The organism is Gardnerella sp. DNF01189, assembly GCF_049244195.1.
GTDB classification, from domain to species: Bacteria; Actinomycetota; Actinomycetes; order Actinomycetales; family Bifidobacteriaceae; genus Bifidobacterium; species Bifidobacterium swidsinskii.
On sequence record NZ_CP058385.1, the window covers coordinates 1,326,443 to 1,384,113 of the forward strand.

At 43.1% G+C, this 57,671-nt stretch carries 47 protein-coding genes, 6 tRNA genes and 1 pseudogene (2 of these 54 running past the window's edge); 46 read left to right on the top strand and 8 right to left on the bottom strand.

Annotated elements, in window-relative coordinates:
• From nth to valS, 3 genes are all read left to right on the top strand, one after another.
• A protein-coding gene (gene nth / locus HXT41_RS05340; RefSeq protein WP_004109815.1) for an endonuclease III crosses the window boundary here: on the top strand, positions 1-668 show its 3' portion. The gene continues 7 nt to the left of window position 1, outside the view; 668 of the gene's 675 nt are visible here — the last part of the coding sequence; the start codon falls outside the window, past its left edge; it ends in the stop codon at positions 666-668.
• A 130-nt stretch (positions 669-798) separates the two neighbouring features.
• Positions 799-2,286: an ABC transporter substrate-binding protein gene (locus tag HXT41_RS05345; RefSeq protein ID WP_102703325.1), complete on the top strand. Its 1,488-nt coding sequence runs from the start codon at positions 799-801 to the stop codon at positions 2,284-2,286.
• Between the two features lie 48 nt (positions 2,287-2,334).
• Positions 2,335-5,112 (top strand): valine--tRNA ligase, encoded by a 2,778-nt coding sequence (gene valS, locus HXT41_RS05350; RefSeq protein ID WP_285089441.1) that lies wholly within the window; start codon positions 2,335-2,337, stop codon positions 5,110-5,112.
• A gap of 95 nt (positions 5,113-5,207) precedes the next feature.
• Here valS and HXT41_RS05355 read toward each other — a convergent pair whose 3' ends face one another.
• Positions 5,208-5,474, bottom strand: a complete 267-nt coding sequence (locus HXT41_RS05355; RefSeq protein ID WP_288231012.1) for a type II toxin-antitoxin system RelE family toxin — start codon at positions 5,472-5,474, stop codon at positions 5,208-5,210.
• Positions 5,458-5,694 carry a type II toxin-antitoxin system RelB family antitoxin gene (relB, locus tag HXT41_RS05360; protein ID WP_116773836.1) on the bottom strand — a complete coding sequence of 79 codons (237 nt, stop codon included), beginning with the start codon at positions 5,692-5,694 and terminating at the stop codon, positions 5,458-5,460. The genes HXT41_RS05355 and relB overlap by 17 nt, the downstream gene beginning before the upstream one ends.
• 112 nt (positions 5,695-5,806) lie before the next feature.
• Here relB and argS point away from each other — a divergent pair, with 112 nt between their 5' ends.
• Both argS and brnQ read left to right on the top strand, forming a co-directional pair.
• The gene (argS, locus tag HXT41_RS05365; RefSeq protein ID WP_012913790.1) at positions 5,807-7,603 is read left to right on the top strand and encodes an arginine--tRNA ligase; all 1,797 of its coding nucleotides are present in this window, start codon (positions 5,807-5,809) and stop codon (positions 7,601-7,603) included.
• Positions 7,604-7,860: 257 nt separating this feature from the next.
• Positions 7,861-9,417, top strand: coding sequence for a branched-chain amino acid transport system II carrier protein (gene brnQ, locus HXT41_RS05370; protein ID WP_100066718.1), 1,557 nt, complete (start codon positions 7,861-7,863; stop codon positions 9,415-9,417).
• A gap of 113 nt (positions 9,418-9,530) precedes the next feature.
• On the opposite strand, the gene HXT41_RS05375 is transcribed toward brnQ, so the two are convergent.
• On the bottom strand, positions 9,531-9,878 hold the full coding sequence (locus tag HXT41_RS05375) for a phenylpyruvate tautomerase MIF-related protein (protein WP_004574134.1): 348 nt from the start codon (positions 9,876-9,878) through the stop codon (positions 9,531-9,533).
• An 84-nt stretch (positions 9,879-9,962) separates the two neighbouring features.
• Here HXT41_RS05375 and HXT41_RS05380 point away from each other — a divergent pair, with 84 nt between their 5' ends.
• The 10 genes from HXT41_RS05380 (at position 9,963) to HXT41_RS05425 (ending at position 21,932) form a co-directional block, all read left to right on the top strand.
• Positions 9,963-10,469, top strand: a complete 507-nt coding sequence (locus HXT41_RS05380) for a GtrA family protein (RefSeq protein WP_033888629.1) — start codon at positions 9,963-9,965, stop codon at positions 10,467-10,469.
• A 34-nt stretch (positions 10,470-10,503) separates the two neighbouring features.
• Positions 10,504-11,196, top strand: a complete 693-nt coding sequence (locus HXT41_RS05385; RefSeq protein WP_004109791.1) for a histidine phosphatase family protein — start codon at positions 10,504-10,506, stop codon at positions 11,194-11,196.
• A gap of 28 nt (positions 11,197-11,224) precedes the next feature.
• Complete coding sequence (locus HXT41_RS05390) at positions 11,225-12,193, top strand: hypothetical protein (protein WP_102155478.1); 969 nt, start codon at positions 11,225-11,227, stop codon at positions 12,191-12,193.
• 56 nt (positions 12,194-12,249) lie between these two features.
• Positions 12,250-13,812 (top strand): glutamate--tRNA ligase, encoded by a 1,563-nt coding sequence (gltX, locus tag HXT41_RS05395; protein ID WP_100066719.1) that lies wholly within the window; start codon positions 12,250-12,252, stop codon positions 13,810-13,812.
• Positions 13,813-13,997: 185 nt separating this feature from the next.
• Positions 13,998-14,070: transfer RNA gene (locus HXT41_RS05400), tRNA-Glu, on the top strand.
• Between the two features lie 40 nt (positions 14,071-14,110).
• Positions 14,111-14,182, top strand: a tRNA-Gln gene (locus HXT41_RS05405).
• A gap of 531 nt (positions 14,183-14,713) precedes the next feature.
• A complete protein-coding gene (locus tag HXT41_RS05410; protein WP_004109786.1) occupies positions 14,714-16,006 on the top strand; it encodes a metallophosphoesterase in 1,293 nt (430 codons plus the stop codon).
• Between the two features lie 91 nt (positions 16,007-16,097).
• Entirely contained in the window at positions 16,098-17,459 is a 1,362-nt protein-coding gene (gene murA, locus HXT41_RS05415; RefSeq protein ID WP_421788622.1) for a UDP-N-acetylglucosamine 1-carboxyvinyltransferase, read from the top strand.
• 190 nt (positions 17,460-17,649) lie between these two features.
• Entirely contained in the window at positions 17,650-19,563 is a 1,914-nt protein-coding gene (locus tag HXT41_RS05420; RefSeq protein ID WP_410310955.1) for a serine/threonine protein kinase, read from the top strand.
• Positions 19,564-19,598: 35 nt separating this feature from the next.
• On the top strand, positions 19,599-21,932 hold the full coding sequence (locus HXT41_RS05425) for a hypothetical protein (protein ID WP_064621460.1): 2,334 nt from the start codon (positions 19,599-19,601) through the stop codon (positions 21,930-21,932).
• Positions 21,933-22,021: 89 nt separating this feature from the next.
• Here the strand turns inward: HXT41_RS05425 and HXT41_RS05430 are convergent.
• Together HXT41_RS05430 and HXT41_RS05435 are read right to left on the bottom strand one after the other, a co-directional pair.
• Positions 22,022-22,094: transfer RNA gene (locus HXT41_RS05430), tRNA-Ala, on the bottom strand.
• A gap of 115 nt (positions 22,095-22,209) precedes the next feature.
• A complete protein-coding gene (locus tag HXT41_RS05435) occupies positions 22,210-22,896 on the bottom strand; it encodes a DedA family protein (protein ID WP_004109778.1) in 687 nt (228 codons plus the stop codon).
• A 227-nt stretch (positions 22,897-23,123) separates the two neighbouring features.
• On the opposite strand from HXT41_RS05435, the gene HXT41_RS05440 reads away from it, so the two are divergent.
• The 21 genes and pseudogenes from HXT41_RS05440 (at position 23,124) to HXT41_RS05540 (ending at position 48,941) form a co-directional block, all read left to right on the top strand.
• Positions 23,124-23,867 carry a hypothetical protein gene (locus tag HXT41_RS05440; protein WP_004109776.1) on the top strand — a complete coding sequence of 248 codons (744 nt, stop codon included), beginning with the start codon at positions 23,124-23,126 and terminating at the stop codon, positions 23,865-23,867.
• A gap of 130 nt (positions 23,868-23,997) precedes the next feature.
• Positions 23,998-24,267: a 30S ribosomal protein S15 gene (gene rpsO / locus HXT41_RS05445; protein ID WP_004109774.1), complete on the top strand. Its 270-nt coding sequence runs from the start codon at positions 23,998-24,000 to the stop codon at positions 24,265-24,267.
• A gap of 345 nt (positions 24,268-24,612) precedes the next feature.
• On the top strand, positions 24,613-27,393 hold the full coding sequence (locus HXT41_RS05450; protein WP_116440333.1) for a polyribonucleotide nucleotidyltransferase: 2,781 nt from the start codon (positions 24,613-24,615) through the stop codon (positions 27,391-27,393).
• 246 nt (positions 27,394-27,639) lie between these two features.
• Positions 27,640-28,503: an aldo/keto reductase gene (locus tag HXT41_RS05455; RefSeq protein WP_012913799.1), complete on the top strand. Its 864-nt coding sequence runs from the start codon at positions 27,640-27,642 to the stop codon at positions 28,501-28,503.
• A 14-nt stretch (positions 28,504-28,517) separates the two neighbouring features.
• Positions 28,518-29,483, top strand: coding sequence for a polyphenol oxidase family protein (locus tag HXT41_RS05460; protein ID WP_012913800.1), 966 nt, complete (start codon positions 28,518-28,520; stop codon positions 29,481-29,483).
• 176 nt (positions 29,484-29,659) lie between these two features.
• Entirely contained in the window at positions 29,660-31,084 is a 1,425-nt protein-coding gene (locus HXT41_RS05465; protein ID WP_033888563.1) for a cell division protein, read from the top strand.
• A gap of 111 nt (positions 31,085-31,195) precedes the next feature.
• Positions 31,196-32,530, top strand: a complete 1,335-nt coding sequence (locus HXT41_RS05470; RefSeq protein WP_103013784.1) for a C1 family peptidase — start codon at positions 31,196-31,198, stop codon at positions 32,528-32,530.
• Positions 32,531-32,801: 271 nt separating this feature from the next.
• Positions 32,802-33,983 (top strand): 3-deoxy-7-phosphoheptulonate synthase, encoded by a 1,182-nt coding sequence (locus HXT41_RS05475; RefSeq protein ID WP_064621722.1) that lies wholly within the window; start codon positions 32,802-32,804, stop codon positions 33,981-33,983.
• A 113-nt stretch (positions 33,984-34,096) separates the two neighbouring features.
• Complete coding sequence (locus HXT41_RS05480) at positions 34,097-34,603, top strand: hypothetical protein (RefSeq protein ID WP_102703336.1); 507 nt, start codon at positions 34,097-34,099, stop codon at positions 34,601-34,603.
• On the top strand, positions 34,596-35,306 hold the full coding sequence (mtnN, locus tag HXT41_RS05485; protein ID WP_012913804.1) for a 5'-methylthioadenosine/S-adenosylhomocysteine nucleosidase: 711 nt from the start codon (positions 34,596-34,598) through the stop codon (positions 35,304-35,306). Before HXT41_RS05480 ends, mtnN begins: the two co-directional genes overlap by 8 nt.
• 206 nt (positions 35,307-35,512) lie before the next feature.
• Positions 35,513-36,739, top strand: coding sequence for a phosphate ABC transporter substrate-binding protein PstS (gene pstS / locus HXT41_RS05490; protein WP_102703337.1), 1,227 nt, complete (start codon positions 35,513-35,515; stop codon positions 36,737-36,739).
• A 106-nt stretch (positions 36,740-36,845) separates the two neighbouring features.
• Positions 36,846-37,793, top strand: coding sequence for a phosphate ABC transporter permease subunit PstC (gene pstC, locus HXT41_RS05495; RefSeq protein WP_100066732.1), 948 nt, complete (start codon positions 36,846-36,848; stop codon positions 37,791-37,793).
• A complete protein-coding gene (gene pstA, locus HXT41_RS05500) occupies positions 37,794-38,831 on the top strand; it encodes a phosphate ABC transporter permease PstA (protein ID WP_004109758.1) in 1,038 nt (345 codons plus the stop codon).
• An 88-nt stretch (positions 38,832-38,919) separates the two neighbouring features.
• Positions 38,920-39,699: a phosphate ABC transporter ATP-binding protein PstB gene (gene pstB / locus HXT41_RS05505; RefSeq protein WP_004109757.1), complete on the top strand. Its 780-nt coding sequence runs from the start codon at positions 38,920-38,922 to the stop codon at positions 39,697-39,699.
• 253 nt (positions 39,700-39,952) lie between these two features.
• The gene (locus HXT41_RS05510) at positions 39,953-41,347 is read left to right on the top strand and encodes an NCS2 family permease (RefSeq protein ID WP_012913808.1); all 1,395 of its coding nucleotides are present in this window, start codon (positions 39,953-39,955) and stop codon (positions 41,345-41,347) included.
• Positions 41,348-41,738: 391 nt separating this feature from the next.
• Positions 41,739-42,260 (top strand): 50S ribosomal protein L10, encoded by a 522-nt coding sequence (gene rplJ / locus HXT41_RS05515; protein WP_012913809.1) that lies wholly within the window; start codon positions 41,739-41,741, stop codon positions 42,258-42,260.
• Between the two features lie 97 nt (positions 42,261-42,357).
• On the top strand, positions 42,358-42,738 hold the full coding sequence (rplL, locus tag HXT41_RS05520; protein ID WP_004105575.1) for a 50S ribosomal protein L7/L12: 381 nt from the start codon (positions 42,358-42,360) through the stop codon (positions 42,736-42,738).
• Positions 42,739-42,888: 150 nt separating this feature from the next.
• Positions 42,889-43,062, top strand: a pseudogene (locus tag HXT41_RS05525) (peptidase); the annotation flags it as partial.
• A gap of 553 nt (positions 43,063-43,615) precedes the next feature.
• The gene (locus HXT41_RS05530) at positions 43,616-44,965 is read left to right on the top strand and encodes an FHA domain-containing protein (RefSeq protein ID WP_033888565.1); all 1,350 of its coding nucleotides are present in this window, start codon (positions 43,616-43,618) and stop codon (positions 44,963-44,965) included.
• A 17-nt stretch (positions 44,966-44,982) separates the two neighbouring features.
• A complete protein-coding gene (locus HXT41_RS05535) occupies positions 44,983-48,741 on the top strand; it encodes a helicase (RefSeq protein WP_116994927.1) in 3,759 nt (1,252 codons plus the stop codon).
• Positions 48,738-48,941: a hypothetical protein gene (locus HXT41_RS05540; RefSeq protein ID WP_004109746.1), complete on the top strand. Its 204-nt coding sequence runs from the start codon at positions 48,738-48,740 to the stop codon at positions 48,939-48,941. Before HXT41_RS05535 ends, HXT41_RS05540 begins: the two co-directional genes overlap by 4 nt.
• A 131-nt stretch (positions 48,942-49,072) precedes the next feature.
• On the opposite strand, the gene HXT41_RS05545 is transcribed toward HXT41_RS05540, so the two are convergent.
• Positions 49,073-49,852: a hypothetical protein gene (locus HXT41_RS05545; RefSeq protein ID WP_162863135.1), complete on the bottom strand. Its 780-nt coding sequence runs from the start codon at positions 49,850-49,852 to the stop codon at positions 49,073-49,075.
• 112 nt (positions 49,853-49,964) lie between these two features.
• Positions 49,965-50,141, bottom strand: a complete 177-nt coding sequence (locus tag HXT41_RS05550) for an FmdB family zinc ribbon protein (protein WP_004574103.1) — start codon at positions 50,139-50,141, stop codon at positions 49,965-49,967.
• A gap of 309 nt (positions 50,142-50,450) precedes the next feature.
• Here HXT41_RS05550 and HXT41_RS05555 point away from each other — a divergent pair, with 309 nt between their 5' ends.
• The 10 genes from HXT41_RS05555 to fdxA all read left to right on the top strand — a co-directional run bounded on the left by HXT41_RS05555 (position 50,451) and on the right by fdxA (position 57,631).
• A complete protein-coding gene (locus tag HXT41_RS05555; RefSeq protein WP_102703340.1) occupies positions 50,451-51,533 on the top strand; it encodes a hypothetical protein in 1,083 nt (360 codons plus the stop codon).
• A gap of 172 nt (positions 51,534-51,705) precedes the next feature.
• Complete coding sequence (gene groES / locus HXT41_RS05560; RefSeq protein ID WP_004114319.1) at positions 51,706-51,999, top strand: co-chaperone GroES; 294 nt, start codon at positions 51,706-51,708, stop codon at positions 51,997-51,999.
• Positions 52,000-52,192: 193 nt separating this feature from the next.
• Positions 52,193-53,290 carry a histidinol-phosphate transaminase gene (gene hisC, locus HXT41_RS05565; protein WP_076002616.1) on the top strand — a complete coding sequence of 366 codons (1,098 nt, stop codon included), beginning with the start codon at positions 52,193-52,195 and terminating at the stop codon, positions 53,288-53,290.
• Between the two features lie 110 nt (positions 53,291-53,400).
• A tRNA-Tyr gene (locus HXT41_RS05570) sits at positions 53,401-53,482 on the top strand.
• 1 nt (position 53,483) lies between these two features.
• Positions 53,484-53,555: transfer RNA gene (locus HXT41_RS05575), tRNA-Thr, on the top strand.
• 4 nt (positions 53,556-53,559) lie between these two features.
• Positions 53,560-53,633: transfer RNA gene (locus HXT41_RS05580), tRNA-Met, on the top strand.
• Between the two features lie 53 nt (positions 53,634-53,686).
• Positions 53,687-53,857: a 50S ribosomal protein L33 gene (rpmG, locus tag HXT41_RS05585; RefSeq protein ID WP_004105548.1), complete on the top strand. Its 171-nt coding sequence runs from the start codon at positions 53,687-53,689 to the stop codon at positions 53,855-53,857.
• A gap of 124 nt (positions 53,858-53,981) precedes the next feature.
• Positions 53,982-55,253 carry an FAD-binding protein gene (locus tag HXT41_RS05590; protein WP_012913815.1) on the top strand — a complete coding sequence of 424 codons (1,272 nt, stop codon included), beginning with the start codon at positions 53,982-53,984 and terminating at the stop codon, positions 55,251-55,253.
• Positions 55,254-55,544: 291 nt separating this feature from the next.
• Entirely contained in the window at positions 55,545-57,176 is a 1,632-nt protein-coding gene (locus HXT41_RS05595) for an APC family permease (RefSeq protein WP_064621619.1), read from the top strand.
• Between the two features lie 122 nt (positions 57,177-57,298).
• A complete protein-coding gene (gene fdxA, locus HXT41_RS05600) occupies positions 57,299-57,631 on the top strand; it encodes a ferredoxin (protein WP_004109733.1) in 333 nt (110 codons plus the stop codon).
• 34 nt (positions 57,632-57,665) lie between these two features.
• Here the strand turns inward: fdxA and dinB are convergent, their stop codons facing one another.
• Positions 57,666-57,671: the 3' portion of a DNA polymerase IV gene (dinB, locus tag HXT41_RS05605; RefSeq protein WP_064621618.1), read on the bottom strand. Its footprint extends 1,305 nt past the window's final position; 6 of the gene's 1,311 nt are visible here — the last part of the coding sequence; its start codon lies off the right edge, out of view — the gene reads right to left on this strand; the stop codon is at positions 57,666-57,668.

Genomic DNA, 57,671 nt, shown 5'->3' on the forward strand with positions numbered 1-57,671 from the left:
ATCAAAGTTCTAATATGCGAGAATCAAAACAAGCGAAATTAGCTCGTATTTATGCAGAGTACGATTTATTGTGCAAAGAAATACCGGAACCTAAGTGTGCATTAAATTTCAAAAATCCATTTGAGCTACTAATTGCTACTGTATTAAGCGCGCAAACTACAGATAAGCGTGTGAATATCGTGACGCCTGAACTCTTTTCTATTTTCCCCAACGCGAGTTCTTTAGCTGCTGCTCCTGTATCTCAAGTTGAGTCAATTATTTACCCTCTCGGATTTTATAGAGTAAAAGCACAGAACATTATTTCATTATCTGCATGTTTGCTTAATAATTTTTCTGGTATAGTGCCATCAAATATGGAAGCTTTAATATCGTTGCCAGGTGTTGGTCGTAAAACTGCCAATGTCGTTCTTGGCAACGCATTTGGATTACCGGGGTTTCCTGTAGATACTCACGTAATACGTGTTACAGGTCGTCTTGGTTGGCGTAAGGTTCAGAATCGTCCAAATCCTGTTGCTATTGAGCGCGAAATAACTGCTTATTTTGCTCCTAAAGAGTGGACTAATCTCTCTCATAGACTTATTTTGCATGGCAGAAAAATTTGCACTGCTCGGAATCCAAAATGTGTTTCATGCCCTTTAAATACAACATGTCCGTCGGCAATTATTTAAAGCGTGTTGTTCCCAATTCAGATATTGATATAGACTGTAGGTTATGTCAAGAACAGGCAAATATGCGTGTCACGCTTCCAGGTCATATCATACTCGTACTAGTGCAGACTGGATACCATGGGTTGTGTTTGTGGTTGTGTCTGTAATAATGAGCGGCATTTTGTGGTGTGGATGGCAAATGTACCAGGGTCATTCGCCTTTTGCTGCAATAATGCATCCAGCTAGTAACTCAGTGCTAAAAGTTGGTCTACGTACTGCTCCTGAATCTCTTGATATTAGAAACGACGACAGTGACGCTTTACAGCAAGCTTTAATTGGTAATGTTTACGAAACTCTTGTTAAACGTGGCGATGATAATAGTTTGCAACCAGGTCTCGCGAAGTCATGGGATATTTCGAAAGACGGCTTAACATATCGTTTTAATTTGCGTCAAGGTGTGCATTTCTCTAACGGTAGTGAGATGACTTCAAATTCCGTATTACAATCTTTGAAACAAGGCATCACAAATAATTATCCTGGTTATAGTGCACTTACAAATATTAAAACTGTTAATAATCCGGATGATTACACTTTAGTAATTACACTTAATAATCCAGATGCTTTACTTCTACGTCGTCTTGCTGGACGTGTTGGCATTGTCTATGACACAAAATCGATGATCGACTATGCAAGTGCTGCTCTTGGCACAGGTCCTTTCACTGTAAGTGACTACAATAAAGGCAATTCTTTAGTATTACTTCGCAACGATAAATATTGGGGAACCCCTGCTTCTTGTGCAAGTATTACTTTGCAATATTTCAATAGCGATACTGCTCTAGCTGAGGCAATGGAAAAGGGCAATATTCAAATGGCAGTTCCGCTTGAAGGTAACGAAAATAAGCGTCTTGCTGCTGTTGCTAATACGCAAATGGTAGAGGGTCAGAGCACAAGAGTGCGATTTATTGCAATAAATACAACAGTTTCGTCGATTTTCTGCGATGAGCAGGCTCGTAAAGCTGCGAGATACGCTTTGAATGCGCAAACTGTACTTGCAGCTGATGGCAATGGTGGTGTTCCAGTAGGAGGACCTATTGACCCTCTTTCAACTGGTTATGAAGATTTAAATGGATTGTATCCTTATAATCCAGGCAAAGCTGCTCCTTTGTTCCATTACTTTAGCGCAAGCTATTTAGGAACTATTAATTTTCTTGTTCCACAGGGCGAAGGTGGAGTTGGGGGCGAGCTTTCAAAACAGATTAGTTCCGTGAGCGGTTTTAAGGTCAATCTTGAAGAAGTTGATCAACAAACTATGCGTAAGCGTATTAGTGAAGGTAAGTATGATCTTGCGCTTACTACGAGCAATCGTACTTTAGATGAAGGCATGTTTGCAGAAAGCGGTTCTCCGTTCGTTTTGCAAGACGCGCGTGCTCAACAAGCTTGGACCGATGCGGTTCATTCTAAGAATGCAAACGAATATGAGGCAAATGCTCGTGCATATGCGCGCGAAGTAAGCAATAATGCTGCAGCTCACTGGTTATATGCTCGAAAGAGCATTATGGCTGTAAAGTCTAATGTAAGCGGCTATACGAAAAATATGACGGATCAGCTTCTGCCATTGCAGAGCATAGTGGTGAAATAGAAAAGCGTAAGATTTGCGTTGTCGCGCTGAGTTTCTAATATTCAGTTCATGAGTGAACAGGATAATAACGCAGTAAAACACGCACATTTAACACCATTGCCTAACAAGGTTGGTGTTGATGGTCTTGAAGACAAGTGGCGTAGTAATTGGGACGAAGCTAAGACTTACGCATTCCATAATTCTCGCGACCGTAAGGCCGTATATTCTATCGATACTCCACCTCCAACCGTTAGTGGTCACTTGCACGTAGGTCACGTATTCTCTTACACGCATACGGATGTCATTGCGCGATATAAGCGCATGCAAGGCTTTGACGTGTTCTACCCAATGGGTTGGGACGATAACGGCTTGCCAACAGAGCGCCGAGTACAAAATTATTACGGCGTTAGAGTGGATACTTCGTTGAAGTATGACCCTGATTTTAAGCCGCCTTTTGAAGGTACTGAAGGTAAGAAGATTGAGGCAAAAGATCAGGTTCCTGTAAGCCGACAGAACTTTATTGAACTTTGCGAACGCTTAACTTCTCAGGACGAGAAGCTTTTTGAAGCTTTGTGGCGTAGGCTTGGTCTTTCTGTGGACTGGTCGCAAACTTACCACACTATTGGTGAGCAGCCTCGCCGAGTTGCACAAAAAGCATTCTTGCGCAATCTTGCTCGCGGAGAAGCGTATCAGAAAGATGCTCCAGGTTTGTGGGATGTTACATTCCAGACTGCTGTTGCTCAGGCTGAGCTTGAATCGCGCGAATATCCTGGTTTCTACCATAAGATTGCGTTCCGTTTTGAAGATGGTACGCCAATTTATATTGAAACTACGCGCCCAGAATTGCTTGCTGCATGCACCTCTTTGATTGCAAATCCAGAAGATGAGCGTTATAAGAAGTACTTTGGTCAGGAAGTTTATTCTCCACTGTTTAAGGTGAAAGTTCCAATTTTGGCGCATTCTGCTGCTCAAATGGACAAGGGTGCAGGCATTGCAATGTGCTGCACTTTCGGTGATGTAACCGACGTTGAGTGGTGGCGTGACTTGAATCTTCCAACTCGACCAATCATTCAGCGCAACGGCCGCATTGTAATGACCACTCCTGATTGGATTACGGACGAGTCCGGCCGCGAAATGTTCGAGAAAATTGCTGGTAAAACCACTTTCTCTGCTCGTAAGGAAATTGTTGAAGCTTTGCAAGCAGCTGGAGATATGGAAGGCGAACCAAAGCCAACAAAGCGTATGACGAACTTCTACGAAAAGGGTGATAAGCCTTTGGAAATCGTCACTTCTCGTCAGTGGTACTTAAAGAACGGTGGCACGGACGAAAAGTTGAATGCTGAGCTTATTGAGCGCGGCAAGGAGCTTAATTTCCACCCAGACTTTATGCGCGTGCGCTACGAGAATTGGGTTCATGGATTGAATGGTGACTGGCTTATTTCTCGCCAGCGCTTCTTCGGCGTGCCATTCCCACTTTGGTATCCAGTAAACGAAAATGGGGAAGTGGATTACGAGCATCCTTTGACTCCTAGCGAAGACCGTTTGCCAATCGACCCAACTATCGATGTTCCAGAAGGATTCGACGAATCTCAGCGCGACCAGCCAAACGGCTTTACTGCTGAGCAAGACATTATGGACACTTGGGCAACATCTTCCTTAACTCCGCAAATTGTGACCCGTTGGGAAGAGCCTGGTGAGGAAAATCAAGCTTTGTTTAAGGCTACTTTCCCAATGGATTTGCGTCCACAAGGTCAGGATATTATTCGTACTTGGCTGTTTAGTACGGTTGATCGTGCGCATCTTGAAAACGGCTGCTTGCCTTGGAAGCATGCTGCGCTTTCTGGTTGGATTCTTGATCCTGACCATAAGAAGATGTCTAAATCTAAGGGCAATGTGGTTGTGCCAAATAAACCAATCGAAGAGTTTGGCGCGGATGCTGTGCGCTACTGGGCAACTTCTGCAAAACTTGGCTTGGATGCAACTTACGACGAAGGTCAAATGAAGATTGGTCGACGTTTAGCGATTAAGCTTTTGAATGCTACGAAGTTTGCGCTCGCAATTGGTCGCGAAGATGATGAACATCAGGTTCTTGAGCCTGCCAGCGCGGATTGGGATTTTGCAGACGTTACGGAAGTTTTGGATCGCTCTGTTATGGCAAAGCTCGCATCCGTTATTCGTACCGCAACTGATGCGCTTGAATCTTACGAGCATTCCAAGGCTTTGGAAGCAATCGAAACATTCTTCTGGGAGTTCTGCGACGATTACATTGAGCTTGCAAAGAATCGTGCTTATGGTACTGCAGAATCAACTGGACGCACTCCAAGTGAAGCTGCTGTGAAGTCTGCTCGTACAACTCTTGGTCTTGCACTCGACGCTTTGGCTCGCTTGCTTGCTCCTTACTTGCCTTACGCTACTGAAGAAGTGTGGAGCTGGATGCATGACGGCGAAGGATCCGTGCATCGTGCTAGCTGGCCATGCGCTAAGGCGTATGAGGCTGCTGCAAACGGAGTTTCTGCAGACACTTTGGCTTACGCGGGTGAAGCTTTGGCTGCTTTGCGCAAGATTAAGTCTGAAGCAAAAGTTTCTATGAAGACTCCTATTTTGCAAGTAACTTTGAACGTTGCAGAAAACGCTTACAAGGCTGTTGAGGAGACTTTGGATGACGTTGCTGAAGCTGGTCGCGTTACTGGAGAAGTAAAGCTTAACGCTGTTAAGGCTGCAGTTGCTGGAGATTCTTCTGCTTCTGAATCTGAATCTGCTTCTGATTCTGCAGAATCTGATGCAGCTAACGTAAACGTTTCAGTTGCTCAAAGCGAACTCGGCGAAGCTCCTGCAAAAAAGAAGTAGTTGCAAGTAATCGAAAATAATGAATCGCAAAACAAAAGCGCTGGAAGTCAATCTTCGACTCCAGCGCTTTTTGTGTATTTAAAAACTAAGCATAATCACTTATTATAAATCCTGCTGCGATGGTCAATATCCACAACAAAAACGGTCAGTACATTATTTTCAATTGCACAAATTATTCTGTAATCCCTTACTCTATATCTCCAAAATCCCGAATAGTTGCCAGTTAGTGCCTTGTCTCTGATTCGAGGATTGTCGAGATTGCTAATTTCGCGAAGCTCCTTAACGATTTGCTTAGCAATCGTTTTGTCAATTTTCCCTAGCTGTTTTTCAGCTCTTTTAGATAAATTAATCTTCCAAATCAAGGCGCTTCACCACGTCGGCGAGTGGGGATGTTTCTAATTCTCCACGTTTGTATGCTTCAATATCTGCCATTAGACCATATTCATGTTCAAGTTCATCAATTTGAGCTTCTAGTGCTTGATTCATGTAAAATGAACGGGTGCGGTGAGTGGTTTTAGCGAGCCGATCATAACGATCTAAAACGTTAGAGGGTACTCTTAATCCTGTAATTGTTGCGACCATTTTTAATCTCCAATGTAAAACATGTAAAACATATATTACCTTACACTCAGAATAATGCAATCCAATGAGTTGTAATCGCGAAGCATCGCGCGGTAACGCTAGACTGTAAACCATGAATCCAGAAAGCTTAAGTGAATTAATTGAAAAAATTGCTAAAGATTTAGTAGCAAGTGGTAAAGCTGGCAATCTAACAGAAGATTTGATTCCTGCTGCCGAAAAACTTGCAGTTATGCGACCAAAAGATCGTGCACACGGCGATTGGGCTACGAACGTTGCTATGCAACTCGCTAAAAAAGCTGGTATGAAGCCTCGCGATTTAGCAGAACTTTTTGCTGAGCGTTTGCAAGAAGCGGAAGGTATTGCGCGCGTAGAAGTGGCAGGTCCTGGTTTTATTAACATAACGCTTGATTCTGCTTCTGCGGCGGCGGTCGTAGACGAAGTCTTAAAGCAGGGTGCGGCTTTTGGCAAGAATACGCATTTGAGCGGCAAAACTTTGAATCTTGAGTTTGTATCCGCAAACCCAACTGGTCCAATCCACATTGGTGGAACTCGCTGGGCTGCAGTTGGCGATTCTATGGCTCGAGTTTTGGAAGCGAACGGCGCAAAAGTTGTGCGCGAATACTACTTCAACGATCACGGTGAGCAAATCAACCGTTTTGCAAAGTCTTTAGTTGCTGCAGCTCATGGCGAAGAAACGCCTGCAGACGGCTACAAAGGCGCGTATATTAACGAAATTGCGGACTCTGTTATAAAAGAAGCGAATGCGGACGGCGTTGATGTTCTTTCATTGCCGCGAATTGATCTTGGAAAAGACGAGGAAGGATTGCCTCTTGGCGAAGGCGATTCCGAGCAGCGCGAAGAGTTCCGCAAGCGCGCAGTTCCAATGATGTTTGCGGAAATTCGTAAGTCTATGCGCGATTTTCGTGTTAGTTTCGACGTGTGGTTCCACGAAAACAGCCTGTACGAGGATGGCGAAGTTGAGCGCGCTATTGCAGACTTGCGTGAGCGTGGAGATATTTTCGAAAAAGACGGCGCAACTTGGTTTGAATCCACTAAGCATGGCGACGACAAGGATCGCGTAATTATTAAGTCCGACGGAAACTACGCTTACTTTGCTGCTGATATTGCGTACTATCGCAACAAGCGTCACCGCGAGCAGAATCCTGCAGACGTAGCAATCTACATGCTCGGCGCGGATCATCACGGATATATTGGCCGAATGATGGCAATGTGCGCGGCTTTTGGCGACAAGCCGGGCGAAAACATGCAGATTCTTATTGGTCAGCTTGTAAACGTTATGAAGGACGGAAAACCTGTGCGCATGAGCAAGCGTGCTGGAAACGTTATTACGATTGACGATTTAGTTGATGCAATTGGCGTTGACGCTTCGCGCTACTCGCTTGCTCGCACCGACTACAACACAAGCGTTGATATTGATTTGGATTTGCTTGCTTCTCACAGCAACGATAATCCTGTGTACTACGTGCAATACGCTCACGCACGCAGCTGCAATGTGGCTCGCAATGCGGCTGACGCTGGAATTACGCAAGATGGCGCTGATTTAAGCTTGCTTAATACCGAGACTGACGGCGAAGTGTTGGCTGCTTTGGCTCAATGGCCTGCTGCTTTGGCTCAAGCTGGCGATTTGCGCGCTCCTCACAGAGTTGCGCATTACCTTGAGGATTTGGCAGCAAGTTACCACAAGTGGTACAACCTTGAGCGTGTTGTACCAATGGAGTTAACTGACCCTGAAAATCGTTTGCCAGAAGCCGAGCGTGAAGCTCAGCGCATTGCAAAGTGCCCAGAGCCAGCTCGTGCTGCAGCTCGCTTAAAGCTTAACGCTGCTGTGCGCACAGTTATTGCAACTGGTCTTGATTTGCTTGGAGTTTCTGCTCCAGAAAAGATGTGATTTTGCTTATTTTATATAAGATTTAGAGCAAAGCTATAGAGCATTTTTGATTACATAGGACGTTGGTAGCTTGCCAGCGTCCTTTTTTATTTTTTATTAGAGACACGCACGAATTATAAGTTTCTATCGATTAAGTACATGCAATTTATTAATATACCCTCTAATATTATTTTTGCTTTAAATCCACAAAATTACAAAGTAAGAGATTTAGCTGAATAGTATGTAAATACAAATTTATCCTTATGGGAGGTGTAAGCATGAGCGTCACAACACAAAGTGTCAGCACAGATAGTGCCCCGAAAAAAAGGAACTTGACCATTATTGAGTCCGCGTACGTGGCGGTCATGTTGTTTGGTATGTTCTTTGGCGCAGGAAACCTGATTTTCCCTGTGTTCCTTGGAGCTAATGCAGGAACTAATTTCGTGCCTGCAACAATTGGCTTTATTGTTACTGGCGTTGGTTTGCCATTGCTTGGTGTTACGGCTCTTGCAATGAGTCGTGCAAACGGTCTTTTTGAACTTTCTAGTAAGCCGAGCAGAAAATACGGCATGTTCTTTACTTGTGTGCTGTATTTAACAATCGGACCATTCTTTGCAATTCCTCGTTGCGCAACAACTTCGTACACTGTTGGTTTGGAGCGCGTTATTCCACAAGACGGAAACGGTCAATTGTATTTGTTCTTGTTCTCTGTGGTTTTCTTCGCGTTAGCATTCTTCTTTGCTATGAAGCCTAGCGGAATACTTACATGGGTTGGTAAAGTTCTTACGCCGATATTCCTGGTTTTCTTAGGTATTCTGGTATTTACTGCACTGTTTTCTCCTGTAAGCGGCGCTTCTGCGGATGCTGCTCCTATAGGGAAGTATGTTAATGAATCATTCTTTACAGGATTCTTAGATGGCTACAATACAATGGATGCTTTAGCTAGCTTGGCTTTTGGCATTATAGTTGTTAGTACTATTCGATCCTTTGGCGTAAAAGACCCTAAAGATGTGGCAGTGAATACTGTGCGATCTGGATTCTTTAGCTGCTTGCTTATGGCGTTGATTTACGTCGCAATTGTTGTTGTCGGTGTGCGTAGCCGTGCACTGTTTAAGCCTGCTGAAAACGGTGGCGTAACTTTGGCGCAAGTTGCACGCTACCATCTTGGAAACGTTGGTTTGCTTGTTCTTGCTGCAACTGTTACTCTTGCATGCTTAAAGACGGCAGTTGGTTTAATTGTAAGCTGCTCGGAAACCTTCTCTAAGTTATTCCCTAAGGGTCCTAGCTATCGCGTTTGGTCTGTGTTGATTACGCTTGTTTCGTTTGGCCTTGCAAACTTTGGTTTGAGCACAATCATCGAATATGCAGTTCCAGTATTGATGTTCTTGTATCCACTGTCAATCGTATTGATTCTTTTGGCTTTGTGCGGTCGACTTTTTGGAAATTCCAAAGTCGTGTACGCTTGGACGCTTGGTTTTACTGGTGTTGCAGCGGTATATGATTTTTTGAATAGTTTGCCACAAGCTTTACGCAGTGCATTGCATATGAACGATATGTTGGTGGTTGTTCAAAACTGGCTACCGTTCTCAGAATTTGGCATGGCGTGGGTTTGCCCTGCTGTTGTTGGATTTGTTGTTGGTTATGTCCGCATGGTTTTATTTGAAAACAAGGACATGGAAGAGGTGGCTCGTCTAGCTGCTGGTCCAGATCTTGAAGGCAGTGTTGCTAGCGACGATTATTATTCTTCAAGCGATGCTGAGTTTAACGAGCCTGCTGACTTCGCTGTATCCGCTAAATCTACTGTTGACGAACCTAATTTTAGTGAGCAATCCTAAAGTTTTGTAGCGTCGCGTAGACGTCATAATAATCGCCATATTTTGATGCGTATTTTACGTAACAAGATATGGCGATTTTATGCGACTTGCTAATTGAGGCTTGCGACTTGCGCCTAGAAGTTGCCGCCGTTCCAACCCCAGTCAGTAGTTGCAGTGTAACGAATATAAGTGCGATCCTGTGGAATCCCAAGCTCTCGCTCTAAAGCTGCCATAATCTGCTCAGTTAACTTTTCCCAAGCAGACCCTGGCACGCTGGAACCAAACACGTTCACCTCAACGTAAGCTGCAGGCTTAGTATTGTCTCCTGCAAAATAAATCGGCATATTGTCCTCGAATGGGCACATGAGCCAATGCTCGCTTTTTCCTGGAACTGCGCTAATTGCTTTGCCATAAGCAGCTTTTAATGCGTCGCGCTGGGCAGGTGTTGTGCTTACAGAAACATGAGTATGAATAACTGGCATAATCGCTCCTTTGCTAAATTTGGTAAGCTTTATTACGTAACAATTATATGTTATTTGTTAGCAGCCGCGTGTTTAATGGATATTATGAAAAAGCTTATTGAACAGGTTGTAAAGTTTGGAATTGTTGGCATTATTGCCCTTATTATTGACGTTGCGTTACTCAATTTATTAATGCTTGCGCACTTAAATAATGTGGTTGCGGGTACGATTTCTTTCGTAATCTCACTTATCTTCAACTATATTGCCAGTATGAAATACGTCTTTAAACATCGTGAAGATATGGCAAAGTGGATGGAGCTTCTGATTTTTGTTATTTCCGCAGTTATAGGTTTGCTTATAAACGATTTGATTATTTGGGCTAGTACGTTAGGAATGGTTGAAAGCTTACGCGGATCTGCAGTATACGTTTTGCGCACAAATATAGGAAAACTTGTAGCTACTGTTGTTGTTGCTGTGTGGAATTTTGTTATACGAAAGTGGCTGCTCGATGATACTAAATCTCAACAGCCTGGGTATGTTGCGCAAGAAGATACGAGTTTTGCTCACCGTTTGGGAATGTGGTCGCTTAATCATACAAAAAATCGCAAGTAATTGATTTAATCTTTTAAACAGAAAGTAGAACGCAATGCCAGCTACGACAATTCATTTTGTGCGTCATGGAGAAGTTGATAATCCAAATCACGTGTTGTATGAGCGTCTTTCTGGATTTCATCTTTCTGCTCGCGGAGTGAGAATGGCGCAAGCTACAGCAAAATATATTGCCACTGTTCCGCAAATGCGCGGAATTACTGCAATTTATTCGTCTCCTCTTGAGCGAACACGTGAAACAGCGCGTGAAATCGAAAATGCTTTGCGCAATATTGCAGATTCTGCCTATGTAAAAGCGCACTGTGACGAAGATTCTGCGCAATCTCAAGAAAGCGACATTATTTTAGATAAACGCTTAATTGAAGCTGGAAATAATTTCCGCGGGAAACGCATAGGTTACGGTGAAGGCGCACTGTGGAAAAACAACAATTGGAAGCTTGTTGCGAATTTGTGGAAGCCAAGTTGGGGAGAAAGCTACAGAAGTATTGCCACTAGAGTTGGCGATTTTGTGCGCGAGCAGGTTCGTAAGCATCCGGGTGAGCAAATCGTTGCAGTTACTCATGAGTCGCCAATCTGGTCTTATAGACACCTACTGGAAACCGGCCACGCTGAACATAATATGCTTCTTCGTCACACGGCTTTAGCTTCGATTACTTCTATTACTTACGATTGCGAGACTTTGCGTGTGCTTTCAATTACGTATGTTGATCCTGCTGGGCGAGTGAAGTAAGTAACATATAATGCGAAGGAGCATTGAAATGGTTAGTTCTGTTGATTCTGTCAAAGATTCTGAAGATATTAAAAATAATGAAAAAAGTATGCTAATGCTGAATGATGCAGCGCAATCTGCCGCAAAACTAACGGAATTATGGCCATTGACGGAAGCGCGACACTTAGATAACGACGCAAAATATGCGGAAAATCTTGAGGTGCGCTCAATGCGAGCAATAGCACGAATACTCACGAATCTTGATGTTACTGTGCCGGATGCTGAATTTGTGTATGAAGGTGCGGATGAAATTCCTGGACGTCCGCAAGAAATAGTAGACGCGCTACTTGCTGCCGCCGATGCTTACGACAATATGGATTCATGCTATGAGCCTAACTATGATGAAGCAGAAGAAGCAATACTAGAAAATAGTAATAATATAAATTCCATTTTTAGTAAGATTGCATCTCATTCTGCCGAAGATTCTAATGCAATAAATGCAGCAGCCGATACGTTAAATGTTGAAGGTAATTGGAGTATTAGCGATATTGACTTTGCAATTAATTATGCGAAACAAATGGTTTCTTGTTATGAAAATAAATCATTGGAAATGCAAAAAATTATTGTAGTTTTAAGCTTATTAACAAATCTAATTAAAAAAACTAACGAGATTTGCGAAACTTTACCAATCTTCTTATATATTAACGAAATATGTGAGTGTGCTGGTTTGCCGCGAATGATGTTCAAGGATGCTCAATGGCGTGAGATTGTTGATTGTGTGCGCAATTCTAGCGATAAGTGTAATTGTGATATAAGTGGCGATATAAGTGCGTTGGTCAATTTTATTTCGCCGCTGCTTATTTCAGAGTGGGGAAAGCATCGTGAAGACGTGCTGTGGGATCCTGAAGTTGCGAAGAAGCTCGCAAAAGAAGAGGATGATAGAAAGTCCCGCGAGGCTCTTGCTGCGAAGTTTGCGCACGTTGAGGGTAATAAAGAATCTACGCAGGCACTTGATTAGTTTTTAGGTTGACTTATGTTTGATGCGAATGCTGCACGTCCGTAACGCGCGGCACAATGGAACCTATGACTGATATCGAGGAAACTCAAGAAGTTGCTAATAATGCAACAAAATCCGCAAAGCCTGAACTTCCAAAGAATGTTCGCGTGCGTTTTTGCCCTTCGCCAACCGGTACACCTCACGTAGGTATGGTTCGTACCGCGCTATTTAACTGGGCGGAGGCTCGCCATACTCACGGCAAATTGCTTTTCCGTATTGAAGATACCGATAATGAGCGCGATAGTGAGGAAAGCTACCAGCAGATTATTGAGGCTCTTCGTTGGCTCAATATTGATTGGGACGAGGGCATTGATGTTGGCGGAGATAACGGACCGTATCGCCAGTCCCAGCGCATGGAAATTTATAAAGACGTAGCACAAAAGCTTTTTGAAGCAGGATACGCTTATGAATCCTTCTCTACTCCTGAAGAAATTAAGGAGCGTAATATTGCTGCTGGCCGTCCTGCTGAATTTGGTTACGATGGCTACGATCGTAATCTTACGGAAGAACAGAAGCAAGCTTTCCGCGACGAAGGTCGCAAACCTGCACTTCGCTTGAAGATGCCAAATGAAGACATTACTTTTAACGATTTAATTCGTGGTGAAATTACTTTTAAAGCCGGATCTGTTCCAGATTATGTGATTGTGCGTCCGAATGGCGATCCACTTTATACGCTTACGAACCCTGTTGATGATGCGTTAATGGATGTGAATGTGGTTTTGCGCGGTGAGGATATTTTGAGCTCCACACCTCGTCAGATTGTGCTGTACCGTTACCTTATGGAAATGGGTATTGCTAAGGAAACTCCACTTTACGGCCATATGCCTTACGTTATGGGCGAAGGTAAGAAGAAGCTTTCTAAGCGAGATCCAGAGTCCAACTTGTTCTTGCATAGGGATAACGGCTTTATTCCAGAAGGCTTGCTGAATTACTTGGCTTTGCTTGGATGGTCTATTGCGCCTGATCGTGACGTGTTCACTATGGACGAGATGGTTGAAAAGTTCGATGTGCGCGACGTTAAGGCAAATCCTGCACACTTTGACTTGGATAAAGCAATTTCGATTAACGCTGAGCATATTCGTATGCTCGATCCGCAAGATTTCTTGAACCGTTCTGTGCCTTACTTGCATAAGGATGGCGTAGTTAGTGCGGATAATTGGGATGCGTTAACTGACCGCGAGCGTGAAGTACTCACCGCTGCTGCGCCTCTTGTACAGCCTCGCGTGCGTTTGCTTGGCGAGGTCGCTGGAATGGTTGGCAGCCTGTTAAGTGAAGATGGCTACATTGCTCCAGATGACGACGCTCGTAAGCAGTTGAAGGAATCTGCAGGAGAGGTTCTTGACGCTGCGCTCGCTGCCTTGAAGGACGTTGATGCTGCTGATTGGCATACTGATTCCTTGCACGAGCTTTTGAACAAGAAGCTTGTTGAGGAAGCTGGCTACAAGCCGCGCTTGGCATTTGGCCCTGTGCGAGTTGCACTTTCTGGTCGTCGCGTTTCGCCTCCACTGTTTGAGTCCATGGAAATCGTGGGCAAAGACGTGACTTTGGCGCGTTTGGCTGGTTTACGCGAGCATTTGTAAATTACAAATAATTTATAAGCGCAAATAAAATTTGAATAAGGCGGGAGTGTGGCACTATTGCTGCATTTCCGCCTTTTTATTTGTTTTATGCTTAATATATTTTCGACACGCCGCGGTTGCAAGTATTTGCTTTATGTTGTAAAGTCGCTATTTGTTGCGTCAAGAGGCGTAGCTGATAAATGAAAGCCCCCGTCGTCTAGCGGTCTAGGACTACGCCCTCTCACGGCGCCAACACCGGTTCAAATCCGGTCGGGGGTACGAAGACGGAACGGTTCCAAGAGCCGCGAAGCTTGTCAATTGGGGTATGGTGTAATTGGCAACACAGGTGATTCTGGTTCATCCATTCTTGGTTCGAGTCCAGGTACCCCAGCGAATAGCTCTCGTAGAACGAGGGCTTTTTTGTTATCTATCTGTATTACTGCGATTTGTCTCAGCGCGCGACCTTTTCTTTACACGGCTGTAAAGTTTCTGCCGCTTGTTGGCGTGAAAGCGGCAGTTTCTTTACATACATGCTCAGTTTTTGCCGTTTACTCCCGTTTACCACGCTTGCCGCACGCTTCTTATGTAGCCTTAAAATCAAAAACCCCGGTGCGTGACCGGGGTTAGAGAAAGAAGAGAAGAAGAGAGGTTTAAGTTATTAAAGTCAAATTCAACTACTTGCTTGTAGTTTATTTCCCTTTGATGTATATATAATAACCACCTTATGCTGAGTGCAGTAATGCGATTACCTGTGAATTGTCTGTGAATTTGTAACTATTTTACTGAAATTGCACGTTTTTATCGCTTTTAGGTTATTTATTATCAGTATTTGCTTAATTTAGTATTTTTGAATGTAAATAATTTATGTAAACTTGCGCACAAAATTGAGTGAGTCGCGGCATATCTGCCGTATGCTTAAAGTATGACTGATTCTGCACAATCTGAAGCTCATGCATCTGCGGCACTTCCTTTATCTATTTCGGCTCGTTTAGGACGTTTGCAGTTCCATCTTTCTGGTAAATTCCGGGTGCTTCAGTGTGCAGATGTTCAAGATGGGTTACGTATTTCACAAGATACTATTCGACTTATTGCTTCTGCTTGCGATGCTGTGCGACCAGATCTTGTAGTTTTTACTGGAAACCAGATTGCAGGTTATGAAAGAGTATTTGCAAAAACTTTTCAGCGTAGACTCTGGCAGGAATCTTCCAATATTTCAGCTTCTGATAAGAAGCAATTGGTTGATAAGGTGCACGAATTTGTTGCTAAGTTAATGAAGCCACTAGAAGATCGCAGTATTCCGTGGGTTGTTACTTATGGGAATCATGATTTCCAGTGCGGTCTGAGTAATGAAGAGCTTGATAAGATATATCAAGATTTTCCATGTTGCATGAATCGCAGTGCTTCTAATGTATCTTCTGCAAGTGCTATGCAATCGACAAAATGTGTGTTGCCAAAGCAGATTATTTTTACATGTGAGCCTGGTACTTTTGCCTTGCCTGTTATGGATGAAAAGCATGAAAAGGTTGTTTTTTCAATAGTTTTAGTTGATTCTGGAGATTATGCTAAATCCGGCGGATATGGTAGCCCTTCTAAAAAAACTATCGAGTTTATTTCTGGTCTTTCTTCTTATTTGCCTGAGCATATTTGTGTTTTTCAGCATTTTCCATTGCCGCAATATTATCGTGTTCTTCGTGAAGTTCCGCAAGAACTTGCTGCGCGCGAACATGCTATTGAAGGGTATCGTACTTTTGCTGGTCGCTATTATGCTCTTGACGAAAAACATGTTCTGCCCGATGGGTATTTAGGTGAAGGAATCAGCTGCCCTGACGCCGATAGTGGTGAATACGCTGCTTTGCTTGATGCAGGAGCTTTTGCGCTAATTGCCGGTCACGATCACCGCAATTCTTTCGCAGCTAAAGATCCCGAGAGTAATATGCTATTTGTTGCCACTCCTACATGTGGTTTTGGATCTTACGGTCCTGAACCTGCTAAAAGAGGCGTGCGCTTGCTTGAATTTGATATTCGTCACCCGTTTGAACCGCGTACGCAAATGCTTGAATTTGGGAATCTTGTTGGCAAACCTTCTTCCAAAAAAGCCTATACTTATGCTCTTACAGCTGAGTCTGAGCATGAATTGCCAGAAGTGGATTTATTACGTAAACCATCATTACTTACTAGATTGATTCGTCGATGGCGTCAACGATCTACGCGCTAATTTAATCAGTTTTAATAGATTGCATGAGCGCGTTGGCAAATATGCCGGTATTATAGTGAATAGTGTTTTAGCGCGAACGAAAGAGGTAAATGTGTCCGCACACAATACGGCTGAACAGAACAACAATAGTGGCATTGACGCTGCAGATGTGTTGCATGTAGAAGGTGGTAAGCCGCTTAATGGCACTATTAAAGTGCGTGGCGCAAAAAACTTTGTTAGCAAGGCTATGGTTGCAGCTTTGTTGGCACCTGGCAAGTCTGTTCTAAAAAACGTTCCTGAAATTCGCGATGTTCATGTAGTTTCTGATTTGTTGCGTTTGCATGGTGTTGACGTTGAAGTTAATGGACCTGAAGGCATTGTGACAATTGATGCCACAAAAGTGCAGCTCGCAGATGTAGCTGACGTCGACACTCTTTCTGGTTCGTCTCGTATTCCAATTCTTTTCTCTGGTCCTCTTCTTCATCGTCTTGGAGAAGCGTTTATTCCTGCGCTTGGAGGATGCAATATTGGTGGCCGTCCAATTGATTTTCATCTTGAGACGTTGCGTAAACTTGGTGCAAATGTAGATAAAGATCACGAGGATGGTATTCATATTACTGCACCTAATGGCTTACATGGCACTAAAATTCATTTGCCTTATCCTTCTGTCGGCGCAACCGAACAGACTTTGCTTGCAGCGGTTCTTGCAGAAGGTCGTACAGAGCTTTCCGGAGCTGCAATTGAGCCAGAAATTATGGATTTGGTAGCCGTTTTGCAAAAGATGGGTGCGATTATTTCTGTAGATGTTGACCGTACTTTCCGTATTGAGGGAGTAAAAGAGCTTCAAGGATACACTCATACGTCATTAACTGATCGCATCGAAGCAGCTTCTTGGGCTTCTGCTGCTCTTGCAACACACGGAGATGTGTTTATTAAGGGCGCAACTCAGCCAGAAATGATGACTTTCTTAAATGTGTTCCGTAAAGTTGGCGGACAATTTGATGTTACAGATAAAGGAATTCGTTTCTGGCATCCGGGTGGGGATTTGCATCCGGTTGCTATTGAAACCGATGTACATCCTGGTTTTATGACTGATTGGCAGCAGCCTCTTGTCGTTGCGCTTACTCAAGCGAAGGGCTTGAGTATTGTGCATGAAACTGTTTATGAAAATCGTTTTGGTTTCACGAAGCCACTTGTGCAAATGGGAGCTATGATTCAGCTTTATCGTGAATGCTTAGGTTCGCTTCCTTGCAGATTCCAGCAGCGCAATTACAAGCATTCTGCAGTGATTTTCGGACCTACTCCGTTGACAGGTCAAGATATTGATGTACCTGATTTGCGCGGAGGCTTTAGCCATTTGATTGCAGCTCTTACTGCTCAAGGTCCGTCGAATGTGCGTGGAATTTCGCTAATTGATCGAGGATATGCAGATTTTAGAGGCAAACTTTTAGCATTGGGTGCTGATATCGACTGATATATTCCTCTACTTCTTCTACAAAACGTGAGTTTTGTAGGTTTATAAGCTTTTATCCACAATGCTAGAAAAAGCTTTTTTACGCATAAATTTATCGGTACAGTAGTCGCAACTGTAATTCAATTACTCAAAAAATTAACTGAAATATTTGATGAGTAGTTGGAGTTTTCAATATTGCGGAGGCGTAACGATGGTTTGTGTAGGCGGACGCTATCAGCTGCTTGGTGAGCTGGGGCGTGGTGGCACTTCAACAGTGTTTCTTGCTGTTGACACCGTTTTACACAAGCAATGGGCTGTTAAAGAAACGCTTCTGTACGGAAACGAAGAGTATCAACAGCATATTATTCAATCCTTACGCGCTGAAGCGAATGTTTTAAAGGAATGCGATCATCCAGCTATTCCGCGAATTGTTGATTTTTTTGAAGAAAATGGTAGAGCTTATGCTGTTCGCGATTATGTAAAGGGACGTTCTTTAAAATCTATTGTAGAAGAATCTGGATTGCAAAATGTTGAAACTGTTCTTGATTTAGGTATGCAACTTTGCTCAATACTTTCTTATTTACATTCGCATTATCCGCCAATTATATACGGTGATCTTAAGCCTTCTCAGGTTATGATTTCAGAAGATGGCACAGTCCGTTTGATTGATTTTGGTGCTGCAACGCAATTATATGCAAACGGGGGAGTGCTTGATTTGCGCACAATAGACCAGTGCGACGCGCGATTTGCTACTAATATTTTTACCGCTCCTGAAATTTTGAACGAAAACTCTGCAGCAACTACTTCAAGCGATGTGTATTCGATTGGAATGACATTGCGTTACGCATTATTGCCAACTGAAGTGCCTAAAACAAACGTGCAATCTGCTGTACTATTGTCTCATGAGAATCGTGAAGTAGTAGAACAATTAGTGTCTGTGCTCGCAATAGCTACAGCTACTAAACCATCTCATAGATATAAAGATTGCGACGAAATGTTTTCTGCACTGGAAGCGTGTGAGCATACAGAAAAGCATTCGCAACAATGCGACACCTCTACGAATGTATTGCGACGCAAACAATGCAAAAATAGTTTTAAGCCTAGAAAAAAGCGCTATGCAATTACGGCATTAATTGTTGTAGTACTAGTTTTTATAGTAATTTTATTCAACTGCTTAGGTTTATTTGTTGGGAATGCTTTTGTAAATCGAAATAAGCAATCTTTTGATGGTGAGCCAAGTAGTAAAAGAATTGAGGAAATACGCAAAAATAATAAAAGCTACGATTCTTACATGCAATTAGCTGAGCGCGAAAGCAATTCGGATATTGCGTGTCGCTATATTTCTCATGCAATGCAAGTGCAAAATAGTATGATCAAGAAGAAATATATAAGCAAAATATCATTTAAACCTCTCCAAATTTTATTGCAAATTCAACTTGCAGATCAGCAATGGAGTGCCAACGAAGAGCAATGTTTTGTTGGTTTGATTAATAAATACGAGCAAAACTTGCGTCCTGTAAATAAAGATTGGTTGAATATTTCTATAGAAATAGGCAAAGCGTATTGGTACTATTTTGCAGGATTTTCTGGAAAAGTTTCGCAAACAGAACGATTATCTCGTATGCGAGTAGCAAAAGTATGGTTCCAAGAGGCTCAAAAATATGAAAAAGATGCGAATAAAGCGTCTTCGCAAGCTGTAGAAACTAATTCTGATGGCATATCGCATACTGTTTCAAATCAAAAAATGTTAAGCGCGTACATCGCTATTTCTGACGCTTATGCGCAACTTGTTGATGTTTCTAAAGATTGTGCAAGCGTAGAAACGTATAAAAATTATGTGAATCAATTACAGCAGCTAATGCAAATTGTTGAGAAAGATCACGGAGACGTTTTATTTGTGGATACTGGAGAACTAGTTTTGCAATCAATTCATTCGTGGTTGCCGATGTTCCTAGAAAGCGGAGCCAGTAAACAAGAGATTCAGCAAATGTGCGACAAGGCAGAATATCTTCTTAAACAAGCGCATGCGTCAAATGATGAGGCTGTAAGTAGAAAGAAAAACGCAATCGATAGCGTCAAAAAAGTTCAAGACGAAATTAATCTAGCTTTTTTGCAAAAGAAATAAAAGAAATAAAAGGAATAATAAAAAGGAGGGAATAAATGTGTAAACAAAGAAATTTGGGGGATATGTGGTTTTTCAAGCGATTTAAATGCGGCTGCGCTCGCATTGGCGTTTATATTGGGATTATTGTATTTATTAGTGCTGCTATAGTTGTTGCATTATTGCCACTTAATTCTATTGCGTATGCAAAAAGCAGCTATAACGCAGCCAAAGGATTGCATATAGCAAATGTTTCTGTTATGACAAAACAGAAAACTGTTCGCACTCAAGGCGAGTACATGTTTACTAAACGTGCTGCTTCGCTACTTATAACTTTTGATGGATTGGACGCTTCGGAAATTAGGAACGCGCATAAAGCTACTGTTAGCGTTGGAAGATATCAAATAGTGAGTGCCAAAGTTGATTTAGCTAAGATTGAGGCGGTGTCGTCGCTAGTTAATATTCGTTATAAGATCCGACCTCGAGTATTAGGAATAGTAAGAGTTGAATTGCAAAAAGAAGGAATATACGATTTGCAAGATATCTCTATAAGACTTGCTGCTGTAACAATGCATCCTAAACGCATATGGGGAGGAGTTGACTCTAATTCTCATGTTTCAAAGCAAACTAACTATATTTCTAATGAAAGTAAACTTTCTGGCAACAAATTGCGCTCTCGTAAGCCAATATTAAGTATTCCTGATTCAGTTTTGAATGCTTCAGATTTAACAAAAGATAATTCTTATAGCAAGCGTCCAAGATATATTGTTATTGACAAAACTGTTCCTCGCTTGAGTGTTAGTTATGACAACAACGCATCGTATGAAGGCAAATATTTTCGTAATAATCGAGCTTCAAGAATATTAATACAGGATGATTCGTTCGTTTTCTCGTATTTGCTTCACGATTCTTATCCTATTGCGAAAGTTTTTGCTGATGGTAAGCAGGTTATGGTACTTACAGCTAAAAGCTTTAAAAACGATGGTGTGCATACAAACGTGTGGTATGCTGATGTTTCTTTTTCGGGGGATGCTTCTTGGGATGTTCGCTATTGTGTTGAAGATTTATCGGGTAATGCGAGTTCTTCTATCAGTAATAAATTCATTATTGATACGCTTTCGCCAACTGTTTCTATTACTGGAGTGCAACAAGGCGGAGCGTATTCTCATGCTGTAGTTCCAACATTAGTTATAAAAGATCGTTGGCTAAAACCTGCAAGCGTAACGTATTCGCTGAGAAGAATGCGATATGCTAAGGAATTGCGTTCTTTTGTGTCTAGAAAAGCTGATTCGCAAAGCGTAAGTGTGCAATACGCAGGTTTTTATAATGGAATTCAAGACGATGACGTATATCAGCTTCAGTGGAGTGCTAAAGATTTAGTAGATCATGTTATTTCTGGTAAGTTGCAATTTTCTATAAATAGAAGCGGTTCCTCATTTAGTATAGATAGTTCCACTAAAGCAATGAATCGTAAACAATTGCAAAATGCTAAAGATATTCATATTGAAGAACTCAATCCTAGCGGACTGGCAAGTCCTGCAAAAATTAGTGTTATGCAAGACGGTGTAGAGAAGATTTTATCAAAACAGGATTTTTCTGTAAACAGTCGCACAGATCGTGGCTGGCAACGATTGACTTACACTATTTTTAAACGGAATTTTGCCGATAACGCTCATTATCGTGTGCGCATTATGTCAGTAGACAAGGCAGGCAATCATTCTTGTAGCGAAAGTGCAGTTAGCAAAAAGGAAGGAATGTTGCAATTTGCACCAGCTTCCGTGCAATTTACAGTAGATAATCTTGCTCCAATCACAACAGTGTTTGATATGCAAAATAATTCTACTTATCGCACTAATAAAGAAGGAAAAATTTTACGTATTAGTGCAAAAGATAACATAGCATTGCAATATGTAACAATCGATGTTGATGGTAAAACAAATCGTATTTGGAGCGGTAAAGATGTGAATAAATCAGTTTTATCTATAAAACTAAAACCAGACGGTTTTACTCACGACGTATTAGTAAAAGCTGCAGATTATGCGGGAAATATAACAACTTTGCAATATAAAAATGTAAAAATTGTTTCTATTGCAAATAAGCTTGTAAAAAAATCTGAAGCAGATAAAAAATCTAAAAATAGCGAGAGTAAAGATGCTGATAGTTCTGATGATGGTTTAGATGATGATTCCGACAATAGCTCCGATAACGATGATTGGATAGCTCGTTCGCAAGTGAAAAAATCGGAAAAATCTTTTGAAAATGCTGATTCCTTTAAGCGAAAATCGGTAAATTATATAGAAATTGTGGCTTATATTGGCACTGGAATTATAGCAATTCTTTGTGCTGCATTAGGAATTAGCATTATTTTTAAAAAGAAAATTAGCAATCAGTAAACTATTCTAATTAGTTTTGCTAGATTTGACAGGCATTGTGCGAGAAAAATAAAAAGCCCACTGCGGTGGAATGAATGCAGTGGGCTCAGTGGAGCTAATGGTAATCGAAACCACGACCTCTTCGATGCGAACGAAGCGCTCTACCAACTGAGCTATAGCCCCAATGTCTAAGACAAATCATCTTACGACAACTCTGCACACTGTACTACAAAGCTTGTATAAAAACAACATTTCTTGTAGTGCAGCGTGCTTGAGTGTCGTAAGTTAAAATACTAGTTTATTTGTTTTCTTTATTAAGTTTTGCTGCTTTCTTTGCTTTGTGCGCTTTGTATAAACCAATAAAAGTTGGCACAAGCGAGATAAGCAAAATTGCAACAATTACTAATTCAAAATTCTTCTGTACGAAATCAATCTTGCCGAAGAAATATCCAAGAAATGTGAAAAGCGACGACCAAACGAGACCGCCTAGTACAGAAAATGGTGTGAAGCGTATCCAACGCATTCCAGAAATTCCGGAGATGAACGGCATAAAAGTGCGTATGAATGGGAAGAATCTACCCAAGAATACTGCCAGCGGACCCCATTTATCAATCATTTTTTCGGTTTTTGCAACTCGTTCTGGAGTGAGCGCTTTTACTTTCCCGGATTCTACAATCTTTCGTCCGAAGAAATGACCAATAAAGTAATTGCACTGATCGCCAATAATTGGGGCTAGCCACACTACGGCAAGTAATAGTGGAAGTGGAAGCGCGCTATGACCTGTTTGAGCGTCAGGAGCTGCAAAAAACCCTGCTGCGAAAAGAAGTGAATCTCCTGGAAGGAATGGGAAGAATACTACGCCTGTTTCAATAAAAACAATGAGAAAAATAAGGCCTAATGCTGGAGCTGTGCCCATTGCAATCCAACTTGCAATAGCTGAGCGTGGATCCTTGAGTAGGTTAACAATAAAATGAATAAATCCCATAATGTCCTGTCATAAATTTTGCGTATTTAGTGACGCTTGTTAATTAAAAATCAAGCGAAACAACTGTTATTTTGAGCCTAGCAGTCGCCATAAACGGTTGACACTTTTTGTGCACACGCTATCAGTTAATTGCGTTATAACATACAATAATAGTTAGTAATGTAATGTTGCATGGTTAAAACTTGAGAAATTGCTTGGCAATTAAAGATTGGCAGGAGAAGTAACGTATGAAGTTAAATGATGAGCATGATGGTGAATATCCACAAAGTTTTGCTCCGCTAAAGCCTAGGAAACGTTCTGCTCGTGTAATCAATGCTAATGAAGTTTTAAAAAAGAATGATGATTCGAAAAGCAAAATTCCTGACGAATATGTAAACATTGGTTTGCCGGAAACAGACTTGTCGATTGCTGATTTTTCTCGTAAGCATTCTAATCCAAAGAATTGGTGGATTTATTTTGGCGTTCTGCTTGTCGCTATTGTTATTCCGTATTGGATTGGTCGCACTATGGCAGCTCGTCATACTTCGTGGGTTATTTCGCATTGCTCTGGATTATCTTCGCAAGGTGTTGTTTTTATTTCGTGGGTAATCACAGTGTCTGCTTTTACAAGTCTTGCTATGGCGTTGATTGACACTCATCGTTGGATTTGGCGGATAATGTTTGCTGTTTTTCTGGCTTTAGAACAACTTATTGCCGGATTATGCATGCTAAACATGAGCTTCTGGTATTCGACGTATGTGGTCTATGGTCATGCTTCAGGTTTAGCGAATGCGGCAAATCTTGGCATTATTTCTGCAGGTATTGGAGTAGCTGTATTTGCTGTCATTTTTGTTGGTTTGCTTGTCATTGTTCCTAAAACCTCGGCTTTGAATGTTCTTACGCGTAGTTGGGCGTCGTTCATAATGTTTTATGCAATTGAGGTTTTGGCAATTCTAGTTGTGTTATTTGGTGGCTTTATGACCGCAATGTAATATTTGGATTTTGCGAAAATAAGTTGTTTGCAAGTGGTTGTATGATAGAGACTTGGCGTGTAACGCCCGCGGATTGAGAGCGCTACAGCAGAAGGTTGTGGCACCGCGCAGTGATATTAAGGAGGACGCCGTGGCATTAACGGCTGAAGATAAGAAGAACATTATCAACGAATACGCGACGCACGAGGGTGACACGGGTTCCCCAGAAGTGCAGGTCGCTTTGCTTAGCAAGCGTATTGCTGACCTTACTGAGCACTTGAAGGAGCACAAGCACGATCATCATTCTCGTCGTGGCTTGTTGCTCATGGTTGGTGATCGTCGTCGTCTTCTCGATTACTTGAAGCGTGTTGACATCAACCGTTATCGTTCTTTGATTGAACGACTTGGCTTGCGTCGATAGTCTTGTAGCCCGGGCTTAGCTCGGGCTTTTGTATTCTTTGTGCTGTACGCAGGTACGTGTACGCATAAAAATTGTTCACATATTCACAGATTTGGGGTAAGTGTTGTGAACAATATTTAAAATTTATAACTAAAAAGAATTAACGAATAATTCAAAAAATAATTAAAGATTGATGTATAACTGAATACGGATGATTGAAGTAACCGAAACAAAAAACACTACGAAATATTGACGTAACGCAAGTGTTGCAAAGAGTGCAAATATTCGCATATAAGTAATAATGCGAAGTCGTCAATGTTATTACGCATGTTGGTTGATTAGGTAAGTTAAGAAAAGGAGGAACCCGTGGAGGGTCCCGAAATTAAGGCTGTAGAAGCCGTTATTGATAATGGTTCATTTGGTAAGCGTACGCTACGCTTTGAAACTGGTCGACTTGCTCAGCAAGCAGATGGTGCTGTTGCCGCATATTTGGATGACGATTCCATGATTTTGTCGACGACGACTGCAGGATCTAGTCCGAAGGAAAATTACGACTTCTTCCCATTAACTGTTGATGTGGAAGAAAAAATGTATGCTGCTGGAAAGATTCCAGGTTCGTTCTTCCGCCGTGAAGGTCGTCCTTCTAACGAAGCAACGTTGGCATGCCGTATTATTGATCGCCCGTTGCGTCCGTTGTTCCCACACACTTTACGTAACGAAGTGCAAGTTGTTGAAACAATTTTGGCAATTAATCCAGATGATGCTTACGATGTTATTGCTTTGAATGCGGCGTCTGCATCTACTATGATTTCTGGTTTGCCATTTGAGGGCCCAGTTTCTGGCGTTCGTTTGGCTTTGATTGATGGCCAGTGGGTTGCTTTCCCACGTTGGAGTGAGCGCGAGCGTGCAGTATTTGAGATTGTTGTGGCTGGTCGTGTGATTGAAAACGGCGATGTTGCTATTGCAATGATTGAGGCTGGTGCTGGTAAGAATGCTTGGAATTTGATTTACAATGATGGTCAAACCAAGCCAGATGAGCAAGTCGTAGCCGGAGGTTTGGAAGCTGCAAAGCCATTTATTAAGGTTATTTGCGATGCTCAAAATGAGTTGAAGCGTATTGCAGCTAAGGAAACTAAGGAATTCCAACTCTTCCCAGAATATACTGACGAACTTTATGCTCGTATTGACGAGATTGCTCATGCTGATTTGAATGAAGCTCTTTCTATTGCTGAAAAGCTTCCTCGTCAAGATCGCATCGCTGAAATTAAGGAAGGCGTGCGTGCTGCAATCGCTGAAGAATTCACTGATATGGACGAAGCCGAAAAGGAAAAGGAACTCGGCAATGCGTTTAAAGAATTGCAGCGTCAAATTGTTCGTCGTCGTATTTTGACTGAAGATTATCGTATTGATGGTCGTGGTTTGCGCGATATTCGTACGCTTTCTGCAGAAGTTGATGTTGTGCCTCGCGTACACGGTTCTGCACTTTTCCAGCGTGGTGAAACTCAGATTTTGGGTGTGACTACTTTGAATATGCTTAAGATGGAGCAGCAGGTTGATGCGCTTTCTGGTCCACAGACTAAGCGTTATATGCACAATTACGAAATGCCTCCATACTCCACTGGTGAAACTGGTCGCGTTGGTTCTCCAAAGCGTCGTGAAATTGGTCACGGTGCTTTAGCTGAGAAGGCTTTGGTTCCAGTTTTGCCAGGTCGCGAAGAGTTCCCATACGCTATTCGTCAGGTGTCTGAAGCTATTGGTTCTAACGGTTCTACTTCTATGGGTTCCGTTTGTGCTTCTACGCTTTCTTTGCTTGCTGCTGGCGTGCCTTTGAAGGCTCCAGTTGCTGGTATTGCTATGGGCTTAGTTTCTGGTGATGTTGATGGAAAGCATATCTTCAAGACTTTGACTGATATTCTCGGTGCAGAAGATGCATTTGGTGATATGGACTTCAAGGTTGCTGGTACTTCTGAATTCATCACTGCTTTGCAGCTCGATACGAAGCTTGATGGTATTCCAGCTGATATTTTAGCTGCCGCTTTGCAGCAGGCACATGAAGCTCGTGCAACGATTCTTGAAGTTATTAACGAATGCATTGATTGCCCAGCTGAGATGAGTCCATTCGCTCCACGCATTATTACAACCACAATTCCTGTAGACAAGATTGGTGAGGTAATTGGGCCTAAGGGCAAGATGATTAACCAAATTCAGGAAGAAACTGGTGCTGAAATCGCTATTGAAGATGACGGTACTGTTTACATTTCTTCTGAAGGCGGAGAAGCTGCTGAGAAAGCTAAGGGAATCATCGATTCTATTGCAAATCCTCGTGTGCCAAAAGCTGGTGAAACTTTCACAGGCAAGGTTGTTAAGACCACAAGCTTTGGAGCTTTTGTGAATTTGACTCCTGGAACTGACGGTTTGCTTCACATTTCACAGATTCGCAATTTAGCAAATGGTGAGCGCATTGACACTGTTGAAGATGTGCTGAAGGAAGGCGATAATGTTGAAGTTATCGTACAAAGCGTAGATGAGCGTGGCAAAATTTCTTTGGCTATTCCAGGTTTTGAAGATCAAGAATCTTCTGCTCCAGCAGCGCGTGAAAATCGTTCCCGCAGTTCTCGCGACGATCGCGATTCTCGTGACTCTCGTGGCGATTACCGTCGTTCTCGCCGTGACGATCGCGATAATCATGACCGTGCGGATCGTGCAGATCGCGATGAGCGTCCTCGTCGCCGCATGCGCGATGACCGTGACGATCGAGATCGCATGGATCGAAATGACCGATACATGGATCGCGATAACCGTTATGATGACCGCAACACTCGTCGAGACGACCGTCGTGCAGATCGTGCAGATCGCGATAACCGTTACAGCGATAACGATTTTGATGAGCGTCCTCGTCGCCGCGTGCGCGATGACCGTGACGATCGTTACGAAAATCGCGATGACCGTGACGATCGTGCAGATCGTGACGACCGTGAAGATCGCTCAAATCGTCGAGATTCAGAAAATCGTCGCGTATCTGATAGAAAGCCGCGTTATGCAGCTGATGACGATCACTATGACGAGTATCGTTCGGCTCGCGAAGAGCGCGCAGAGCGTCCTCGTCGCCGCGTGCGTCGCGATTTTGATCCATTTGAGGAAGATTAATTGCGCAAATAGTATTAAAGCAAAATTATTGCTAGATACTAAATAAAAATAAATATTCGTAGAAGTGCCTTCAAGCTGCGTTTGCGTTTGGAGGCATTTCTTTTAGATAGCTATTTAAATGTTTTATGCAATCTGTGCAATAAAATAAAATATAAAAAGTAGTAAAATATTGTGACCGCGTAAAGTAGCGTAATGCAATAATAAATACTCACGAAAAATATAAAACTTACAAAATAGGGGTGAAATATGGTTATGCATCGCGCATTAGGTTCGTTTGATACAACCGCTATTGGTTTTGGCGAAATGCCATTGACAATAGAAAACAATCTTGGTCACGATATGGGAATTGAAACAATCCACGCAGCTCTTGATGCAGGTTGTACGCATATTGACACAGCTTGGGCATATTACTGCTCTGGTGGTGAAGAACAAACTGGCGAAAAGCTTGTTCGTGAGGCTTTAGAAAGCTGGAAAGGCGACAAATCTTCTATTTTGGTTGCTACTAAAGTCGGTCACTTCCGTAACTTTACTGACGGGCGACCAACGTGGGGTAAGGATGGTAAGCCAGAGCATTTGATTGCGCATGCCAAAGAGTCTGCAATGACTCTAGGCGTTGACACTATTGACTTGCTTTACTTCCACAGGCCAGATCCAGAAGTTCCATACAATGAGTCTATTGAAGCAATGCAGGAGTTGCTTGATGAAGGTGTGGCTCGAGAAATCGGTATTTCTAACGCTTCTGTGGAGCAAATCGATATTGCGCGCAACATTTTAGGAGAAAAGCTAGTAGCAGTACAAAATCAATATTCTCCAGTTCATTTAGAGAATGAAGATACGTTGCAATATTGCGAAAAGCTTGGAATTGCTTTTGTTTGCTGGAGTCCATTAGGTGGATTCCGTCATCCTTATGACGAGCATCTTTTCGATCCATTCCGCAAAGTTGCCGAAAATCATAGCGTAAGCTATCAGCAAGTAGTTTTGGCTTGGGAGCTCGCTAAAGGCGATCACATATTTGTCATTCCTGGAGCTCACAGACCAGCTACAATTTTAGATAGTTTGAAAGCTTCCGATTTGCAATTAAGCAATGAAGAATTGGCTTATTTAGGCTGAAAGAAAACAATAAAATGCAAGAAACAAGCGTAACTGGTATGCCATTGCCTCACGAAGATGAGGACGGTACGCCAATTCCTGTAACCATTCCAGTGCCGTTAGGGTCTCGCACTCATGCAGTTTTTACTACTAGACTGGGTGGAATTTCTGAAGGTTCATTTGCTTCACTTAATTTAGGCGGACGCGCAGGAGATAGTGAGGAGGCTGTAGCAAGCAATCGCGCAGCTTTACAGAAAGCTTTGCAAGCAGACTTGTCGCTTGTTGCTCAAGTTCATAGCAGAGAAGTATTTGACGCAGATAGTGTAGTAGATTCATGGAATACTTCTTACGGCTTTGATGCAACAGGTTTTGCAGATTCGCAATTGAGAATTGAGGCGGATGCGCAAGTTTCAACTGCGTGCTCGCTTGCTTTAGGAATGTTTGCGGCAGATTGTTTGCCAGTTTTACTTGCGGACGACGAAGCTGGAGTAATCGCTGCAGCGCATTGTGGGCGAAAAGGATTGATGGCTGGCGTACTCGATGCTGTCATCGAAGCAATGTGCGAAAAGGGAGCTGAGCGTTCTCGTATAGAAGCAGTGCTCGGTCCGTGTATTTGTGGAGATTGCTACGAAGTTGGTGAGAGTATTGCGCGCGATTTTGAAAAACGTTATCCGCAAACTGTAACAAAAACGCGTTTCGGTGGAATTGGTATTGATATTGCTGAAGCTGCACGCATTGATTTAGCGATCGCAGGAGTTGCGAATATTGTTGACGCTTTGCCAAGAGTTACTGCAGCTACGCAATATTTGCAGGAAGATGAGGAATTGCGCACGATTTGCGAAGTAGATGGGGAAGGCGAGTCTTTGCCGGAACGTTTGCAAAATTTGCAAAACCCAATGTGCACTTTGGAAAATCCGCTATGGTATTCTCATCGACGTGCTAGTTTAGCTGGAAAATCGCATGAAGGTAGACTTCTTGCTTTAGTAATTCGCGACAAATAATCGCATATGCTATATAAACATTACTGTATTTGAGCTAGGTAGTAAGTGCAGTTGTGTGAGCTTAGCAAAAACGTGCGCAACACACGAGTGTTTTTTGCTTGTAAGTGATAGCGTTGATTCTGATGGTGTAGCACAGCGTTTTGTGCAGCTGTGTGGGGGCTTGTGAAAGGAATATTATGGTGGCTGATTTATTCCCAACCGCGTTGCGTGGGTACGATAAAGACAAGGTAAATGAAGCATTTGCAAACTATGAGCGTACTATTTCTCGTCTGCGTGAACAAGTGCGTTCAAGCGATGAATCAATTTTGCAATTACAAGCGCAATTGCAAGAAGAAAAAAATAATGTAAAACGTGCAAAAAGCGGAAATACTTTTGCATCCTTAGGTGCAAATGCGCAACAATTGCTGGCATCTGCAGAGCAGACTAGTTCTCAATTGCTTGAGCGCGCTAAGCAAGATGCTGCATCAATTAAAAAGAATGCACAAGCACAAGCTGGAACTTTGCTGAACAATGCAAAACTGGATGCTGCACATTTAATGCAAGAAGCACAAACTAAAGCAGACACAATGCTTTCCAATGCCACGCAAAAGTCGACACAACTTATGCAAGCTGCACAAGAAGATTCTGCACGTTTGCGCGATACTACTGCTAAAGATGTGCAAGCTCAAAAAGACGCTGCAGAATTAGCTTTACAAAACACTCAAGAAGAACATACGAAGCGCATGGCTTCTGAGCGCGCTCAGCAAGAAAGCAGCATTTCGCAACTTAAGTCGGAAGCTGCGCAAAAAATTGCTGAGCAGCGTGCGGCTGCAAACGAAGAGATTGCACGTGCTAAAGCTGAAACAAACGATCAGATTGAATCTGCTCTTGCAGAAGCAAATAAAAAGCTTGCTGATATGCGCGAACACGCTTCGAAGATGATGGCTGACGCACAGCGCAAAGCTGGCGAAATTACGGATGCTGCTGCTGCTAAAGCTCAAGAAATTGCAGATGATGCTCAAGTTGAACGCACGCGTACGTTAAGCCAAGTTAGTGCAGAAGTTGAGCAGATTCGAGCAGATATTGCTGCTCAACAGGAGGAAGCTACAAAGAAAGTCAATGCCTTGCTTTCTGGTTTGAAAGAGAAAGAAAGAGCAGCTCAGGAAGAAGCAGATGCTTTGGTTGCTCGCGCAAAAACTGTTCATCAAGAAGCTGACGAATATGCAGCGCAAACGCATCAGGCTGCGGATAGTCAGGCTGCTGATATTGTGCGCAAAGCTATGCAGGAAGCAACTGCTCAGGTTGAAGAGCGTAGAGCTGCAGCGCAGCAAGAGCTTGATGGCATGACGACTCGATTAACCCAATTGCAGCATCGTGAGGCAACTATTACGCAGCGCGTTACGGAATTGCGTTCGCTGTTTGCGAATGCTTTCTCTGGATTTGATTTTGGGGATGCTCAACAAAACCAACAAGTTGCGCAAGCTTCTGACGATAATGAGGATTCGTCGGATGCTCAATCTTCTGCAGATGCGAAGCAGGCTCAGCGAGATGTTCAAGCTGCGTTGGCTGAATCTGAAGAAGCTAACGAGTCTCAAGAAGACCAAGACACAGATAATCAATAAAGAAAATATTGTAAAATTTGTAGATTGGCTTAAACATCGTACGCTAGAATGTGCTGGTATTTGAATAAATATTTGAAATAAATATTGATAATTAACAGGAAAGGTAGCATTGTGACTGAAATCACTGCTCTAACTGATGAAAAATTACAAGGTTTGCGTGAGGATTTTGACGCAAATCCTTTAAACCGTTTAGCTATGAATGGTGTGACTGCTGCTGGTATTGATAAAGTCGCGCGTAATTATGATCGTGCGCGCTTATTGCAGCGTCGTTTTTCTACCATTGTTGATAACGGAGATGCAACACATCAGGATCGTTCTGGCCGTTGCTGGCTGTTTAGTTCGTTGAACGTGGCTCGTTTCATTGCGAAGAAATCCCTTGGATTGAAGGAATTTGAGTTTTCTCAAAACTACGCAATGTACTACGACAAGCTTGAGCGAATTAACTACTTCTTGAAGGATGTTGCTGCTTTGGTGCGTGCAGGTGAGCCTTCAGATTCTCGTTTGATTCAGCATTTGTTGCATGACGTTATGGGCGATGGCGGCCAGTGGACCATGGCTATGAATGTTTACAAGAAGTATGGTGCTGTTCCTAAGGATTTGTTCCCAGAAACTGCTTCTTCTAAGAATACTGGTGCTATGAATACGCAGTTGCGTGCGCTTTTGCATACTGCTGTTGCTCATATGTATGCGAATGCCACTGAAATTGATGCGATTATTGCGGATGCTACTGCTGCAGGTCACAGGATTTTGACAATTCACTTGGGTGAGCCACCTAAGAGCTTCGATTGGGAGTGGACTGATAGCGACGGCAAGTTCCATCGCGATGGTGAGATTACGCCAGTTGAGTTTTGGAAGAAGTACGTGAATGCTGGTCTTGAGGATTATGTGTGCTTGGTTGACGATCCTCGAGCTGAACATCCTAAGGGCAAGAAGATTGCTATTGAGCATTTGGGTAATGTTGCTGGCGGAGACGCAACCGAATATTTGAACGTGCCAAACCAGTTTATGAAGGATTGCGTGCGTAAGATTTTGGTTGAGAAGGGCATTCCAGTGTGGTTTGGTGCCGATTGCCATCCTATGATGGATCGCGAGAATGGCGCTTGGGCTACTGATTTGTTCGAGTATGGTCGCGTTTATGGCGTTGATTTTGATTTGGATAAGGAAGCGCGTGTGCGTTTTGCTGATTCTGCGATGAATCACGCTATGGCTTTTGCTGGTGTGGATGTTGCTGATGATGGTACGACTACTCGCCGTTGGCGCGTAGAGAACTCTTGGGGCACTGATATTGCAGATAAGGGTTACTTTACGATGAGTGACGACTGGTTTACCGAGTATGTGTACGAAGTTGCAGTGCCGAAGAATCTGCTTCCGGAAGAATATCGCAAAGCCCTAGAAGAACCAGCAATCGTATTACCGGCGTGGGATCCAATGGGCGCTTTGGCTTAGCTTAAGCGCATTGGGCGCTTAAGCTACTCCAAAGCGCCGCGCTCACTATTGCGAAAAGCACAGTGTGCTTTTCGCGTGAGCTCGGCGGTGCTTGCATCTTTATTCAAGATGCAAGCACCGACCACATCAAATGTGGTTGTGCTTTCAACGCAAGCTCGGCGGTGCACGCATCTTTATTTCAAGATGCGTACACCGACCCCACCAAGTTAGGTTGATTCTCTCCTCGCACCCACCGATCGCACCAAGCACAGTTTTTATAGGATGGTGACAAATGGCTTCTACAGCTGAGCAGCGTACTTCTCGCGCGGTAAAGAAGGAAGTTGAGGAGGGGCGTAACCCTCTTAATTCCGCGAAGTTTCAGCGCTGGGAAGACCAGGTTGGTGTGGATCGCATAATAAACCGCCGCGTGCTTGAGCTGGAGCCTTTGCCAACTCCTGCTCAGGTGCTTGGTGAGTTGCCATTGTCGCCGTATGCGCAGGATATTGTTGCTGAGTCGCGCGATGAGATTCGTAGCTGTTTGAATGGCGAAGATGATCGCTTGTTGGTTATTGTTGGCCCGTGTTCTGTGCATGATCCTAAGGCTGCTCTTGATTATGCGAGTCGTTTAGCTAAGTTGCGTTCGGAGCTTGAAGATGAGCTTCTTATTGTTATGCGCGTGTATTTTGAAAAGCCGCGCACAGCTCTTGGCTGGAAGGGTTTGATTAACGACCCGGATATTGACGGAACGCATGATATTCATAAGGGTTTGTTGCTTGCGCGTAAGACTTTGCTCGGCGTGTTGGATGCTGGTTTGGCTGCTGCTACTGAATTTTTGGAGCCGACCAGCCCTCAGTTTATTGCGGATGCTGTGAGCTGGGGTGCGATTGGTGCGCGTAATACTGAGTCTCAGATTCATCGTCAGCTTGCTAGTGGTCTTTCTATGCCGGTTGGTTTTAAGAATGCTACGGATGGTTCTGTTTCTGCGGCTGTAAATGGCTGCTTAGCTGCGAGCCAGCATCATACGTTCTTTGGTATTGATCATCTTGGTCGCGCTTGTGCTGTGCAGACTCTTGGCAACCCTGATTGTCACGTGGTTTTGCGCGGATCTAGTAAGGGGCCGAATTATGATGCTGCGTCGGTTGCTTCTGCTGTGGCTTCAATTCGTTTGCGTTTGGGTACTGGTTGCATGGCTTCGCATGGTGTTGTTGTGGATTGCTCGCATGGTAATTCTGGCAAGGATGAGCGTCGCCAGATTGAGGTTGTGCGTGAGATTGCGGATCGTTTGGCTGCGGGTGAGCAGGGTATTAAGGGCGTGATGATGGAGAGCTTCTTACAGGGTGGTAATCAGGATCCTGCTCCTCTTAGCGAACTTGAATATGGGAAGTCTATTACGGATCGTTGTATTTCTTGGGAAGATACTGCCAATTTGCTAAGAATTTTAGATAAATCTGTAGCAACTCGCCGTAGAGCTTAGAGCTTAGAGATTGTAGTAAGATAATCTCAATTAATTTCTACTTGGCTTATGTTCCTTACTGTATTTGCCGCCTATTTTTGCATTATATTTTGCGTACAAGGGAGTGTGTTGAAATGTATAACGAAGACTTGAATAAAGCGAATAATGGGAATAATGCGAATAAAGGTTTTATGTGTAAAGCACTACCGGTGGTGCGTTATATATTGTTAGCTTTGATTGCAACTGGTGTTATTTTGTTGGCTTTTGCATGGTATCGTGGCACGCATAGTGCTGGTTATACGCTTGTTACGTTTTCTGCATTGTGGTTTAGCGTTTTTATGCCGTTTGTAACTGGAATTGCTTTGCTTGTTTTTGCTAACGGATGGCGTCGCATTGTTGGCACTTTAGTTTGTGTATTGCTTATAGCCGGATTTTTCGCTTTTCTTGCCCTGCAGAATCAAATTATTGCGTTTTTCAATGTTCCTGTTGTGAATCCTTGGTTTGATTTTACGTGCGGAGCATTGCTGAAAATTGCGACTTTGACTTTTGTTATTATGACTTTAGTATGCGTGTTTTTGGTTAAGAATAACGATAAATGCGTAAGTAGCGAAGTAAAAAAGGATGATTCTGCTAATGCCTAGTACTGAGAAAATTACGAAAGTCGCTGTTGTTGGTGCTTTAGAGGAAGAAGTTGCGCATATTGCCAGTGCGCTTGAAAACGTGACTCACGATCACTCTGCAAGTCTTGATGTATCTTGCGGCACTCTTGACTCGGCGAATGGCAGTAAAATCGAAGTCGCGGCTACTGTTGGCGGAATGGGTCTGGTTAATGCTGCTGCAACTGTGCAATATCTTATTGACGCATATAACCCTCAAGTCGTAATTTTTTCTGGTATTGCAGGAAATCTTAATAAAAATTTGCATACGAACGATGTTGTTCTTGGAAAAACTGTAAAATATCTCGATACCGATATGCGCTTAATCGGTCAATGGAAGCCATTTGCAAGCGAATTTAATTCGGATGATTATCTTCTTAAAGTAGCTAGTAAAGTGCTTACCGATATGAAAATCACGCATATCGCTGGCACTATTGCATCCGGCGGATATTTTGTTGATTCGCCAGAAAAAGTAGCGGAGGTAATTGCAGCTACTCAAGCGGATGCTGTGGAAATGGAAGGCGCAGCAGTCTTGCATGTGGCTGCTCGTAACGACGTTCCTGCACTTGTTGTGCGCGCAATGAGCGATAATGCGGATACAAAATACGAGGATTTTCACACTTTTGATATTTCCGAGTATGCGGACACTGCTGCAAAAATTACGGTAAATATTCTTCGCAATTTGTAGCATTTCGACACGCTGATGTGGTCGCCGACCTTCATTTTGCTTAAGTCGCGTTAAATATAGCACCAAATACCGCCATTTTTGGTACCCACTTTATTTTTGCCGGTGAGGTTTTACCCACCTGTTTACGATGGTTGCGTTAATAAAAAAAGATAGGGATTAATTAAGAAAATGCGCCCAATTCGCAATACGGCTATAGGAACGCGAAAATGTGGTGGGGCGCAAGGCAATTCTTCGCGAAAGGAAAGAAGAATATGCGTAACGATATGAATAAGTCAAATATGAATAAATTTAATACGACTAAAAGCGCACTTAAGTTCCGCAGTATTGCTGCGGCGGCGCTAACTTTCGGCTTGTGTGCAACCTGCGCTGCTTGCGGAGACAATGTTCCTGCTGATAATTCCAATGCGTCAGGTTCGCAAAACACTAAGATCTCCGGCAATTTCCAAGGCTCGGGTGCTTCTTCCCAGCAGGTTGCAATGGAAGCGTGGATTGCAGGATTCCAATCTAAAAATTCGGGTGCAAAAATTGCTTACAATCCTACTGGTTCTGGTGCTGGCGTTACCACTTTTATGACTGGTGCCACGGCTTGGGCTGGTTCAGACAAAGCGTTGAGTAACGACGAAGTTGAAAAGTCTAAGTCGGTTTGTGCTCATGGAACTACGGCTTTCGATGTGCCCGTGTATGTTTCACCAATTGCGATTATTTTCAACCTTAAAGGTGTTTCGGATGCTGGCAAGCATATTAATTTGGACGCTTCGACGATTGCTAAAATTTTCGACGGAAAAATTACGCGCTGGAATGATGACGATATCAAGAAGCAGAATCCTAAGCTAAAGCTTCCAGACACCCCGATTACTGTTGTTCACCGCTCCGATAAGTCCGGTACAACGCAGAATTTCTTAAGCTATGTGAAAGACGCTGCTCCGGACGATTGGAAATATGATCTTTCTGAAAACTGGCCGAATAGTGTCGGTCAAGGTGCAAAGGGCACTTCGGGCGTTGTATCTACTATTCGCATGGCAAATGGTGCGATTGGTTACGCTGATTTTTCACAGGTCGGTAAGCTCGGTACTGTTGCAGTGAAGGTGGGGGATACTTACAATGAGATTTCTCCGGAAGCTGCTTCTAAAACTTTAGCTGATTCTGAAATTGACGCAGACGCTTCTGCAAAATATCCTAATCGCGTTGTTATGAAAATTAATCACAATACGCAATCTAAGGGTGCTTATCCAATTGTGTTAGTTTCTTACGATATTGCTTGCCCGGTTTATAAAGATGCTGGAACTGCTCGATTTGTGAAGTCTTGGCTTAGCTACGTAACTAGCGCGGAAGGGCAGAATGCTGCTTCTTCTGCTGCTGGAACGGCTCCACTTCCACAAAATTTGGTAAGCAAAATTAACGCATCGATTAAGTCTGTTAAAACAGGAAAGTAAAAACTTTACAAACTGATATTATGAACGTATCGGTTATAAAGGAGAATGATTGAGTTCTACGAAAAATGCGAAAGCAGTTGCGAATAGTGCAAACGAAACTGCTCAAATTTCTGAGAGCAATAGCAAAAATTATGTTGGCACTCATCTTGCAGACCGTCTTTTTAAAGGCGTGGCTGCAGGCTGTGGCATGCTAATTTTGCTTGTTCTTACAGCAGTTGCAGTATTTCTGCTGTTTCGTGCTTTGCCGTTATTAAGTGGAAATCACAATCAAGTAAGTCATGTGTTTGCTGATTTTACTGGTGGTAAAGCGCATGATTTTATAAGCTATGTGGCTCCGCTTATTTTTGGCACAGTGCTTATGTCTGCGCTCGCGCTGCTGTTCGCATTTTTTGTGGCAATTGGTATTGCTCTGTTTATTTCGTATTATGCGCCTAAAAAAATTGTTCCGCTTTTGAGTGGAGTAATTGATTTGCTTGCTGCGATTCCGTCCGTAATCTATGGTTTGTGGGGCGGATTGGTTTTGGTTCCAGCTATGTATCCTTTCTGGGATTGGGTTTCTAAACTTTTTGGCTGGATTCCGCTATTTTCTGGTCCGGCGGCTAATCCTTCTCGTTCTGCTGCTACGGTTGCATTAGTTTTGGCTGTGATGATTTTGCCGATTATTACTTCTATGGCTCGCGATATTTTCCAGCAGGCTCCTCGCTTGCAGCAGGAAGGTGCGCTTGCGCTCGGCGCTACGAAGTGGGAGATGATTAAGTTAGCTGTTTTGCCGTTTGCAAAGTCTGGTATTGTGTCGGCTTCTATGCTTGGGCTGGGCCGTGCTTTGGGTGAAACGATGGCAGTTTTGATGATTTTGTCTCCTGGATTTACTTTTGGTATCAATATTTTCAAGGCTTCTCAAAATCAAACTATTGCCGCAAATATTGCAGCACAGTATCCGGAAGCGAACGGACTTGGCGTAAGTGCGCTTATTGCAACCGGCTTAGTTTTGTTCGTTATTTCTTTTGCAGTCAACTTTATTGCTCGCAAAATTACCGGAAAGGCGGGCGCATAAATGGAGCATCAAATTAATAAATCTAACGAAGGTGCTGAAGTCTTCGCAGAAAATTGCGTAGAAAATCGCGCAGAAAATTCTGCAGCTCCGGTTATTGACTTCAACAAATTCCGCCCAACTCGCTCACACATAGCTGCGCGCAAACGTAAAGACATGCTTATGCGCGTGCTGATTTTCTTGTCTTTTGTTGTGGCACTTATTCCGCTTATTTCTTTGCTTTTAACAACCATTATCAATGGTATTAAGCGTTTAAATTTTGATTTTCTCACTCATAACATGACTTACGTTGTGGGCGGAAATGCTACTGGAACTGGCGGTTACGGCGGAATTTTGCACGCGATTATTGGAACTCTTGAAATAACGCTAGGAGCTATGGTTATTTCAATTCCGATTGGTTTAATGTGTGCTGTTTATTTGGTTGAGTATGCTCGCGGAAACAAAATTTCGCGCATAATTAATCTGCTTGTTGACGTTATGAGTGGTATTCCGTCTATTGTTGCTGGATTGTTTGCATTTTCTATGTTTGCTCTTCTTGCTGGTCCTGGCACAATCAATGGTTTTGAAGGATCTGTGGCTCTTTCACTTCTTATGATTCCAACAGTTGTGAAGTCTTCTCAAGAAATGCTAAAAATCGTGCCTAACGATTTGCGCGAGGCGTCTCTTGCTTTGGGAGTTACTCAGCAGCGCACAATTACAAAAATCGTTTTGCGCACTGCTCTTCCGGGAATTGTGTCTGGCTGTATTCTTGCGGTTGCGCGCGTTATTGGCGAAACTGCGCCACTTCTTATGGCTTCAGGCTTTATTGCTTCCACGAATCTCAATTTATTTGATGGGCAAATGACGACTTTGCCGGTGTACGTTTACCAAGAATATTCCAAACTTTCTGCGAATTGTCCAGCTAATGCGCCGGCTTCTTGTGTAACGTCAATTCCGATGGAGCGCTCGTGGGCTGCAGCTTTAACGCTTATTGTGTTGGTGTTGTTGCTAAATATTTTGGGGCGAGTTGTGGCTCGAGTGTTTTCTGTAAAGACGAAATAAAGCGAAGTAAATCTTAAATAAAGTGAGTTAAAGCAAAGCAAAATAAAACAAAGCAAAGCGAATTAAATTTTTAGAAAGTGAGCATAAAATGGGTCAGCGAATTGATGTGAAGCACTTAAATATTTACTATGGTGATTTTCTTGCTGTAGAAGATGTAAATATTAATATTGAGCCAAATAAAGTGACGGCTTTTATCGGACCTTCCGGATGCGGAAAATCAACAGTTTTGCGCACTTTAGACCGCATGCACGAAATCACTCCTGGCGCGCGAGTAGAAGGTCAAGTGCTTCTTGAAGGCCGCGATTTATACGGTAAAGACGTGGATCCTGTGGCTGTCCGCCGCGATGTTGGCATGGTTTTCCAGCGTCCAAATCCTTTCCCAACAATGTCTATTCGAGAAAACGTGCTCGCTGGAGTTCGTTTGAATAATCGCAAAATTGCTAAGAGTGATGCTGACGATTTAGTTGAGTGGGCTTTACGAGGCGCGAACTTGTGGAATGAAGTTAAGGATCGCTTAGATAAGCCGGGTATTGGTCTTTCTGGCGGTCAGCAGCAGCGACTTTGCATTGCTAGGGCTGTGGCTGTGCATCCGCAAGTTTTACTTATGGATGAGCCTTGCTCAGCTCTTGACCCTATTTCTACATTGGCTGTAGAAGATTTGATTAATGAGCTTAAGCGTGACTACACGATTGTGATTGTGACTCACAACATGCAGCAGGCTGCGCGTGTTGCGGATTACACGGCATTCTTTAATTTGAAAGCTGTAGGTCAGCCGGGGCATTTGGAATACTTTGCAGACACAACTACTATGTTCAACAATCCGCGCAACGCTGAAGCTGAGCGTTATATTTCCGGTCGTTTTGGCTGAGTTGTTATATACTTCTTTGATTTCGGTGTATTTCCTTGGTCAGCACGTGCGCGTAAGGTCAGAGCTGTTCGGTTGTTCAAAGGTTTCGCAATTTTCATAATTTTATGTGAGATTTTGTGATGCTTTCGTTCATTCGACGAGTCGCAGTAACCTCTGCGTGAATGCCCAAATGTAATTGCGTACGCGATTGCTCAAGTGCTTTCGCCGCGCTTTTCTGGTCTTTTGCGCTTGTAAACCAAGGAACAGAGAGTATATGGAAAAGTTCTTCCATCTCAAAGAAAACGGCACGAATGTATCAACGGAGATCACTGCAGGTCTCACTACATTCTTCGCAATGTCGTATATTATCGTCGTAAATCCAATGATTTTAAGCCAAACTGGCATGCCTAAAGGTGGCGTTTTCCTCGCTACAATCATCGCAGCAATCATTGGTACCCTTGTTATGGGCTTGTTTGCTAACGTACCTTACGCACAGGCTGCTGGCATGGGTCTTAACGCATTCTTTACTTACACAGTTTGCTTCGGCCTGCATTTTACTTGGCAAGAGGCCATGTGCATGGTGTTCTTGTGCGGTTTAATTAACATTATTATTACCGTTACTAAAATTCGTAAAATGATTATTCGTGCCATCCCGACTTCGCTTCAACAAGCAATCGGCGGTGGCATTGGTTTATTTGTGGCCTATGTGGGCATGATGAGTGTTGGCTTGATTACTTTTACTTCCAAGGATCCTGCCGCCGCTGCAAAGAGTAAACCAACTGCTGCTATTCCAGGTCTTGCTGTTATGAATAACCCTGTGCTTTGGTTATTCCTTATTGGACTTCTTTTTGCTATTGTTCTTACAGTTCTTAAAGTTCGCGCAAGCTTGCTTATTACAATTATTGCAACTTCTTTAATTGGTATTCCTTTGGGATTGACTTCTTTGAACAATGCAGTGTCTGTTACTGATGCTTTTGCTCAGCTTCCAACTACTTTCGGTGCTATTTTTAGCGATAAGGGTTTTGCATCTTTGTTTGCTGATCCTGCTCGTTTGCCGCTTGTGTTGGTAACTATTTTCGCATTCTCAATGTCGGATACTTTTGACACTCTCGGCACCTTTATTGGTACTGGCCGTCGTACAGGTATCTTCTCTGAGGCTGACGAAAAGGCTCTTGAAAACGGCTCCGGATTTAGCTCCAAGATGGATCGCGCATTGTTTGCTGATTCTATTGCTACTTCTGTTGGCGCAATTTGCGGTACTTCTAACACCACTACTTATGTAGAATCTGCTGCTGGTATTGGTGCCGGTGGTCGCACTGGTTTGACTTCCGTAGTTGTGTCTATTTGCTTCGCGCTTTCTATTGTTCTTGCGCCTTTTGCTTCTGCAGTTCCTGCTGCAGCAACTGCAGGTGTGCTTGTTGTTGTTGGTTGCATGATGGCAAGCTCCTTGAAGGAAATTGCTTGGGACGATATTTCCGAAGCAATTCCTGCATTCTTTGCTGCCGTATTCATGGCGTTCTCTTACTCCATTTCTTACGGCATCGCTGCAGGCTTCATCATGTACTGCTTAGTTATGACTTGCAAGAAGCGTGCTAAGGAAGTTCATCCAATGCTTTGGATTGTTTCCTTGCTGTTCCTGCTTGATTTCGTTGCTAATGCTGTGCTGTAAATGTGCATTTAATGTAAGGGTGCATTTTGCAAGTAGTGAACTTGTGAAACATAAAATATAAAAGTAAAAATTAAAAAATTCGAGGGTATGTAAATTACATGCCCTCTTTTTTATTTTTATAGTATTTCTCTTGACATTGTCCTAACGGCGTATTAAACTTACCCAACGTAAACCACAGACCGTTGGCGGAATTAAAAATTCCTGAAATTGATGTGTCAGGCCAGCACAGGTTGAGCGATGATTTATAGCGAATTTCGTTATGAGTCGAAAATTTAAGCACGCCTTAGTGCTTCTTATGTTGCTCTGCCAGTGCGCAGGGCTTTTTTTATTGCTCTGTTTAATTAAGCTTGATGCGTTTCTTTCACCTACGGCCAATTTAGGAAGGAACGCCATGAAGAGGCCCGAAAAGGAAGCGGTAGTTGCCGAGCTTACGGAACTTTTCCGTAACGCAGACGCTATCTACCTCACCGAGTACCGCGGGCTTACCGTTCCGCAGATTTCTACTCTGCGCGAAAAGCTAGGCCGCGATACTTCCTACTCTGTGGCTAAGAACACGCTTGCTCGTATTGCTGCTAAGGAAGCGGGCATTGAAGGTCTTGACGAGCTTCTCGCCGGCCCAACTGCAGTCACCTTCGTTAAGGGTGATTTCATTGAGGCTGCTAAGACCTTGCGTGATTTTGCCAAAGAGAATAAAGCCCTCGTCATTAAGGGCGGTTTCGCAGATGGAACCGTTTACGATGCCGAAGGTGCAAAGCAGCTCGCCGACTTGAAGTCGCGCCCACAGTTGCTTTCCGAAATGGCCGGCGCGCTCAAGGGCACCATGTCCAAGGCCGCTTACCTGTTCAACGCATTGCCAACCAAAGCAGTTCGTACAATCGACGCTTTGCGCGAGAAGCAGGAAAAGGCCGCTTGATTCCCTTGCAGCTTGCTGCATGAGACCAACCAAATGTAAAAATGTTATGGTCGTAAGGCATAAGGTATGCCCGGCCAAGTAAGAAAGGAAGCCAATTATGGCTAAGCTCACTAACGAAGAGCTTCTTGAAGCTTTCGGTGAAATGACCCTCGTTGAGCTCTCTGAGTTCGTCAAGGCATTCGAAGATAAGTTTGATGTCGAAGCTGCTGCTCCTGTAGCCGCTGTTGCCGCTGCTCCAGCTGCTGCTGGTGCTGCTGAGGAAGAGAAGGACGAGTTTGACGTCGTTCTCACCGCTGCTGGCGATAAGAAGATTGCAGTCATCAAGGCTGTGCGTGCTTTGACCAGCCTTGGCTTGGCTGAAGCTAAGGCTCTCGTGGACGGCGCTCCAAAGGCTGTTCTCGAGAAGGCTAAGAAGGAAGACGCTGAGAAGGCTAAGGCTGCCCTCGAAGAGGCTGGCGCTTCCGTTGAACTTAAGTAGTTCTAACTTTTTGTTGCTTTGCGCGTAACGCAGTTTTATGCGTGCGTGTATAGTGAAAATTAGGCGGTAGGATTATTCCTGCCGCCTTTTTTGTTGCGCTGCGACCTTTTCTTTACTTGCGCGTAAAGTTTCTGCCGCGCGTGTTATGCGCAGGTTGATGACAAGGCTGCCGCAAAGAAGTCTGATAAGAAGTCTGAAGCTAAGAAGTCTTCCGAGAAGAAGGCTGCTCCATTGGCTAAGACCGGTGCTGCTGTAGCTTTGGCTGCTGTTGCTGCTTCTGTGCTTGCTGGCATGGGTGCTGCTCTTCGCAAGATCCGTCACTAAGCTGAAATCTGATTCAGTGATGAATCATTTGGGCTTTAGCTTATTGGTTGATCGTTGAGTCGGTTTTACTGTGAATTACTTAGTCTAGTGTGCTGAAAGGTGCGCTAGACTAAGTGCTTTTGTAAAAAATTTTGTGCTCTGCACGCTGTGTAGATCTTTTAGTTTTATACAGCAATTAATTGGTTTGCGTTTGCTTGTTGATATGGTTTGCCAAATTTCCTTTTTTACTATTGATTCAGGCTTCGTTAACCGATTAATGCTGAGCACTTTGCGTTGTTGCTTTCCGCTAGGGACGGTTGGTAATATCGCAAGTTTCGAGGCTCGGAAGTTTCTTCCGAGCCTTTTGTTATTTCCATTTGCATAAAGATTTTAAAAATTATTGCAAATAAAATTCTTTGCAAAAGTTCTAGTAAAATTCCTTATAAATTTTCTTGTAAAATCTTCAAATATGAATATGTGATATTTTTATGCTTAAAATCAACAAATACTAGCGCAATATACACAAAGCATGACACAATAGTAAGTAGTGTGTTTTTTGAAGGGAGCAGATCACGTGAGTGAGCGACAAACCGTGCAGCGCTGGATGATTACAGTTGGTGGTGTCGAGCAGGCACGTGTGGGTGCAGGTCAGTCTGTAGAGATTGGTCGAAAGCCTATACGCCCGTTGCGTGAAGATGGTTTCGCGCGCGTCGACATAGTGGATAATAAACGTTCTATGTCAAAGAGGCATGCGCTGCTAATTGTAGACATGCGAGGCGTGGCAACAATACGAGATTTGCATTCAACTAACGGTACATATTTAGTCAGCGCAAATGGTGATTTGCTGCGTCTAGAGCCTGATGTTGATTTTCAGCTTCCAGATAACTTAATGCGCATGCAATTCGGTGATGTTCCTGTTGATTTTGTGCGTGTAGAAGAAGAATCTGCTGAAGTTGAAAAAGATAACGCAGTGCGTAATCTGTTCTCTTATGCTACAGATGAATCGCATGATGAGCCTGCAGCTTCAGATTTATCAGTAGATCAAATTCTTGATTTGCGCGCTGGTGAGCCAACAGGTGTTTTCCATGCTCAATCAGTTTCGCATCCTGGATTGTCTTGGAAACAAGGCATGCAGAATCATACTCAGCTCAATGATGATTCGCAAACAGATGTTGCTCCAATCAATCATGATGTAACTTTGCCTGTTATGCGAGAACAGCAGGAGGCTCCTGTAGAGCCGCGTAATTTATTTGCAGATGCGCAAGCGATTCAGCAAGAAAGTTCAACTAAAGAAGAACCTTCGCAACAAGATTCTGTGATTTCTTCGGTTTCTGCAGTTGATCAAGCTGATTCAGTTGCTCAGGTTTCTCCGGTTGCTCAAGCTTCTCCGGTTACGCCAGTTAATTCGGAAACAGATGTATTGCAAAACGAAAGTTCTCAAGAATTTCCAGTATCTCCATTAAATTCAACTGAAACTTTTGCTGAAAATATTGCCAATACTTCAGCTTTTAATGGTGCAAATACAGGTTCTAATAATCTCGATATTAACAGTTTTGGCTCTACGAATCTCGGTACTACAAATCTCGACTCTAATAATCTCGATATTAACAATTCTGATGCGGAGTACACACCTGCATTTGAGCCAGGCTCCGTATTTGAAAAAGTATCAAAAGGCGAATTTGACTCTCAAGAAAATGTAGTGGAAGCCGGCGGATTTACGTCAAAAGAAGCTGAAGAAAGTAGTGATTTTTCAAAGCAATTTGAGATGGCGCAATATTCGCAGTTGCTTCCGTTTTTGGCTGCAAACACTGGGTTATATGATGACTTATACGCGTGGCTCGCAGCTCAAGGTAATTCTGAAGTAGATGCTGCACTAGCTAGAAACAGCGGTTATAGTGCATATCGCAAAGCTATTGAACAGTAAGCAAGTAGGGTGGGAATATGAGTGATACAAACAACGTGGAGCAGGATTCGTCAGAGCAAGTTTTTACTGATACAGTAGTTGAAAATACTACGTCAGAAGATGATTCTTTAGAAAAATCTGGCTCTAACAATACCAACAGCGCTCGTACTAACGCTTTACAACATATAGTTGGGTGGAAGCAGCAATATCAGGCTCAGCTATCTCCTTCTCCACTAGAAGATATAACGCAACTTGCTGCACAATTAGAGTTGACGCATGCTCATCCTTCCGGAATTGCGCAACTTTTTGCAAGCGGAAAAGTAACATTAAAATCTTTATTCCGAGACGCTGGAATGTTGCGGGCTGCTGGGCGAAGGCTAGATCGAGTTTTTGAAGATAGAGACGCAAAAGCACACGAAAGTGGCGTTTCCGAACTTTCTTTAATAGTTGGTGTTGCATCGTGGAATGGCAACCATGTGCCTGTTCTTACGTATCCTGTGAAAGTTGTTCGTGACACTAATCAAGATGAGACCTCCGCCACTATTTATTTCTCTGGAAGTGTTGGGCTGAACAATTCGCTTGTGTCGCGTTTAAGTGAGCGTGGTGTTCAACTTAGGGAAGATGTTTTATTCGACGGATCTCAATATGAAAGTGGAACGCCAGAAACTTCTGTAGTGTTTGATGCTATTTGTAAGCAAGCTCGCTCAGCTTTTACAGATTTTGATATTGAGCGCGATATTATACTTGGCTGCTTTACAGATGCTGGTTCGCGTTTTGTAGCAGAAAGTGAACAAATTATTAACGCTTTGCAATCTGGCAATGTTGGAAATGCGATGATTGACGCTATGGCTGGCGATGATCGAGCTATTCATAAGCTTCAGTCTGCAAATAAGCTAGAATATAGTCCTTTCGACGCAGATCCTCATAGCGAATGCGAAGTTGGTGAAGTAGATAACGTTGTGCGTTATGCAGCGGAGCTTGTTGCTTCTGGAAATTCTCTGTTCGTGGATATTGATTCGGGCTCAGATTCAGCTGCGATTGCTGCTGCGATTGCTTCTCGTTCTGTGATTGCAGGACATTCTGTGTTGTATGTGCCTAATGTTGTTGAGCAGCAGAGGCGTTTCCGTTACACGTTGAATACGCATGAAATTTCCTCATTAGCATTAGACGTTGCGGATGGTCATATTGCTAAGCATGTCGATGCGCAGTTGATTGCAGCAGTTGGTGCTAGACATAGTATTGCGACTTCACGATTTGAGCAGGTTGCAGATGAGTTGGTTGGAGTGCGTTCTCGCCTTACTCGTTATTTAGGCGATCTTCATGGTATCAACGAAACTTGGGGAGTATCTGCATATCAAACAATCCAGAATCTTGCAGCAATTGCAATGTTTCCAACCCATCCGTCTACGCATGTGCGTTTAGATGTTTCTGCAGCGCACGCCATGACCGGTCATATTGAAGAGTGGTCGAAAAAATTCCACCAAGCCGATGAGCTTGGAGAGTTTAGGATAAATCCTGAAGATACTCCTTGGTTTGGCGCGTCGATATTTGACGAAAATGAAGCTATATCTGTATATCAGCGTGTTGTAGACGTGCTTCTTAAGCTTCTTCCAGCAACTCGAGAACAAGTTAAAAGCACTGTGCAAAGCTGTGGTTTCCCTGTGCCAACAACAGCTCGTGAGTGGAGTCGTCAAGTTACAGTTCTCAAAAATTTGCGACGTGTACTTGACGTATTCCAGCCTGAAATTTTTGAGCGCGATTTAGATGCAATGATTGAAGCGAGTAAGCCGAAAGTTCAGCGTAAAGCCGAAGGCACAATTATGGGCTTCTGGGAACGTAGACATCATGTTCGAGAAGCGCGCAGCTTGCTAAGAGTTGGAGCTAAAGTCGATGATTTGCATGAGGCATTAAAGATTGTTGCGCAGCAAGCAGCTCAGTGGCGTACTTTCGTGCCTCACGGCGGATGGCCTGTTTTGCCGCCAAAATTGGATGATATTGTAAATACTCAAGAATTATTAGCAAGGCATTTAGTTGCTCTTGATGCAGTGTTAGCAACAACTCTTAAGGGCGCAGATCTTGAAAATATTGAATTTGCGCAGCTTGAAGCTCGTTTGCAAGATTTGCATGACGACAGAGCATCTCTAGATACTCTCCCTGGTCGTTGCAATTTGGAGCGTGAGTTCAGCAAAGCGGGCTTATCTGATTTAGTTAGCGATTTGCGTCGTCGCAACGTTACAGGTAATGCAATTGACGGTGAATTGCAATTGGCTTGGTGGACTACTGTTTTTGAAGATATCGTTAATTCTTCTGCAATTATTTCTCACCAAGATGGCTCCGCAATGCAAGATGTCTCTGATCGATTCGTGCAAGTTGATACAGAACATGTGCGTTCAATCGGTCCAATGGTTCAGCAAGAAGCTATGAGGCATTTGTGCGATTTATTGTTCTCGCACACGCAAGAAGCTAATCAGTTACATACTATGCTTGCAGGAAACCGTTCTGGAATTACTTTTAATAAATTATTGCGCAATTATGCGGAACTTGTGTTGGCTGCGAAACCAATACTTGTAGCTATGCCATCTACTCTTACTATGATGACTCCGTTGAGACCTATTGCAGATACTGTAATAATTGATTCAGCATCTCATATATCAAATATTGAGTTGCTATCTATTTTGTCTCGTGCTCGTCAAGTAGTAGTTTTAGCGCATAAGCAAACAGTAAGTTCTGAAAGTTTGCGTTCGCTTATTTCATTACTACCATCTGTAACAGTAGTTTCTAGAGCAACAAGGCGCTCGCTTCGTTTAGCGCGATTCTTGGAAGAACATGGTTACGGAAAGTTGCGTCATGACGTTCCTGTTGAACGTTTGCAAGGTAAAGTTCGTTTGCATCAAATTGAAGCAACTGGAGTTCCAGTAATGTCTTCTGGGCTTATTGAAAGCAGCCAGCGTGAAATTGATGAAGTAGTTGAGCTTATTCGTCAGCGTGCGAATACGTTTACGGTTGTTCCTTCAAGCTATGTGCTTGTCGTAGTTACGTTGACAAACGTGTTCCGCAGTCGTTTAGGAGCAGAGTTGAAGTCTTTGTCTATTAAAGACGAAAACATGGCTAGATTCTTGCGACATGTGAGACTTTTGGGCGTTAATGAAGCTTCTGGAGCAATAGCAACAGATGTAATTATGTCGCTTTGCTATGCAAAAACATCTCATGGCAGACTTCTTCAGCAGTTTGGATTGCTTGAAGAAGAAGGTGGAAGCAGTGTGCTTCTTGACGCTTTGGCTCTAGCTCGTCGTCATCTAGATATTGTTAGTGCGTTTACATCTAAAGATATGGAAGATGAGCGTTTGCACCAAGATGGTCCAAAGCTTTTGAAGAACCTTTTGCAATGGGCTGAGAAGTTAAGTGATAAGCCGCTTCGTCCAGAAGATGCCAACGATGTTGAAGCGCAAATTGCTGCAGAAGCTGCACAAAGAAATGTGCTATTTACTGATTTAGCTGAGCGTATTCGCTCGCGTGGATTAAAAGTTGCAGTCAACTATGGCTTCGATAATGGCGTTAGAATTCCTCTAGTAGTTGGACTTGCGGACAAGTCATTTGCTGTTGCTGTGCTTACGGATGATGCGCAATTTATGAGCGTGCAATCAACTCGTGAACGTCATCGCATGATTATTCAGGATTTGGAATCCTTGGGCTGGTCAGTTATGACAGTGTGGAGCGTTGGAGCTTTTGTCAATCCTGAAAAAGAGGTTGACCGTGTTGTTTCTCGTCTCGGGGAATTGTATGGTGACAACGAATGAGTAAATACGATCCCAATAGAAGATCTCCCCGCAGGTCAGTTAGGGTTGTTCGTGAAGGCTCGGAGCTTTTTGATGCAGATGGCGTTAAACTCGAGCCTTCTGACGAGCTTACTTTGCAACAGCGTAATCAAGACGACGATAATCGTATTTTAAGCGAATTGCCGCCTCACTGGGCGGTGTTTTCCGAGCGTATTAGTTGAGCTTGAAATACGCGAGAAGTAGCAGAATGATTTATTCTTGTTGCTGCTTGTTGCTGACTGGTCATTATCGCTAATTGCTAATAATTACCGCTGATTTCTACTAATCGTGTACGTATTCCATGACGGCAATCTCATTGTGACAATTTCATGGCAACAATTGCCAAAGAGGGGTTTTCAGACTGAGCTTGTAATAATCGCAACGCATCTGCAGCAGGCATAGCAAGAGTGGTAGTATTTTGCTGATTTTGTGAAACTTGAGTGCTTTGAGTTATTTGCATTACCGTAACATTATGAACTACGCTAACATAGTGTTCATCAATTTCTGAAATATTGTTTTCTTCAATATCCTGGTTTTTGTTTTTATCGTTATTTTCTACAGTGCTGCTTTTAGATTTTTCGTTGTTGTGACTTTCTGCATTTTTAGAGTTAGAAATTTCTTCATCTTGTACCGGCTTGCTAAAGGCTAGATCAATTTTTTCGCCAGGAAGCAGTGTGTGATCTGCACTAGCTAAATGAATGGTAATAGAAGTGAATCCTTCTGGAATGCGCGGAATTTTACTCAATAGTGTTTGCAAAATTGGCATGCCTTTACGTATTTCGCATGTTGCAATAATAGAAGCATTCGCGCTTATATTATTAGATAGCGCTTGATTAAATACTTTATGCTTAGGCACTCGAACGTATGCAATATCGTTTACGCTAACGCGTGAACCTTGCTGAATATTGTGTTTAGCTACTGCTATAACTTGAGTTTCTTGTGAGTCAATAATAGTTGACACAACGAGTAAAGCCATCATTCCAGCACATAGCACAATAATGATTTTCCGCACGAAAGCGCGTTGCCTCCGCTGCAATAACGCACTATTTTTTGCGTTATTTTGAGATTTAAATAAAGAAAAATTTATGCTCATACCTGCATTTTGAAATATAAAAAATGCAAGAGCAAGAAAAATTGCGCGCTGTGGATAAAACCTATTAGCGCGCAATATTTAAACAATAATTAATATTTATAATTTTACAAAATCATTTATCGGTTCGATAAAAGCCTTTGCCTTTAAAGTTGATTGGAGGAGCAGAGTACACTTTGTGCACTGCATCTTTTCCGCACTGAGGGCAAATGGTAATAGGGTCATCTGAAAATGATTGATGTTCTGAAAAATCGTATCCGCATTGCTTGCAACGATAATGATAAGTAGGCAAAAGTCCCTCCGAAGTTACACGAGCACATAAGTAGCAGCTTACTGTTCCTTCACATATCCTAGTACATACTATGACAGTTATTATAGGTGTTAAATTTGCTTAGTGAATGATTGCGGCACAGCATATTGTGTGATGTCGCGCGCAATAATCCCACATTTTGGCGACACGCCGAAATGTTTATGTTGCTACACATCCTATGACTTCTTTATATTAATACTTATGGGTTATGAATCGGTGAGTGCGGTACTCGTATTAGTCATCCTTGTAGCCTTATGGTTCGGGTGGTTGCCTAAACGCACGGTTAACGGCATGAAGTCTATGCTTGAACATCGCGAGGATAGGTTTTCACCAACACTTCATCTTGTAGGTGAGTGGAGTACTGCGCGCATTTGCGACGGTACTAGTATGTTGGCAAAAGGGGCTTGTATGCAACCGACACAACAAAAACGAACATTAACTCCTGAATATATTGCGCGCATTCGCGCTGCTAGGCGTGCTGCAATACGCCGTCGTTGTGTGTTGGTAGTTGCGCTTGCTGCCTTGACTTTTGTCGTATTCTTAGCAGGATGCTCTGGTATATTTTCTCCAGTTTTTGCTCTTATTCCTGGAGCTATATTGGCAGTAGTGCTTTATTTTGGAGCTCGTGCTTCTAAGCATGCTCGTGCTTGGGAGGCGCGTATTGCAACAATGCGCGCTGCTTCGAAATGCAAAGCTGAGGATGAGCTGTGCGAACGCCATAATAGTGCTGTTATACGCCAGTTGAAAGATTATTCTTCTGCATCTGATTCTGATTTTAATGGAGAAATCAACAGTAGTGATGCGATTTCTCAAAACGACAGTGCTGAATATTCTGTATCTCAGACTGTAGTGCCTGTTCGAAATGATGCGTCTCGTGACAATACTGAAACTTCGGTTATGGAGCAGAGCGAAATTCGTGTTGCGTTACATCGTGCGGAGCAAGAGCGCAATGCAGCGTTGCGTGAGCGTTTGTATAAAGAAGAATCTGAATCTAAAGAGTCTAATATCGTTGAGACGGAAAAGAAAGACGCATACGATTCTTCTAACGCTTTTGTGGCTTCGGAGCAAAACTATCAGTCTAATCAAGATTTAATTTCGTTCTCGCTTGATTCACAAACTAAGTCTGATTCAGGTAATGCTAATTTAGCATCTCGTACTCCAGAAAGTTTGGAAATTAAGTCAACTAAGCAAGTAGTTAAAGCTGTACCAGTTGCTAATGTTGATAATGCCGATGACGCTGCTAATTTTGCTGCTACAAACTCTTCTCAGTTCCACGAAAAAGAAAAAGTAAGCGAAGTGGATGCTCCAGAGAGTTCTGAAGACTCACTCGGCGTGGCAAATTTGCATGATGTTCTTGCTCGTCGAAATGCATGATTTAAGAGTTTTATAAAAATTTTCTTAAAAGATTAGCACTCGAGTTGTTAGAGTGCTAAATTCGCGGTATTATGAGGCATAGAACGTAAGTGCGGTTGCGGACGTGATCGTCAGCCTCGTCGGATTGTTTCTTGCGTACGAAATAGTATCTCTTATGAAAGGGGTGGCAACAGTGTCGATTAAGCTCACACCGTTGGAGGATAAGATTATTGTTAAGCAAGCTCAAGCGGAAACTCAGACTGCTTCTGGCTTGTATATTCCAGATAATGCCAAGGAGAAGCCACAGCAGGGTGAAGTTCTTGCCGTAGGTCCTGGTCGTCGCGACGATAAGGGCGAGCGCATTCCTATGGATGTTAAGGTTGGAGACAAGGTTCTTTATTCCAAGTACGGCGGAACTGAAGTGCATTATGAAGGTGAGGACTACTTAATCGTGTCTTCTCGCGATGTGCTTGCAATTCTTGGCTAGTATTTAGCCGGTTGAAACAATAAAACTTACGCTGGAAATGACGGAAACGTTGTTCCCAGCGTTTTTTATTGCGGTACGTAAGAATGTCTGTGGAATATTTAGATAGGCGGCAGAAACTTTACGCGGTTGTAAGGTTTTGGTCGGATTTTTGCTATTGCACAGTTAAGGCATGTGTGGAGTATGATGGAGAAGTATGACATACAAACACCGCAATATTGTAGATACAATTCCTAGCTACAAGCAGGGTAAGCCAGCTCCTAAATTAGACGGCATTCGTGCGTATAAGATTTCTAGTAACGAAAATCCTTATGAGCCTTTGCAAAGCGTAAAAGAAGCGATCTCAAATCGCGCTCTTAATGTAATAAACCGTTATCCTAATATGCGTGGCACAGAAGTTGTTGAAGAACTTGCTAAGCGTTTTGGTGTGACTGCAGACGAAGTCGTGCTTGGTTGCGGCTCTACGGAAGTTATTACGCAGCTTGTTGACTTGGTTGCAGGTCCGGGAGATGAGGTCATATACCCTTGGAGAAGCTTTGAAGCTTATCCGATTATTGTGACTGGAGCTGGTGCTACAAGCGTTCAGATTCCTAACCGTGCTGATGGTTCCCATGATGTTGACGCTATGATTGCAGCTATTAGCGATCGCACGCGTTTGGTTATTTTGAATAATCCTAATAATCCAACTTCTGCTTCACTTAGCGAGGAGGAAGCTCGCAAGGTATTAGATGCTGTGCCAAGCGACGTTCTTGTACTTATTGACGAAGCTTATGTGCAGTTTAACACAGCAAAAGGCACTGCAAATGGTATAAAACTGTACCATGAGTATCCAAATGTAGTTGTTGCTCAAACGTTCTCCAAGGCTTATGGATTGGCAGGTTTGCGCATTGGTTATGGTATTGCTCCGGCTGAAGTCGTAGACGGTATGCGTAAAGTTGCTGTGCCATTTGGAGTGTCTCAAATAGCGCAGGTCGCAGCTTTGGCTTCTTTGGAAGATGACGCAAGCAAGGAGATGAGTACTCGTGTTGCATCTCTTGTTGCTGAGCGTGAGCGCATTCTTGAAGCTTTGCGCGAGCAAGGTTGGAATATTGAAGATGCGTATGCAAACTTCTTCTGGATGCCATTTGGGGCAGATACCGAGCGGGCAACAGAACATTTTATTGCTGCAGGATTGTCTGTTCGCGCTTTTGCTGGTGAAGGTATTCGCATTAGTATCGGCGAGCGCGAGGCTAATGACAGGGTTTTGACAGTTTGCGAAAATTTAAAAAAAGAAGGTTTTTCGCTAAATAACTAGCTTTTTGCATAAAAGTTTTGCTTTCGGCGTGTCTTAATCTTGCATTAGTCGCGATTTCGTGGCAAAATAACAAAGTTGCCGTTTGAAGTTCACTTCTTACGGAGACTGCTGGCGGGTTTCCCAAGTGGTCAAAGGGAGCTGACTGTAAATCAGCCGCTTCGTGCTTCAGTGGTTCGAATCCACTACCCGCCACGCCTCGATAGCTCAGTGGTAGAGCACTTCCTTGGTAAGGAAGAGGTCGTGAGTCCGATTCTCACTCGAGGCTCTCTGGCGGGGTAGCTCAGCTGGCTAGAGCGTACGACTCATAATCGTAAGGTCAAGAGTTCGAGTCTCTTCCTCGCTACAACGGCCAGTAGGAGACTGGCTGGCCAATAATGAATTGTAGAGGTGAACGAAATGGCAAGCAAGAGCGCCGACATCCGTCCGGGCATTACGATGGCATGCACGGAGTGCAAAGAGCGTAATTACATCACGACGAAGAATCGTCGCAATACGCCTGATCGTCTTGAGTTGAACAAGTTCTGCCCACGCTGTGGCAAGCATACGCTTCATCGCGAGACTCGCTGAATCTTCAGCTTACTGCGCTCACGATTTTGGCTTGTTTAAGCTTATTGCTAGTTGCGCAGATTTTATGCTTATTACCCCGCTTAATGCGGGGTTTTTGTTATTTATTGCTGTTAATATTTAAACCATGAGTATGCAAGCATCTTTAGTAAATAATCCATCCTTTGCAGATATAACAACTGTTGGCGTAGGTGGCAAAATTGCGCGTTTTATAGAGCCAAAAAGTCGCGTTGCTGTTATTGAAGCGGTAGAAGATGCTGATGAGCTTGGTCTGCCTTTATGCGTTATCGGTGGCGGCTCTAATATGCTTGTTAGCGATGAGAACTTCAATGGCGTTGTTGTGCGAGATGCTAGACGTGATATTCATGTGCTTGATGAAGCAGCACCTTCAGAAGATGGCATTGATTTGCAAAGTGGTGCTCATTTAGTGCATATCAATGCTGAAGCTGGTTGTAATTGGGATGATTTTGTTTCCCATACAATTTCTCTTGGCTTAGAGGGTGTAGAAGGTCTTTCTGGCATACCTGGCACTGTTGGGGCTTCTGTTGTGCAAAATATTGGCGCTTATGGTCAAGAAGTATCTCAAAGTGTTACTTCCGTAGAAGTCTGGGACCGCAAAACAAAATCAACTATGGAGTTGCAGAAGGATGCTTTAAATTTTGGGTATCGCACTTCATTGCTTAAAAAAAGCATGTACTCTTCAGTAGGAGTTCCTGCGGACTCGTATTTTCCTACTCCTCGTTACGTTGTGCTGTCTGTTACTTTTTGTTTGAAACATAATTCAACCGGCATTGTCTCTCATTCGCAATTAGCTAATGCTTTGCACGTAGAATTGGGTGAGCGCATGCAAACAGCAGCAATACGTCGTGAAGTTTTGCGCGTTCGTGCCTCTAAAGGCATGCTTGAGGATGCTTCTCGTTACGATAAGCTGTGGATGCGTGGTACAAAGTGTGCTGAAGGTGTTGAATTTGCTTTGCGATTGCAAAGTGAAGACTATGTTACTGGCGAATTTTTAGAGGGCGATAATATTTACAGTGATCGTCATAGTTGCGGTAGTTTCTTTATGAATCCAATACTTAGTACTAGTGAAGCCGATACTTTGCCAGAAGATGCTCCTAAATTTGATGCAATTATGCAAGATGGATCGCATGGTATAAAGACTTCTGCAGCTTGGCTTATTGACCATGCTGGATTCCATAAGGGTTTTAGGCTTATAGAAAATGGGAAACCTTCGCCTGCGGGGCTTTCTTCATTGCATACTTTGGCACTTACCAATCGTAATAATGCTTCTTGTGACGATATTGCAAATTTGGCAAAAACTATTATCCGTGGTGTGCAAAGTAAGTTTGGTGTAACGCTTATTCCTGAACCTGTTGTAATAAATATTTCTATAAACTGAAAATTTTACGAATATGATGCGTTTTATGCAGTAATATATAAGTTTATTATTTAAATTTTCACAAATAATAAAGGAACACACGGTAAAACTACCGTGTAAGCAATGTTTTGTGTAATATTTACCTACATTATCTATATAAATTTTTTTATTTAATTACATTTACAGGAATAAATAAAGAAAATTAAGTAGAAATTTTATATAGGTGAAGTCGCAACTGTTTCGCAAATTTGTTGATGCGCTTCTGATTGCGGCATACCTTTATACCTATACCTCAACGAAAGTGCGTTTATTATGCAAATATGGAGAAAAAAGTCTGTTGAACAGACTATCGCTGAGACTATGGATGGTGAACGCCATCTTAAACGTACATTAAATGCTTGGGATTTGGCAGTTATGGGTGTTGCTGTCGCTGTTGGTGCCGGTATTTTCTCTGTTGGTGCTCAGGCTGCAGCATTTCATGCTGGTCCTGCTGTAATTATTAGCTTTATTATTGCAGGCATTGTATGCGGTTCTGCTGCAATGTGTTACGCAGAATTTGCTTCTATGATTCCAGTTGCTGGATCTGCTTATACGTTTACATATACTACAGTTGGTGAGCTTATTGCTTGGATTATTGGCTGGGATATGATCCTAGAAATGCTGATGGCTGGCTCAGTAATTTCAAAGTATTGGGGCGTTTATCTTAACGATTTAATGAAGCTTTTCGGTTTGAATATGACCACAAGTTTTAACTTAGGTGGTTTCACTATTGATGTTGCTCCGATTATAATCGTTGCATTCTTTACAACTATGCTTGTCCTTGGAACTAAGCTTTCTGCACGCTTCGACGGCGCTTTAACAATCTTGAAGATTGGTATCGTTCTATTCGTGGTTGTTGTGGGCTTCTTCTACATTAAAGCTTCCAACTTTACGCCATTTGTGCCACCTGCAACCGACGCTGCAAGTGTAAAGGGAATAGAAGTCTCTGGGGTTATGGCACAGCCTTTGTGGCAGTGGGTAACAGGCATGCAGCCAGCTGTTTATGGCGTTCCAGGTATTCTTTCCGGCGCGGCTCTCGTGTTCTTCGCATTCATCGGTTTTGATGTTGTTGCAACAACAGCAGAAGAAACTAAGGATCCGCACAAGAACATTCCACGAGGTATTGGTCTTGGATTGTTTATTGTTACTGTTCTTTACATCCTCGTCGCAGTTGTAACAACTGGTATGGTTTCCTACAAGGATTTGGCAAAGCAAGCCGCTCCTTCGCTTTCTACAAGTTTCGAACTTGTGGGTGCTACTTGGGCTGCAAAGATTATTTCCCTCGGTATTGTTATTGGTTTAACAACCGTTGTGATGGTGCTTTTGCTCGGTCTTACGCGCATTATCTTCGCTGTGAGCCGCGATGGCTTGCTTCCACGTAGCTTCTCTAAGGTAAGCAAGCGTGGTATTCCTGCAAGACTTCAGATTGTTGCTGGTATTGTTGTGGCAGTCGTTGCTTCCACTCTCGATATTGGCATTCTTTCCGACATGGTGAACATTGGTACGCTTTCTGCATTCCTGCTTGTTTCTGCTGGTGTGCCGATTATGCGTATGCGCAGACCAGATTTGCACCGTTCATTTAGCGTTCCTGGCAATCCATGGCTTCCGCTGTTTGCAGCGCTTTCTACATTCTGGCTCATGCTTAACTTGTCTGTATTGACTTGGATTCGTTTTGCAGTGTGGCTGGCAATAGGCTTTGCGGTGTACTTCGGCTACTCTTACCGCAATTCTTTGCTTGGCAGGCAGTTGCGTAAAGCTAAGCAGCTCGGTGTTCCGGTTGAAACTTTGTTTGCTCAAGATGCTGCTGCTGCAGAGAAGGTAGCTGAAGGAGAAACAGAGGAGCAGGCTCGTGCAGAAGCTCAAGCTGAGGCGACTGCTGCAGCCTCGCAAGATAGTCAAAATTAATAAATTATTTATTTAGCAAGAAGTCGGCATACGGTTATATCGCATGCCGACTTTTTGTGTCATAGACTTTTCAAAAATGTTCTATAATAGAAAAGTTGCATAAAAGCAGAAAGGAGGGCGTTATGCCATATGTAATCGCAGAGCCTTGCGTTGATGTAAAAGATAAAGCGTGTGTAGATGAATGCCCTGTAGACTGCATTTATGAAGGCGATCGAACGCTTTATATTAACCCAAACGAGTGTGTGGATTGTGGAGCTTGTGAACCGGCTTGCCCAGTAGAAGCTATTTTTTATGAAGATGATTTGCCAGAAGACTGGGAGTGGTATCGCGATGCTGCGGTTGATTATTTCGACAAGCTCGGAGATTTGGGAGGAGCTACAGATGCTGGAGCTTCCGGATGGGATGAAGCTCGCGTTGCAGCCTTGCCTCCGCGTTCAGATAAAGCAAGTAATTAATTATTTGCAAAGTATTATTTAATGTGGCGCGAGTTTACAA

Coding starts and splice junctions, on each gene's coding strand:
- HXT41_RS05535 (WP_116994927.1), top strand. CDS start 44,983: ATGAGTGATACAAACAACGTGGAGCAGGATTCGTCAGAGCAAGTTTTT.
- HXT41_RS05595 (WP_064621619.1), top strand. CDS start 55,545: ATGCAAATATGGAGAAAAAAGTCTGTTGAACAGACTATCGCTGAGACT.
- HXT41_RS05465 (WP_033888563.1), top strand. CDS start 29,660: ATGGTGGCTGATTTATTCCCAACCGCGTTGCGTGGGTACGATAAAGAC.
- fdxA (WP_004109733.1), top strand. CDS start 57,299: ATGCCATATGTAATCGCAGAGCCTTGCGTTGATGTAAAAGATAAAGCG.
- argS (WP_012913790.1), top strand. CDS start 5,807: ATGAATCCAGAAAGCTTAAGTGAATTAATTGAAAAAATTGCTAAAGAT.
- valS (WP_285089441.1), top strand. CDS start 2,335: ATGAGTGAACAGGATAATAACGCAGTAAAACACGCACATTTAACACCA.
- pstB (WP_004109757.1), top strand. CDS start 38,920: ATGGGTCAGCGAATTGATGTGAAGCACTTAAATATTTACTATGGTGAT.
- HXT41_RS05460 (WP_012913800.1), top strand. CDS start 28,518: ATGCAAGAAACAAGCGTAACTGGTATGCCATTGCCTCACGAAGATGAG.
- HXT41_RS05385 (WP_004109791.1), top strand. CDS start 10,504: ATGCCAGCTACGACAATTCATTTTGTGCGTCATGGAGAAGTTGATAAT.
- gltX (WP_100066719.1), top strand. CDS start 12,250: ATGGAACCTATGACTGATATCGAGGAAACTCAAGAAGTTGCTAATAAT.
- pstS (WP_102703337.1), top strand. CDS start 35,513: ATGTGGTGGGGCGCAAGGCAATTCTTCGCGAAAGGAAAGAAGAATATG.
- relB (WP_116773836.1), bottom strand. CDS start 5,694: ATGGTCGCAACAATTACAGGATTAAGAGTACCCTCTAACGTTTTAGAT.
- HXT41_RS05420 (WP_410310955.1), top strand. CDS start 17,650: ATGGTTTGTGTAGGCGGACGCTATCAGCTGCTTGGTGAGCTGGGGCGT.
- HXT41_RS05480 (WP_102703336.1), top strand. CDS start 34,097: ATGTATAACGAAGACTTGAATAAAGCGAATAATGGGAATAATGCGAAT.
- rplJ (WP_012913809.1), top strand. CDS start 41,739: ATGAAGAGGCCCGAAAAGGAAGCGGTAGTTGCCGAGCTTACGGAACTT.
- HXT41_RS05555 (WP_102703340.1), top strand. CDS start 50,451: ATGAAGTCTATGCTTGAACATCGCGAGGATAGGTTTTCACCAACACTT.
- HXT41_RS05455 (WP_012913799.1), top strand. CDS start 27,640: ATGGTTATGCATCGCGCATTAGGTTCGTTTGATACAACCGCTATTGGT.
- rplL (WP_004105575.1), top strand. CDS start 42,358: ATGGCTAAGCTCACTAACGAAGAGCTTCTTGAAGCTTTCGGTGAAATG.
- mtnN (WP_012913804.1), top strand. CDS start 34,596: ATGCCTAGTACTGAGAAAATTACGAAAGTCGCTGTTGTTGGTGCTTTA.
- HXT41_RS05475 (WP_064621722.1), top strand. CDS start 32,802: ATGGCTTCTACAGCTGAGCAGCGTACTTCTCGCGCGGTAAAGAAGGAA.
- HXT41_RS05390 (WP_102155478.1), top strand. CDS start 11,225: ATGGTTAGTTCTGTTGATTCTGTCAAAGATTCTGAAGATATTAAAAAT.
- pstA (WP_004109758.1), top strand. CDS start 37,794: ATGGAGCATCAAATTAATAAATCTAACGAAGGTGCTGAAGTCTTCGCA.
- HXT41_RS05590 (WP_012913815.1), top strand. CDS start 53,982: ATGAGTATGCAAGCATCTTTAGTAAATAATCCATCCTTTGCAGATATA.
- brnQ (WP_100066718.1), top strand. CDS start 7,861: ATGAGCGTCACAACACAAAGTGTCAGCACAGATAGTGCCCCGAAAAAA.
- HXT41_RS05410 (WP_004109786.1), top strand. CDS start 14,714: ATGACTGATTCTGCACAATCTGAAGCTCATGCATCTGCGGCACTTCCT.
- HXT41_RS05540 (WP_004109746.1), top strand. CDS start 48,738: ATGAGTAAATACGATCCCAATAGAAGATCTCCCCGCAGGTCAGTTAGG.
- HXT41_RS05545 (WP_162863135.1), bottom strand. CDS start 49,852: ATGAGCATAAATTTTTCTTTATTTAAATCTCAAAATAACGCAAAAAAT.
- rpmG (WP_004105548.1), top strand. CDS start 53,687: ATGGCAAGCAAGAGCGCCGACATCCGTCCGGGCATTACGATGGCATGC.
- HXT41_RS05440 (WP_004109776.1), top strand. CDS start 23,124: ATGAAGTTAAATGATGAGCATGATGGTGAATATCCACAAAGTTTTGCT.
- HXT41_RS05375 (WP_004574134.1), bottom strand. CDS start 9,878: ATGCCAGTTATTCATACTCATGTTTCTGTAAGCACAACACCTGCCCAG.
- hisC (WP_076002616.1), top strand. CDS start 52,193: ATGACATACAAACACCGCAATATTGTAGATACAATTCCTAGCTACAAG.
- HXT41_RS05435 (WP_004109778.1), bottom strand. CDS start 22,896: ATGGGATTTATTCATTTTATTGTTAACCTACTCAAGGATCCACGCTCA.
- HXT41_RS05510 (WP_012913808.1), top strand. CDS start 39,953: ATGGAAAAGTTCTTCCATCTCAAAGAAAACGGCACGAATGTATCAACG.
- HXT41_RS05380 (WP_033888629.1), top strand. CDS start 9,963: ATGAAAAAGCTTATTGAACAGGTTGTAAAGTTTGGAATTGTTGGCATT.
- HXT41_RS05425 (WP_064621460.1), top strand. CDS start 19,599: ATGTGTAAACAAAGAAATTTGGGGGATATGTGGTTTTTCAAGCGATTT.